This is a genomic window from Amycolatopsis eburnea, assembly GCF_003937945.1.
In the GTDB taxonomy this organism is placed as follows: Bacteria; Actinomycetota; Actinomycetes; order Mycobacteriales; family Pseudonocardiaceae; genus Amycolatopsis; species Amycolatopsis eburnea.
Genome location: NZ_RSEC01000060.1, coordinates 564,510 through 622,180 on the forward strand (window position 1 = coordinate 564,510; position 57,671 = coordinate 622,180).

At 72.3% G+C, this 57,671-nt stretch carries 29 protein-coding genes and 2 tRNA genes (2 of these 31 cut by a window edge); 8 read left to right on the top strand and 23 right to left on the bottom strand.

The annotated features are described in order from the left end of the window. The 11 genes from EIY87_RS38285 to EIY87_RS38335 all read right to left on the bottom strand — a co-directional run. Positions 1-2,919, bottom strand: the 5' portion of a protein-coding gene (locus tag EIY87_RS38285) for a carbohydrate-binding protein (RefSeq protein ID WP_125314822.1). It extends 948 nt beyond the left edge of the window; 2,919 of the gene's 3,867 nt are visible here — the first part of the coding sequence; its start codon is at positions 2,917-2,919; its stop codon lies off the left edge, out of view. 181 nt (positions 2,920-3,100) lie between these two features. After that, on the bottom strand, positions 3,101-4,102 hold the full coding sequence (locus tag EIY87_RS38290) for a sugar phosphate isomerase/epimerase family protein (protein WP_125314823.1): 1,002 nt from the start codon (positions 4,100-4,102) through the stop codon (positions 3,101-3,103). 21 nt (positions 4,103-4,123) lie between these two features. Then, on the bottom strand, positions 4,124-5,491 hold the full coding sequence (locus EIY87_RS38295; RefSeq protein WP_125314824.1) for a nucleotide pyrophosphatase/phosphodiesterase family protein: 1,368 nt from the start codon (positions 5,489-5,491) through the stop codon (positions 4,124-4,126). Continuing rightward, entirely contained in the window at positions 5,488-6,615 is a 1,128-nt protein-coding gene (eboE, locus tag EIY87_RS38300) for a metabolite traffic protein EboE (RefSeq protein ID WP_125314825.1), read from the bottom strand. Before eboE ends, EIY87_RS38295 begins: the two co-directional genes overlap by 4 nt. Continuing rightward, complete coding sequence (locus EIY87_RS38305) at positions 6,612-7,463, bottom strand: TatD family hydrolase (protein WP_125314826.1); 852 nt, start codon at positions 7,461-7,463, stop codon at positions 6,612-6,614. Before EIY87_RS38305 ends, eboE begins: the two co-directional genes overlap by 4 nt. Further along, on the bottom strand, positions 7,463-8,008 hold the full coding sequence (locus EIY87_RS49185; protein ID WP_125314827.1) for an EboA domain-containing protein: 546 nt from the start codon (positions 8,006-8,008) through the stop codon (positions 7,463-7,465). The genes EIY87_RS38305 and EIY87_RS49185 overlap by 1 nt, the downstream gene beginning before the upstream one ends. Beyond that, positions 8,005-8,826, bottom strand: coding sequence for a sugar phosphate isomerase/epimerase family protein (locus EIY87_RS49190; protein ID WP_125314828.1), 822 nt, complete (start codon positions 8,824-8,826; stop codon positions 8,005-8,007). The genes EIY87_RS49185 and EIY87_RS49190 overlap by 4 nt, the downstream gene beginning before the upstream one ends. Next, positions 8,823-9,650: an SCO3242 family prenyltransferase gene (locus EIY87_RS38320; RefSeq protein WP_191984433.1), complete on the bottom strand. Its 828-nt coding sequence runs from the start codon at positions 9,648-9,650 to the stop codon at positions 8,823-8,825. The genes EIY87_RS49190 and EIY87_RS38320 overlap by 4 nt, the downstream gene beginning before the upstream one ends. After that, on the bottom strand, positions 9,647-10,756 hold the full coding sequence (locus EIY87_RS38325) for an inositol-3-phosphate synthase (protein ID WP_125314830.1): 1,110 nt from the start codon (positions 10,754-10,756) through the stop codon (positions 9,647-9,649). Before EIY87_RS38325 ends, EIY87_RS38320 begins: the two co-directional genes overlap by 4 nt. Positions 10,757-10,882: 126 nt before the next feature. After that, positions 10,883-12,154, bottom strand: coding sequence for an ROK family transcriptional regulator (locus tag EIY87_RS38330; protein WP_225440307.1), 1,272 nt, complete (start codon positions 12,152-12,154; stop codon positions 10,883-10,885). 402 nt (positions 12,155-12,556) lie between these two features. Beyond that, on the bottom strand, positions 12,557-13,009 hold the full coding sequence (locus EIY87_RS38335; protein ID WP_125314831.1) for a MarR family winged helix-turn-helix transcriptional regulator: 453 nt from the start codon (positions 13,007-13,009) through the stop codon (positions 12,557-12,559). Between the two features lie 140 nt (positions 13,010-13,149). Here EIY87_RS38335 and EIY87_RS38340 point away from each other — a divergent pair, with 140 nt between their 5' ends. Next, positions 13,150-14,334: an MFS transporter gene (locus tag EIY87_RS38340; RefSeq protein ID WP_125314832.1), complete on the top strand. Its 1,185-nt coding sequence runs from the start codon at positions 13,150-13,152 to the stop codon at positions 14,332-14,334. A 23-nt stretch (positions 14,335-14,357) separates the two neighbouring features. Then, entirely contained in the window at positions 14,358-15,191 is an 834-nt protein-coding gene (locus EIY87_RS38345; protein WP_125314833.1) for an aldo/keto reductase, read from the top strand. 69 nt (positions 15,192-15,260) lie between these two features. Here the strand turns inward: EIY87_RS38345 and EIY87_RS38350 are convergent, their stop codons facing one another. Continuing rightward, the gene (locus EIY87_RS38350) at positions 15,261-16,100 is read right to left on the bottom strand and encodes an SAM-dependent methyltransferase (protein WP_125314834.1); all 840 of its coding nucleotides are present in this window, start codon (positions 16,098-16,100) and stop codon (positions 15,261-15,263) included. 97 nt (positions 16,101-16,197) lie between these two features. Then, positions 16,198-17,295: a sialidase family protein gene (locus tag EIY87_RS38355; RefSeq protein ID WP_125314835.1), complete on the bottom strand. Its 1,098-nt coding sequence runs from the start codon at positions 17,293-17,295 to the stop codon at positions 16,198-16,200. 262 nt (positions 17,296-17,557) lie between these two features. Between EIY87_RS38355 and EIY87_RS38360 the strand changes: the two genes are divergently transcribed. Beyond that, a complete protein-coding gene (locus EIY87_RS38360) occupies positions 17,558-17,902 on the top strand; it encodes a hypothetical protein (RefSeq protein WP_225440308.1) in 345 nt (114 codons plus the stop codon). A gap of 53 nt (positions 17,903-17,955) precedes the next feature. Here the strand turns inward: EIY87_RS38360 and EIY87_RS38365 are convergent, their stop codons facing one another. The 3 genes from EIY87_RS38365 to EIY87_RS38375 form a co-directional block, all read right to left on the bottom strand. Beyond that, positions 17,956-18,156 (bottom strand): hypothetical protein, encoded by a 201-nt coding sequence (locus tag EIY87_RS38365; RefSeq protein ID WP_125314837.1) that lies wholly within the window; start codon positions 18,154-18,156, stop codon positions 17,956-17,958. Between the two features lie 88 nt (positions 18,157-18,244). Further along, complete coding sequence (locus EIY87_RS38370; protein WP_125314838.1) at positions 18,245-18,784, bottom strand: type 1 glutamine amidotransferase domain-containing protein; 540 nt, start codon at positions 18,782-18,784, stop codon at positions 18,245-18,247. An 81-nt stretch (positions 18,785-18,865) separates the two neighbouring features. Beyond that, positions 18,866-20,419, bottom strand: a complete 1,554-nt coding sequence (locus EIY87_RS38375) for a SpoIIE family protein phosphatase (RefSeq protein WP_125314839.1) — start codon at positions 20,417-20,419, stop codon at positions 18,866-18,868. 138 nt (positions 20,420-20,557) lie between these two features. On the opposite strand from EIY87_RS38375, the gene EIY87_RS38380 reads away from it, so the two are divergent. After that, positions 20,558-25,222, top strand: coding sequence for a HAMP domain-containing protein (locus EIY87_RS38380; protein WP_125315043.1), 4,665 nt, complete (start codon positions 20,558-20,560; stop codon positions 25,220-25,222). On the opposite strand, the gene EIY87_RS38385 is transcribed toward EIY87_RS38380, so the two are convergent. Further along, positions 25,174-25,247, bottom strand: a tRNA-Gly gene (locus tag EIY87_RS38385). The two genes, EIY87_RS38380 and EIY87_RS38385, sit on opposite strands and share 49 nt — an antisense overlap. A 78-nt stretch (positions 25,248-25,325) precedes the next feature. On the opposite strand from EIY87_RS38385, the gene EIY87_RS38390 reads away from it, so the two are divergent. From EIY87_RS38390 to EIY87_RS38400, 3 genes are all read left to right on the top strand, one after another. Further along, positions 25,326-25,402, top strand: a tRNA-Pro gene (locus tag EIY87_RS38390). A 76-nt stretch (positions 25,403-25,478) separates the two neighbouring features. Then, positions 25,479-25,997 carry a hypothetical protein gene (locus EIY87_RS38395; protein WP_125314840.1) on the top strand — a complete coding sequence of 173 codons (519 nt, stop codon included), beginning with the start codon at positions 25,479-25,481 and terminating at the stop codon, positions 25,995-25,997. A gap of 50 nt (positions 25,998-26,047) precedes the next feature. Continuing rightward, positions 26,048-26,884, top strand: a complete 837-nt coding sequence (locus EIY87_RS38400; protein ID WP_125314841.1) for a hypothetical protein — start codon at positions 26,048-26,050, stop codon at positions 26,882-26,884. Here the strand turns inward: EIY87_RS38400 and EIY87_RS38405 are convergent. Then, positions 26,816-27,616 carry an alpha/beta fold hydrolase gene (locus EIY87_RS38405; protein ID WP_125314842.1) on the bottom strand — a complete coding sequence of 267 codons (801 nt, stop codon included), beginning with the start codon at positions 27,614-27,616 and terminating at the stop codon, positions 26,816-26,818. The two genes, EIY87_RS38400 and EIY87_RS38405, sit on opposite strands and share 69 nt — an antisense overlap. Next, positions 27,613-28,410, bottom strand: coding sequence for an NAD(P)H-binding protein (locus EIY87_RS38410; RefSeq protein ID WP_125314843.1), 798 nt, complete (start codon positions 28,408-28,410; stop codon positions 27,613-27,615). The genes EIY87_RS38405 and EIY87_RS38410 overlap by 4 nt, the downstream gene beginning before the upstream one ends. Before the next feature lie 67 nt (positions 28,411-28,477). On the opposite strand from EIY87_RS38410, the gene EIY87_RS38415 reads away from it, so the two are divergent. After that, positions 28,478-28,885: a winged helix-turn-helix transcriptional regulator gene (locus EIY87_RS38415; RefSeq protein ID WP_125314844.1), complete on the top strand. Its 408-nt coding sequence runs from the start codon at positions 28,478-28,480 to the stop codon at positions 28,883-28,885. Here EIY87_RS38415 and EIY87_RS38420 read toward each other — a convergent pair. From EIY87_RS38420 to EIY87_RS38460, 4 genes are all read right to left on the bottom strand, one after another. Beyond that, the gene (locus EIY87_RS38420; RefSeq protein WP_125314845.1) at positions 28,827-30,389 is read right to left on the bottom strand and encodes a carbohydrate-binding protein; all 1,563 of its coding nucleotides are present in this window, start codon (positions 30,387-30,389) and stop codon (positions 28,827-28,829) included. The two genes, EIY87_RS38415 and EIY87_RS38420, sit on opposite strands and share 59 nt — an antisense overlap. Positions 30,390-30,491: 102 nt before the next feature. Further along, the gene (locus EIY87_RS38425; protein ID WP_125314846.1) at positions 30,492-39,014 is read right to left on the bottom strand and encodes a type I polyketide synthase; all 8,523 of its coding nucleotides are present in this window, start codon (positions 39,012-39,014) and stop codon (positions 30,492-30,494) included. A 33-nt stretch (positions 39,015-39,047) separates the two neighbouring features. Continuing rightward, on the bottom strand, positions 39,048-53,963 hold the full coding sequence (locus EIY87_RS48715) for a type I polyketide synthase (RefSeq protein WP_225440309.1): 14,916 nt from the start codon (positions 53,961-53,963) through the stop codon (positions 39,048-39,050). 32 nt (positions 53,964-53,995) lie between these two features. Further along, on the bottom strand, positions 53,996-57,671 hold the 3' portion of the coding sequence (locus EIY87_RS38460; RefSeq protein ID WP_404800136.1) for a type I polyketide synthase. Its footprint extends 5,546 nt past the window's final position; the window shows 3,676 of its 9,222 coding nt (coding positions 5,547-9,222); its start codon lies off the right edge, out of view; the stop codon is at positions 53,996-53,998.

The window sequence follows — 57,671 nt, forward strand, 5'->3', positions numbered from 1 at the left end:
TTGCGCCGCACCCAGTTCGCGAATGGCCTGGATGCCCGCCGGGATCGAGTCGTGGCGGAAGCCCGCCGTCTTGGAGAACACCAGTACGTCGTAGGACGGATCCACCTGCGTCGGCATACCGCCCAGCGTAAAGGAATCGACGTCGAAGAGGGAGCCGGAACCGCCGCGGAACACCAGGAACAGCGCTCCCGAGCCGCTCGACACCGACGTCGTCACGTTCTGGAACGTCTCCCAGCCGCCGGTCGTCGGCACGGTCACGGACCCGAGCAGCGTCCCGGTGGCCGAGCCGGAGCGGATCTCGATCGTCCCGCCCGCGCCGGCCGACGAAATCCGCGCGGTGAAGGACCGCGCGCCCGCCGTGCTCACGGACGCGTACCCGGCCCAGTCGCCGTTCTCGATGTAGCCGAGGGTGTTGCCGCCGCTCGCGCCCGCGTGTGGCGCGATCTGCACGCCGGAACCGGACGTGAACGACTCGCCCTCGACCGCCGAAGCGGCGGTGGTGAACGTGAACGAGTCCAGGTCGAACAGGTTGCCCTGCCCGGTCACGCCCTTGAACACGAGGTACAGCGTCGTCGTCCCGGCCGGCTGAGCAGCCAGGTTCGCCGTGACGTCGGCGAACGTGTCCCAGTTCCCGGTGTTGGCCACGGCCGCCGACCCGAGCAGGGTGCCGGTCGGCGAACCCGCGCGCACCTCCAGCGTGCCGCCCGGGCCGCCCGACGAGACCCGCGCGGTGATCGACGTGGCGTTGCCCAGCGCGTACGGCGCGAACGAGATCCAGTCGCCGTCGTCGGTGTACCCGACCGTCCGGCCGCCCTCCGCGGCGCCGTGGTCGGCGAGCTGGATCCCCGACTGCGCCGAGAAGTGCTCGCCCTGCCGGTGCCGCGGCTGCAGCTTCCGGACGCTGTGCGACGTCAGCCCGCCCTGGTCGGTGTACTGCGCGTCGAAGACGCCGTAGATGTTCGCGGCGGCGTCGTGCTCCCCGTCGACCGGGACCGCGATGGAGCCGGAACACCCGGTTGCCTGCGTGATCTGGTGCTCGTGGCTGTCGTGGCCGAGCAGGTATGTCACCTTGACCTTCGAGCAGTCCAGCGGCCCGTCTTCCGGGTCGCTGCCGGTCACCTGGAACGGCACGGTGTCACCGAAGGAGAACAGCTGACCGTCCACAGGCGACGCCAGCGACACCGTGGGCGCCGTGTTCCCGACCGTCACGACGAGACTCGCCGTGCCCGTCAGCCCTTCCGGATCGGACACCGTCACCGTCGGCGAGTACGTGCCGTTGGTCGTGTAGGTGTGCGCCGGGTTCGCCGCCGTCGACGACGAGCCGTCGCCGAAGTCCCAGCGGTAGGTCAGCGCGCCGCCCTCGGGGTCGGCGCTCCCCGCCGAAGAGAAGTTGACCGTCAACGGGTTCGGCCCGGACGTCTTGTCGGCCGCGGCCTTCGCGACCGGGTTGCGGTTCGTGCCCGCGAGGTACTCGATCCGGTACAGCGCCTGGTTGTCGCTGCCGGTCCCGTAGTCGAGGACGTAGAGGGCGCCGTCCGGGCCGAACGCCATGTCCATCACCTGCGTACCGCTCCACGGGAAGTCCTCGATCGGCCCACGCGTCCCGTCGGCGTTGACGGTGACCGCCTTGATCCACTTGCGACCGTACTCGCCCGCGAAGTACTTGCCGTCCAACGACTGCGGGAACTTGACGGTGGACGTCGAAGCCGCGTCGTACCGGTAGACCGGCCCGCCCATCGGCGACTCCGAGCCGCTGCCGAACTCCGGCGGCGAGCCTTCGTCGCCCGCGTACTTGATCCACGCGGGCTTCGGCACCGGCAGCTTGGCCAGCCCGGTGTTGCGGAACGACGAGTTCGTCGGACCGCCCGCGCAGTCGTACTTCGCGCCCGACGGTCCACTCGGGAACGTGTAGTGGTTGTACGTCTCGGTCGTGGTGTTCGACCCGGTGCAGTACGGCCAGCCGAAGTTGCCCGGCCCGGTGATCCGGTCGAACTCGACCTGGCCCTGCGGCCCGCGGTCGTGGTTGGTGACGCCGGCGTCCGGGCCGTAGTCGCCCAGGTAGACGACCCCGGTCGGCTTGTCGACACTCATCCGGAACGGGTTGCGGAAGCCCATCGCGTAGATCTCCGGGCGCGTGCTCGCGGTCCCGGGTGCGAAGAGGTTGCCGGAGGGGATCGTGTACGTCCCGTCGGGTTGCGGGTGGATCCGCAGCAGCTTGCCGCGCAGGTCGTTCGTGTTGCCCGACGAGCGCTGCGCGTCGAACTGCGGGTTGCGCGTGGTCCGTTCGTCGATCGGCGAATAGCTGTCCGAGGAGAACGGGTTCGTGTCGTCGCCGGTGGTCAGGTAGAGGTTGCCCGCGGCGTCGAAGTCGATGTCGCCGCCGACGTGGCAGCACTGCCCTCGGTCGTTGGCGACCTTCAGAACGACCTTCTCGCTGGCCAAGTCGAGGGTGTTGTCGGTCTTCAGGACGAACCGGGACAGGTGCAGTTCGCCCTTGTACGGCGCGAAGTCCGCTTCGGTGCCGTCGGTCGGCGCGTCACCGTCCGGTGTGGACAGCCGCGGTGAGTAGTACAGCCAGACGAACCGGTTCGTGGCGAAGCCGGGGTCGGCGGCGACGCCTTGGAGGCCTTCCTCGTCGTGCGTGTAGACGTTCAGCTTGCCCGCGATCGACGTGGCGCCGGCCGCGGTGGTGACGCGGACGGTGCCGTCGCGGGAGGTGTGCACGACCGAGCGGTCGGGCAGCACGGCGAGCGACATCGCCTCGCCGCCCAGCTCGGCCGCGCCGGTGGCGAGCGCGACCTGCTGGTAGTCCGCGGGCGGGATGTCCGCGCGGGCCGGGGTGTCGACGGTGAGCAGGAGGCCGGCACCCAGCAACGCGGTGCCGAACAGCCTCGCCCACTTCGGTGGGGACGGAGACATGCCGGTTCCTTCCTGATTTTGAGCGTGCTTCGCCCCGGTGCGGCGCGAAGCCGGTTTCGATCACCTTCCGACGGGGCTGGCGGCCACCCGCCTGTGGACAACCGCCGCTTTCACGTGAAAGCGGCACCTCCCCCTGTGGACAAGCGGCACTTTCACGTGAAAGTGCCGTCTCCGGGAGGGGTTACTTCGAGGAGAAGGCGGCGTCGAAGGCCGCTGTGGGTGGGGTGAAGTTGAGCTTGCGAACGAACTCCAGGGCTTCGGGGGCGCCGGTCAGGCGGTCCATGCCCGCGTCCTCCCACTCGATGGAGATCGGGCCGTCGTAGCCGATGGCGTTGAGCATCCGGAAGACGTCCTCCCAGGGGACGTCGCCGTGGCCGGTCGAGACGAAGTCCCAGCCGCGGCGCGGATCCGCCCACGGCAGGTGCGATCCCATCCGCCCGTTGCGGCCGTTGAGCTGCTTGCGGGCCTCCTTGCAGTCGACGTGGTAGATGCGGTCCTTGAAGTCCCACAGGAACCCGGCGGGGTCGAGGTCCTGCCAGACGAAGTGCGACGGGTCGAAGTTTAGCCCGAACGCCGGGCGGTGCCCGATCGCCTCCAGCGTCCGGACGGTGCTCCAGTAGTCGTAGGCGATCTCGCTCGGGTGCACCTCGTGGGCGAAGCGGACGCCGACTTCGTCGAACACGTCCAGGATCGGGTTCCAGCGCGTGGCGAAGTCGGCGTACCCGCGCTCGATCATCGACGGCGGCACCGGCGGGAACATCGCCACCGTGTGCCAGATCGACGAGCCGGTGAACCCGACCACTGTGGACACCCCGAGCTTCGCCGCGGCGCGGGCGGTGGCCTGCATTTCGGCCGCCGCCCGCTGCCGGACGCCTTCGGGTTCGCCGTCGCCCCAGATCCGCGCGGGCAGGATGGCTTCGTGCCGCTCGTCGATCGGGTGGTCGCAGACGGCCTGACCCACCAGGTGGTTCGAGATGGCCCACACCTTGAGGTCGTACTTGGCCAGCGTCGCGAGCTTCGCCGGGACGTAGGCGTCGTCGGCGAGCGCCTTGTCCACTTCGAAGTGGTCGCCCCAGCAGGCGATCTCGAGGCCTTCGTAGCCCCAGCCGCTCGCCAGCTCGCAGACCTCCTCGAACGGCAGATCGGCCCACTGCCCGGTGAACAACGTCAACGGTCGTGCCATGTCTGACCTCCTGGGTGCGTCCTATTCGGTGCGGATAGCCGTGAGCAGCAGATCCTTGACTTCGGTGGCGTGGATCTTTTCGCGCGCGAGCGACGGGTCCGAGCACAGCAGCACCGGCCCGTCCTCGGGCGCGTCGGGCAGCCGGCCGTGGCTGCCGCGCACCGGCGCCGGGTCGAGCGGGACGACCTGCATCGAGTACCGCAGGCCGAGCTTCTTGCGCGCCAGCGCCGACGCCGCCTTCAGCTTCACCGCCGGGTCGTTCGGGTCGAAGAACAGCTCGGCCGGGTCGTAGCCGGGCTTGCGGTGGATCTCGACGGTCTTCGCGAAGTCCGGCGCGCGGTCGTCGCTCAGCCAGTAGTAGTACGTGAACCACGCGTCCGGCTCGGCGATCGCGACCAGCTCGCCCGCGCGCTCGTGGTTGATGCCGATCGACGCCTGCCCGTCGCGGTCGAGCACGACGTCCACACCGGACAGTCCCGCGACGATGTCCCGCACGCGCGGGATGTCCGCCGGGTCGGCGACGTAGACGTGCGCGACCTGGTGGTCGGCCACCGCGAACGCCCGGGACGTCCACGGGTCCAGGTACTCCATGCCTGCCTGGACGTACACGTTGAGCAGGCCTTCGCGACGCAGCGCCCGGTTGATGTCGACCGGCCGGCTCGCGTTCGTGATGCCGTACTCCGAGAGCGCGACGACGGTGTGCCCGCCCGCGGCCGCGAAGTCCAGCAGCGGTTTCAGGGCCGTGTCGATCTCGCGGGCGGCGGCCGCCGCCTGCGGCGCGTCCGGACCGAAGCGCTGGAGGTCGTAGTCGAGGTGCGGGATGTAGACGAGCGTGGTGTCCGGCTTGTCCTCGGCCATGATCTTCTGCGCCGCGGCGATGATCCACTTCGACGACGTGATCGCCGCCGTCGGACCCCAGTAGGTGAACAGCGGGAACTCGCCGAGGTCGCCGACCAGGCGGTCGTGCAGCTGCGGCGGGTAGGTGTAGGCGTCCGGGGACTTCTTGCCGTCGGCGTGGTAGATCGGCCGCGGGGTCACCGTCAGGTCGACGTCCATGCCCATCGCGTACCACCAGCAGACGTTCGCGACGCGGTGCCCGGCCTGCGCGCGGCGGGCGGCGTCCCAGAACTTGTCGCCCTGCACCAGCTTGTTGTGCTGGCGCCAGAGGAAGATCTCGCCGAGGTCGCGGAAGTACCAGCCGTTGCCCACGATCCCGTGCTCGGCCGGCTGCAGGCCGGTGAGGAACGTCGACTGCACCGAGCACGTCACGGCCGGGAACACGGTGTCCAGCTGCGCGGTGAAGCCGGGCTCGGCCATCTTGCGCAGGTTGGGCATGTGCGGCAGCAGCCGCGGGGTCAGTCCGACGACGTCGAGCACGAGCAAACTCATTCCGAAACCTCTTCCAAGCCTAGTGCGATCAAGGAACGCCGGGTCCAGTCCAGCTCGGCCGCGATGCCCGCGACCAGCCCGGCGTCGTCGGCGGGTGCGTCCGGGAGCACCTGCCAGGTGTAGGTCTCGACCTCGACGTGGTCGGTGCGCGCGGTGGCGCCGCCGAACAGCTCGGCCAGCGTCGCGGCCAGCACCGGCCGGGTCGACGTCAGCGGCGGCGCCGGGTCGGCGTGCAGCGGCACGTGGAAGTGCACGCGCCACGGCGCCTCGCCCGGGAGCCCGCCCGCGAGCGCCAGATCGAGGTCGTCGGCCCCCGGCGGGGCCCCTTCGTTGCTCTGGTGCAGGAACCGGGGTTCCACAAAGGACTCCAGTGCCCGGCGGGTCGCGGGGTCCTTCGGCGAAGCGGCCTCCAGGGCCGCCGACGCCTGCAGCTTGACGACGTCCAGCCCGGCCGCTTCCAGCCGTCCCAGCGCGGCGGCCGGGTCCTCGAAGCCCACGGCGAGGTGGCACGTGTCCAGGCAGACGCCGAGCCAGTCGGTGTCCACATCGGACAGCAGGGACGCCGCCTGCGCGGTCGTCTCGATGACGCAGCCGGGTTCGGGTTCGAACGCCACCCGCACCGGACGTTCCTGCGCCGCCAGTCCCTTGGCGAGCTGTTCGAGCTGACCGCGATCGTCCTGCCACTCCGTGCGCCAGCCGAGCGGCAACGTCGAGACGCTGCCCCGGGCCGCGTCGTCGGGGAGCAGCTCGGCCAGCAGCTTCGCCAGGTCCAACGTGTACTGCGTGCGCTCGGGCGTCGACCAGTCCGGCCGGTACACCTTGTGCTTGACGACCGGGTCGTGGAACCCCTGGTACGGGAACCCGTTGAAGGTGACGACCTCCAGGCCGCGCGTGGCCAGGTCGTCGCGCAGCCGGGCCACCGCCGCCGGGTTCGCCACCAGCTCCGAAGCCACCGGCCGGGCCAGCCACAGGCCGAGCCCGAGCCGGCTCACGCCGAGGCGTTCGCGGACCGGCTCGCCGAAGCGGGCCAGCTGGGCGAGCACGCCGTCGAGGTCCTCGGCCTGGTGCACGTTGGTGCAGTAGGCGAGGTGGACGAGCGAGCCGTCGCGGTGCCGGAACCTCACTTGCGCGCTCCCCGCAGGATCGAGTTGCCCGCGAACTCGGCGGCCACGGTGTCGGATTCCAGCGAAAGCCGCCCGCTCTGGCCGTAGAATTCGACGGGGTTGCGCCACAGCACCCGGTCGACGTCGTCCTCGGTGAACCCGGCGGCCAGCATCGCGTCGCCGGTCTTGCGGGTCTTGAGCGGGTCGCTCTTCCCCCAGTCGGCGGCCGAGTTCACCAGGACGCGCTCGGTGCCGTATTCGCGGAGGATCGCGACCATCCGCTCTTCGTCCATTTTGGTGTCCGGGTAGATCGAGAACCCCATCCAGGAGCCGGATTCCTTGACCATCGCGACGGTCACCTCGTTGAGGTGGTCGAGCACCACGCGTTCCGGCGCGATCCCCGACTCGCGGACGACGGCGATGCTGCGCTCGGTGCCGGCGGCCTTGTCGCGGTGCGGGGTGTGCACCATCGCCGGGAGGTCGTGGTCGATCGCCAGCGCGAGCTGCGCGGCGAACGCCTTGTCCTCCTCGGCGGTCATCGAGTCGTAGCCGATCTCGCCGACCGCGACCACGCCGTCCTTCTCCAGGTAACGCGGCAGCAGGTCGAGCACCGGCGTGCAGCGCGGGTCGTTGGCCTCCTTGGGGTTCAACGCGATCGTGCAGTGGTGCGCGATGCCGTACTGGCTGGCGCGGAACGGCTCCCAGCCGACCAGTGCGTCGAAGTAGTCGGTGAAGCTGCCGACGTTCGTGCGGGGCTGCCCCAGCCAGAACGCCGGCTCGACGAGCGCGCGGACCCCGGCCGCGCGCATCGCCGCGTAGTCGTCGGTGGTCCGGGAGCTCATGTGGATGTGCGGGTCGAAGATGCGCATCAGGCGTCCTGTTCGGTCAGCAGCGGGAGGAGGTCGGCGGGGACGTCGCGGCCCGCGGCGGTGCGCTCGGCGGCGAAGGACCGCATCATGCGCAGCAGCTCCTCGTCGGTCCGGCGGTCGAGCCCGGCGATGCCGGCCAGGGGAATGCCCATGAACACGCACTTGAGGACGCCGTGGCGGTAGGCGGCGTCGTCGAGGTGCGTGGCGGCGTACTCCCCCATCGCGGCGGTCACCAGGCGGGTGTCGTTGGTGCGCAGGGCGTCCGCGACCAGCTCGAGCCCGGCGTCGCCGGTGTCCACGACGGACAGTCCACGCAGGACGGCCCGCTTCTCGGCGGCGTCGCCGTAGCGGTAGAGGTCCGGCATCTCGGCGGCCGCGCCCGGCGCGGCCTTGAGCAGTTCCACTCGGGCCACGTCGTCGACCGTCCATCCCGGAATGTCGGACGGGCCCCGGCCGACCCGGCGGCCGACGCCCGGGAACACCGTGCGCAGGACCGTCGCATCGGCGGCGACGTCGTGCAGTGCCTTGTCCAGCCAGGCGTTCACGCCGCCACCGCCTTCCGCAGGAATTCGAGGGACTCACGGGCGATCCGCGGCGCCGCGTGGCTGTCCCGCGGCAGTTCCACGGCCACCAGCCCGGGGTACGGCGACAGCGCTTCCAGCACCGGCGGGAAGTCGATCTCGCCGTGCCCGAACTCCAGGTGCTCGTGGGTGCCGCGGCGCATGTCGTCGATCTGCACGTTGACCAGCCGCGGCAGCGCGCGGCGGACGCAGTCGGGCACGGACGCGGACTCGTTGCACCGGCAGTGCCCGATGTCCAGCGTCAGCCCGAACCGCGGCGGGTCGCCGAGCCGCCGGGCCAGCTCGAAGTAGCCGTCCAGGTCTTCGACCAGCATGCCCGGCTCCGGTTCGAAGCCGAGCTTGACGTCGTGCTCGTCGGCCGCCTTGAGCACGTCGGCGCAGCCGTCGACCAGGTGCACCCAAGCGTCCTCAGTGGACAGATCGGCGGGTTTGTTCCCGCTCCAGAAGGAAACCGCCTCGGCGTTCAGGTCCGCGGCGATCTCCACCGCCCGCGTCAGGAACTCGACGCGGCGCGCGCGGTCGGGGTCGAGGAACGTCGGCGAGTGCTTGCGCCACGGGTCCAGCAGGAACCGCGCGCCGGTCTCGATCACTACGGCCAACCCGAGCCGGTCCAGCTCGGCGGCCAGCGACGCGACGCGCCGGGCGAGGTCCGGCCCGAACGGGTCGAGGTGCTGGTGGTCGAGGGTCAGCGCGACGCCGTCGTAGCCGAGGTCCGACAGAACGCGCAGGGCGTCGCCGAGGCGGTGGTTGGCGAAGCCGTTGGTGCCGTACCCGAACCTCATGTCGGCGACACCTTCCGGCTCAGCGCCCGCGCGATCGGGAACGCGGCGGCGACGGCCAGCGCCGAGCGCCACGCCCCGGTCCGCGCGATCAGCCCGGCCTGCAACGGGATCATGCCGTGGATCCCGGCCCCGACCGCGCGGCGGATCTTCGGCGCGGCCGGGTCGCGGACCGCGTCGTACTGCGCCCGCCCGGTGGTCAGCGCGTACGTCCCGAGCAGCGCCGAGGCCAGCGGCCCGACGCGGCCGGCGGCGACGCGGACCCCCGCGGTGGCGGCCAGGGTGGCCGCGGGCAGCGCGGGCTTCGCGCCGTGCACCTCGGACCGCGACAGCGTCGTCACGGCGTAGGTGTGCGCCCCCACGGTCAGCGCCGCGGGCAGCGCGGGCTTCGCCCCGCCCGCACCCAGCAGGACGTCGAGCGCGCGGGCGGCGGCCATCGCGGCCGGGCCGAGCGCGGTCTCCTTGAGCACGAAGTCGTACGCCCACACGGTCGCGGCCAGCGGCAGCGCGACGCGCAGCGCCCGCTTCCCGCCGGCGGCGGCCGCGATGCCCAGCCCGCCCGCGGTCAGCCCGGTGGCCACGCCGAGCGCGGCGCCCGGCGAGACCCGGCCCGACGGGATCGGCCGCTCGGGCCGTTCCATGGCGTCGAGGTGGCGGTCGGCGTAGTCGTTGAGCGCCATGCCCGCCCAGTAGATGCAGACGGACGCGCCGGTCAGCGCCAGCGTGCGGCGGCGGAAGGGCCAGCCGGCCGCGGCGGCCCCGGCGACGGCGTCCCCGGGCACGGTCAGCGCCGCGGGCGCGCGGACGAGTTCGACGAGCGCCTTCACCGGTGCGCCCACTCGCGCAGGGCCGCGTACTGCGCCGCCAGGTCGTGCGGGCCGTCGCCGACGGGGTCCTTGAAGAAGAACCCGAACTCGGCCACCGGCCCGGCCACGCCGTCGCGGCAGGCCTTGCCGGTCAGCCGGGCGAGGTCGAGCACCAGCGGCGCGGCGAGCGCCGAGTCGCAGCCCTGCCAGGTGAGCTGCAGCGTCATCCGCGCGCCGAGGAACCCCTCGAACAGCACGTGGTCCCAGGCGGTCTTCCAGTCGCCGAGCGCCGGGACGTAGTCGATGTGCACCTCGCCGTCGACCTCGCGCCCGAGGTTCTGCGAAAGCACCTGCTGCTTGGACGCGTTCTTGCTCGCCGCCGCGCCGGGGTCGGACAGCGTGGCACCGTCGCCCCCGCCGAGCAGGTTGGTACCCGACCACGCCAGGACGTTCAGCGCGCGCTGGGCGAACATCGGCGCGAGCACCGACCGCAGCAGCGTCTCGCCGGTCTTGCCGTCGCGGCCGGCGTACGGCTGCCCGGTGGCCCGGGCCAGCTCGTCGAGCGCGGGCAGGCGCGCGCCGGTGGACGGGGTGAAGTCGACAAAGCCACAGCCGGCGCGGAAGGCCGCGTAGGCGTACAGCGCGCTAGGCGGCAGCGTGTCCAGCGCGTTCTCCAGCGCGGCCAGGGAAGCGTGCGCCGGGTGCGGCGCGCACGGCGGTTCGGTGGAGGAGACGTTGACCACGACGACGTGGTCCAGCCCCTCCCGGAACTCGGTGAGGTCCGCGACGATCCGGTCGACTGCCGCCTGCCCGCCTTCCGACGGCGCCTGCCGCAGCCGGGCCTCGGCCGCCTCCAGCTCCGCGCTCACGGCGGCGGGCAGCGCCGAGGGCAGGACACCCGCCGCGGCCAGGTGCTCGGCCCGCTTGACCAGCGGCGTGTCGACGACGTCGTGCCCTCCGAAGACCAGGTCCCCCAGCCCGGGCAGCTCAGCCCCGGCGAACTCCGGCGACTCGGTCACGCAGCCGGTGCGCGCGGCCAGTCCCGCGCGCATGGCCGCGGCCCCGGCGACGGCGGTCGTGGCCACCGATCCCCGGGCACCGATCAGCCAGACACCGATCTTCCCCATAACTTCCTCCAGCAGTTCGGCACATCAGCCCGCGACCGGCGGTTCCCCGCCCGGCGCGCGGACGCCCACCCGATCTACATCGCGCGGATCGATCAAGTGTTTCCACCCGGTCGGGGGGCGCGGGCGTCATCCGCTCTCCCGTTCCGCGCGGACCGGGACCAGCGCCGGGTCGTCGAACACCGCCTGCAGCGCCACGTGCGCGCCGCCCCGCGACGCCGCGGTGAACCCCAGCCAGGACAGCTCGACGCGGCAGCCCCCGATCCCCGGGGCGATCACGCGGGTTTCGAGCTCGGCGAGCATCGGGCCGAGCAGGTACGGGCCCAGCTGGGCGAAGTAGCCGCCGAGCAGCACCACGCGCGGGTTGAAGACGTTGACCAGCACCGCGGCGCCGACGCCGAGCCCGGTGCCGACCTGCGCGAGCGCGTCGAGCGTCCGCTTGTCCTTGAGCTCGGCCCGGCGGCGGATCAGGTCGAGCCGCTGTTCGAGGTCCAGCGACGGGTCGTGCACGGGGTCGCCCGGCGACGCGGCGAGCCGCAGCATCCCGGCGAGCCCGACGAGCGTTTCCCAGCAACCGCGGCGCCCGCAGCCGCAGCGCCGGCCCGCCGGGTCGAGCTGGATGTGACCGATCTCGCCGGAGAACCCCTCGGCGCCCCCGAGCAGCCGTCCCCCGGCGATCACGCCGCCGCCGACGCCGATCTCGCCGGTGAGGTACACCAGGTCCGCGGTGCCCGCGACGCTGCCCATGGCGTATTCGCCGAGCGCGCCGAGGTTCGCGTCGTTGGCCGTGCGGATCGGGAACGACGGCGGGCCGAGCCGCCGGGTCAGCCGTTCGGTGATGCCGCGGACCACCCCGACGTCGGTCCAGTGCAGGTTGGGCGCGAAGGCGACGGTGCCGCTCGCGACGTCGACCAGCGCCGGGATGCCGACGGTGACCCCGGCGGGCATGACCCCGAGCCGGCGGCACTCCCGCAGGGCCCGCGCGGTCAGTTCGGCTCCGGCGTCGAGGACCTTCTCGACGGGGAGCGCGGCGACGTCCAGCGCCACGCGTTGCTCGAACAGGACGGCGCCGGTGAGGTCGAGGGCGAGCGCGGTCAGGTAGTCGACGTTGATCTCCACGCCGATCCCGCCGACCCCGCGGCCGTCGAGCCGCACGATCGTGCCCGGCCGTCCCACCGCGCCGGCGCGCTCGCGGTCGCCTTCGCGGACCAGCCCGCGCTCGGCGAGTTCGGCGACGAGGCTGGACACGGTTCCCTTGTTCAGCCCGGTGTCCGCGGCGATCCCCGCCCGCGACCGGGGACCCGCGTCGCGCAGGTGCCGCAGCACCAGCGAAAGGTTGCTCCGCCGGACGGCGGCCTGGTCGGCCGGGCGCACCGGTTTGAGCGCGAAGGAGGAGTCCACGCCGACACCACCCCAGTTCGTCTGGTGGGACAACAAATTAGGGCGGGCGAAACGATCCGGTCAACGAGCACCGGGACGGGACGAAAGCCGGACAAACGGTGCTGACCAGCGAAACTATCGCTCGCGGGAAGCAAAAGTGTCCCACGGATGGAGCAGGGGTTCGGGCGCACGGGCGCCCTAATCCCGCCGCCGATCGGGAGGGTGCCGCCCAGCGGGGGTTTCGGAAGACTTGCGCAAGTTCGCGTCAGGAGGCGGGCACAGCGGCAGGTGGCAGCGGAGAAAGTTTCACGCCCTGGCACCGGGCAGGCGGCGAACGCCCCAATGTGGCCTTGGTTGCGTCTTGCGCACCGAAGGCCGCCTTGGGTGCGTCTGACGCATCGAAGGCCACCTTGGGGCGCTTGGTCAGGAGGCGGGCACGGAAAGCTTGCCCAGCACGCCGACCAGCGGTGAAAGTTCCGGCAACGCCTCGGCTTCGGCGAGCGCTTCCGCCAGCGCCGTGTCGTGGGTCGGGCGGGCCGCGGTCAGCAGGGCCTGGCCCGCCGGGGTGACCTCGGTGTAGATGCCGCGGCGGTCGTCGGCGCAGAGGTAGCGGGCCAGCAGGCCGCGGCCCTCCAGCCGGGTCACCAGCCTGGTCGTCGCCGACTGGCTGAGCACCACGGCGTTGGCGAGCTGGTTCATCCGCAGGTGGAAGCCGTCCTGGCGGGCCAGCACGTCGAGCACGGTGTACTCGCTCACCGACAGCTCGTGGTCGCGCTCGAGCGCGCGCTGCAGCTTGTCCTCGATCCGCGCGTGGAGCGCGGCGAGCGTGCGCCAGCCCTGCGCGCGTGCCTCCACGGCGTCGTCGTCCAGTGACACGGTTCACCTCTCCCGCGCTTGCGCGCACCCGGTTGCACGCTGCACTATCAAGCTCGTGCAATATACGGCGTCTGCAACTATCTCGGACGCTCGTAGTTGTCAACGCCCATAACCAGTCTACCCCGGGAAGAAGGAAGTCCATGCCCGCCGCTCTGCTCGCACTGGCGATCAGCGCTTTCGGGATCGGCACCACCGAGTTCGTGATCATGGGCCTGCTGCCCGAGGTCGCGGCCGACTTCGGTGTCTCGATCCCGTCCGCAGGCCTGCTCATCTCGGGCTACGCGCTCGGCGTCGTCGTCGGCGCGCCCGTGCTCACCGCGCTGGCCTCGCGGGTGCCGCGCAAGACCGTGCTGGTCGCCCTGATGGGCCTGTTCATCGCGGGCAACGTGCTCTCGGCGCTGGCCCCGAGCTACGGCCTGCTGATGACCGGCCGCGTCGTCGCGGCGCTGAGCCACGGCGCGTTCTTCGGCGTCGGCTCGGTCGTCGCCGCGTCGCTGGTCGCCCCGGCCAAGCAGGCCAGCGCGATCGCGCTGATGTTCACCGGCCTGACCGTGGCCAACGTCCTCGGCGTGCCCGCCGGCACCGCGCTCGGCCAGGCCTTCGGCTGGCGCTCGACGTTCTGGGTGGTCAGCGCACTGGGCGTGGCCGGCGCCGTCGGCATCCTCGCCCTGGTGCCGCACCAGGAACCCGCGCCGGGCGCGGGCCTGCGCGGCGAACTGGCCGTGTTCCGGCGTCCGCAGGTGTGGCTCGCGCTGATCATGACCGCGCTCGGCTTCGCCGGCGTGTTCGCGTCCTTCACCTACATCGCGCCGATGATGACCGAGGTCGCCGGCTTCTCCAGCGGGGCCGTCACCTGGCTGCTCGTGCTGTTCGGCGGTGGCCTCTTCGCGGGCAACCTGCTGGGTGGCCGGGCCGCCGACCGCAAGCTCATGCCGAGCCTCTACGTCATCCTCGCGGCGCTGGCGGTCGTGCTGGTCGCGTTCGTCTTCACCGCGCACGCGAAGGTGCCGGCGGCGATCACCATCGCGCTGTTCGGCGCGGCGGGCTTCGCGACCGTGCCGCCGCTGCAGGCCCGCGTGATGGCCAAGGCCGAGGGCGCCCCGGCGCTGGCCTCGGCAGCGAACATCGCCGCCTTCAACCTCGGCAACGCGGGCGGCGCGTGGCTCGGCGGCCAGGCCATCGGGGCCGGCCTCGGCTACACCGCGCCCAACTGGATCGGCGCCGCGCTCGCCGCCGCGGGACTCGCCGTGGCGCTCGTCTCCGGACTGCTCGACCGCAGGACCCCGGCTAGTTTCGAAGCCGGGGAACGGGTACTCGCCCGATGAACCACCCACCGAAAGGAACCCTCGTGACCAGCGTGCCCGTGATCGAACTCAACAACGGCGTGCGGATGCCGCAGCTCGGCTACGGCGTGTTCCAGGTCCCGGACGACGAGACCGCCACCGCCGTGAAGGCCGCCCTCGACGCGGGCTACCGCAGCATCGACACCGCCGCCGTCTACGGCAACGAGAAGGGTGTCGGCCAGGCCATCGCCGAGTCCGGTCTGTCCCGTGACGAACTGTTCGTCACCACCAAGCTGTGGAACTCCGCCCAGGGCTACGACTCGACGCTCAAGGCGTTCGACGAGAGCATGGCCAAGCTCGGCCTGGAGCAGCTCGACCTGTACCTCATCCACTGGCCGACGCCGCAGCGCGACAAGTACCTGGACACGTGGAAGGCGTTCGAGAAGCTGTACGCCGACGGCCGCGTCCGCGCGATCGGCGTGTCCAACTTCCAGCCGGCGCACCTCGAACGGCTGATGGACGCTTCCGACGTCGTCCCGGCGGTCAACCAGATCGAGCTGCACCCGTACCTGCAGCAGCAGGAGGTCCGCGAGTTCGACGCGAAGCACGGCATCGCGACGGAGGCGTGGAGCCCGCTCGCCAAGGGCGGCAGCCTGCTGGGTGACCCGGTCGTGGCGGAGCTGGCGGTCAAGCACAGCCGGACGCCCGCGCAGATCGTCCTGCGCTGGCACCTGCAGCTGGGCAACGTCGTCATCCCGAAGTCGGTGACGCCGGCACGGATCGCGGAGAACTTCGACCTGTTCGGGTTCACCCTCACGGAGGAGGAGCTCGACTCGCTGTCGCCGCTGGACCGCGGTGAACGCACCGGCCCGGACCCGGACTCCTTCAACGCCGCCTGACCCGCGCACTGCCGTTAAGGCCACCTTACGGGCGTCTGACGCCCGTAAGGTGGCCTTAACGGCACGGGGTCACTGCTTGCGGGCCACTCCGCCCAGTGTGAGGAAGTTCAGCTCGGACAGCGGGTGCAGGCGCGGGCCGTCCGGCCACCACTCGTGCAGGTAGACCAGGCCCGGCCGCAGCAGCTCGGTGCCGTCGAAGAACCCCTCGATCTGCTCGCGCGTGCGGTGGACGCTGCCGAGTCCGGTGCCCTGGAAGCTCGTCTCCAGCAGCCGCGCCAGCTCCTGGCGCGGCGAGTCCTCTTCCGGGTCGAAGTTGTGCGTGAGCAGCAGGTACGAACCCGGCGCGAGCGCCTCGACGTACTCCCCGACGATCTTCTTCGCGCGGTCGTAGTCGTCGATGTGGTGGATGATCGACGTCAGGATCAGCGCGACCGGCCGGGAGAAGTCGAGGTACTCCTTCACGACGTCGTCGCCGAGGGTGTCGGCCGGGCGGGTCAGGTCGGCGCCCGTCACGTGGGTCAGGTAGTTCTCTTCCAGCAGGGCGCGGCCGTGCACCTGCACCACCGGGTCGTTGTCGACGTAGACCACCTGCGCGTCCGGGTTGTACCGCTGCGCCACTTGGTGGGTGTTTTCCGCGGTCGGCATGCCGGAACCGAGGTCCAGGAACTGGTCGATGCCGCGCTTGCCTGCCAGGAACCGGACCGCGCGCACCAGCCAGTCGCGGTGCTCCTTCGCCATCGTGCGCGCGCCGGGCGCGATCGCCAGCAGGCGCCGCATCGCTTCGCGGTCGACTTCGTAGTGGTCGTGGCCACCGAGGAGCGCGTCGGACAACCGGGCCAGGCTCGCCTTGCTGAAATCGAGCGCGGCCGCCCCGCCCTCGGTCCCGGGCCGCAGGTCGCCAGGCGTCATCGGCTGATCTCCCACTCTGCGCAGCAACGGACAGTGCTCAGCCTACGACATGCCGGTGACCAAGTGAACCAGGCCGAAGGGCCTTGGCTGCCAGGGACTATGACCCGAAACGCAGTTCGCGCCAGGAGCTTCCGCCGTCCGTGGTGCGGTACACGGCCGAACCGTCCGCGGCATCCGGCTGACCGTCCACGACGACCCCCGTGCCGCGGCCGGGGAAGTCGAGATCGGCCAGCCCGAGCCCGCGCTCGGACAGCGCCGTCGTCGTCCAGGTGCGGCCGCCGTCGGCCGTGCGGTGCAGGAAACCGACGCCACCGCCCACCGCGGCCACCGTCGCGGACGTCGGCGAAGCGGCGCCGAACCCCTGGGTGATCCCGGTGTACGGCGCGGCGTCGCTCCCGCTGAACGCCCCGCCGAGCCGCGGGGCGTGCCGCAGCCGCCGCTCGGTCGACCCGGGCTGCGGCGACCCGGGACTGCTGCTGCACAGCGCCACGACCTGCCGTTCCCGCACGTTGGCGAGCGACGCGACCGACCCGGCCGGGCACGGCGGCTCGGCCCGCGTGAAGCGGACGCCGTCGCGGGAGGTCCAGTACTCCTCCGTGCCGTAGTCCGCGCCGAGCGCGACCTGGACACCGCCGCCGACGGAAAGATCGCCGTAGGTGATCGACCCGGTGACGGCGAACCCGGGCACCGGCACCAGCACCGGCGAACCGGCGGCCGCGGAGTACAGCCGCGTCGAGCCGCGGCCCTCGCCGTAGCTGGTGAGCACCGCGAACACGCGGCCGCCCGTCTCGGCGACCTTCGAGAGGTAGTACGGCTCGCGCGCGCCGATCAGGCCGACCGGGTGCCAGCTCGCGCCGCCGTCCCGGGTGGTGCGGAGGTGGACGCCGTCGCTGACGTAGGCGACGCGGCTGCTGACGGAGGTCAGCGCGACGTGGTTGTGGTTGTCCGGCAACGGCACCGGCGGCGCGCCCAGCCGCCGCCAGTGCGCCCCGCCGTCCGTGGTGCCGAGCAGCGCCGGGCACCAGCCGTCCGCGCACGGGGAATAGCCCAGGACGTAGCCGGTGTCCGGACCGGTCCAGCTCGTCGACGCGGGCCGGAATCCCGCCGGTACCGCGGTTTCCGCGTCCGCGGGGAGTGTCGAGACGGCCAGGAGGGCGAGGACGGACGCCAGCAGCGCCGGGATTCTCATGATCACGTGGACGTTCGTGGCGGAGCCGGGTTGCCCGCCGCACCCGGCGTCATGCCCTTCTACCTTCCCCAAACTACCCACAAAACGGACGTTACGGATATTTGCGACAAGTACGGTTCGCATCCCCGCACGCCGGGTATCCGAAAAGAAGCCACCGTACGCCCAGATCCGTCCACATCGGACAGTCGAAAGGACGGCGACGATGCCGTATCCCCCGCCCCAGGAACCGTACGAACCGCGTTACGAACCGGAAACGACGGAAGAAGTCGTGGAGCGGACCCATCCGCGCATCCGGATCGTCCGCACGATCAACGCCCTGATCCACCTCGTGTGCGCGGTGTTCGCGCTGGTCCTGGCCGTGCACATCGTCCTGGTGATCGGCGAGGCGAACTCGGCGAACGGCTTCGCGCACCTGATCAGCGAGTGGTCGTCCGGGGTGTCGCTGGGCTTGCGCAACCTGTTCACGCCGGATTCGGAGAAGCTCGCGACGTTCCTCAACGACGGCCTCGCGGCGGTGATCTGGCTGGTCATCGGGGCGATCCTGACCGACGTCATCACGCGCATCGGCGTGCCGGGACCGCGGCGGGTCTGGTACCGGCGCAGCTACCGCTGACCACGAAGAAGGCCTCCCCGGCCGGGCCGGGGAGGCCTTCTTCACGTCCGTCGTCAGCCCTGCGGCTGTTCCGCGACCGGCTCGGCCGGCTCGGGCTCGTGCTCCGGGCGGGCCTCATCGGCTGGTTCGGCGCCGCGGGGCACCGGAACGCCCTCGGAGGCGATCGCGTCGAAGTGCTCACGGCACCAACGGCCGTAGCGCCTTGCCTGCACCGTCATCGCGTCCACCTCCTCTCGCCGGGCGATCCTCGTCACACCCTCAGCGTGCTCCGCCGCGGTGCCGAATGCCAACAAATTTAAGCGGGACTTAAGGCACCCGTCCGGGTGAATGTCTACAAAGGACTCAGGCGAACGAGCGCACGACCTCGCGGCAGAACGCCGGCAGGTCGTCCGGGTTCCGGCTGGACACCAGGCCGTTGTCGACCACTACCTCTTGGTCGACCACGGTGGCGCCGGCGTTACGCAGGTCGGTGCGGATGCTGGGGTACGACGTCAGCGTGCGGCCGCGTACGACATCCGCTTCGACGAGCGTCCACGGACCGTGGCAGATCACCCCGACCGGCTTACCCGCGCGGACGAATTCGCCCACGAAGCGGACCGCGTCCGGGTCCGTCCGGAGGTTGTCCGGGTTCATCGTGCCACCGGGCAGCAGCAGCGCGTCGAAGTCGCCGACCTCGACGTCGGCCACCTTGCGATCGACCGGGAACCGGTCGCCCTTGTCGATGTCGCCGTTCATCGCCTGGATCTCGCCGGTGTCGAGGGACACCAGCTCGACCGTCGCGCCCTCGTCGAGGACGGCCTGGCGCGGCTTTTCGAGCTCGACCTGTTCGACGCCGTCCGCGGCCAGGATCGCGACGCGGCGCCCGTTCAGTGCGTTCGTCATGGGACTCCTGTCGTCGGGTCGGATGCACCGGGGAATTACCCCCTCCACCGGCGCCCAAACCCGGGCTACACAGGACAACGCTCAGTCCGGGCACTCCACGGCGAGCACCGCGATGTCGTCGTGCGCCGAGCTGCCCAGCCAGTCGCGGACGGCCTGCCGCAGCCGCCGCACCACCTCGCGGGCCGGCTCGCCCGCCGCCGCGGTCAGCACCGCGCGCAGGCGGTCGTCGCCGAAGAGCTCGGTCTGGTCGTGGCGGTTGCGGGCTTCGGTGATGCCGTCGGTGTAGAGCAGGCACATGTCGCCGCGTTCGAGCCGCACGCCCGCCTCGGCGAACCGGGCCTGCGGCGAGATGCCGACCAGCGTGCCGGGGACGGTGACCTCCTCGACCACCCCCGACCGGCGCACGATCAGCGGCGCCGGGTGCCCGCCGGAGGCCAGCGTCAGGTCGACGCCGCCGTCCACCGGCTGGGCCGTGCCGAGCACGAGGGTGGCGAAGCGGCTGCTGCCGCCGGCGATGAGCAGCTCGTTGAGCAGCCGCAGCAGCGTGCGGCCGTCGCGTTCGACCATGGCCAGCGCGGTCAGCGCGTGCCGGACCCGGCCGGTCAGCGCCGCGGCCTCCGGGCCCTTGCCGCAGACGTCGCCGAGCACCAGGAACGCGCTGCCGTCGTCGTGCGGGAGGACGTCGTAGAAGTCGCCGCCGACCGCCAGCACCCCGCCCGCCGGCTCGTACCAGGTCTCGAACCGGGTGCCCTCGAGCTCGGGCGGGTCGATCGGGCGCAGCGTCGTCTCGAGGCCGCGGGTGGCCTCCTCCTGGCGGGCGTAGCGCTGGGCGTTGGCCAGCGCCGTCCCGGCCGCCTTGGCGAACTCGGCCACCGCGCGCGTCTGCTCGCCGCCGAACTCGGGGTCGGCGCGCCGGCCGAGCAGCAGGGCACCGGTGACGCCGGAGCCCGCGCTCGGCCCGAGCGAGACCACCGACACGTCGGCGTGACCGGCGAACCGGTCGGCCACGACCGGCGGGAGCGTGGCGACCTCGGGCGCGGGCACGGGCGCGATCTGGGGACGGCCGGTGGCGCCGAAGGTCGCCGCCAGCACCGGGGCGACCTGGGCCGGGACCCGCCGGATCCGGCCGTGGCCCTGCGCCGCGGGGCGCTCGCAGCTCCACCACTCCCACCGGCCGCGGGTGGTCGGGAGCAGCACGAAAACGGTCTCGGCCAGCGCGGACGCGGCCAGCTCGGCGATCACCCGCGCGGTCCCGTGGCGCCCGCGCGCGCCGGCCAGCCGGGGCCCGGCCTCGGCCAGGAAGTCGCCGACGTGCCGCTGCGGGACGTCCTCCGCGGGCACGGTCCAGGCGTGCCAGCCGCCGGGCAGGGCGCGGATGCGGGCCGGCCGTTTGTGGCCCGCTACCTCGACGTGTCCCGACGTTTCGGCGATGGGGTGCAGGCGGGGCTCGGCGCCGCCGGTCAGCGTGTGCGCCGCCGGGTTCGCCCAGCGCAGCGCCCCTTCGGCGTCGCTGAGGAACACCGCGTCGCGCACGTCTTCGAGGACGGCCCGCCCGAAGGCGTCGAAGCCCGGCGGCCCGTCCTCACCTGTCATCGGCGGCAGGGCCGCCGACGCCGGGGCCGGACGTGACACCATGCACGGACCTCCTGCCTCCGGACTGCTGTCGCACGGCTACCGCGTGGTGGGCGGACTGGCTCGAAGTGTAGGGCGAATCATGGCACGCTGGGTCGACGACCATGGCTGGCGCATGCGTGGTGGAGAGGGTCGGCACACATGACAACGGAATCCCAGAGCGAAGCGGCCGCGCTGGAACGGCTGCTCGTGGCGGTCCGGGATCTCGGGGACGGCAACTTCCGCCGCCGGCTCGTTCCGCACGGCGACGGCATCTCGGCGCAGCTCGCGGTGGCGTTCAACGACATCGCCGAGCGCAACCAGCGGCTGGTCAGCGAGCTGTTGCGGGTGCGCACGGCCGTCGGCCAGGAAGGCAGGCTGCTCGAACGCCTGGAGGGCGAAGTCGGCCCCGGTGGCTGGAGCACCGCCGTCGACGCGGTCAACGGCCTGGTCGAGGACCTCACCCGGCCGGCGATCGAGCTCGAGCGCGTGCTCGGCGGCGTCGCCGACGGGGACCTGTCCCAGCCGATGACCCTCACCCTGGACGGCCGCCCGCTGCAGGGCGCGTACGCCACGCTGGCCAAGACGGTCAACGGCCTCATCGCGCAGCTGTCCCGCTTCGCCGCCGAAGTGACGAGGCTCTCCCGCGAGATCGCGGGTGAGGGACGTCTCGGTGGCCAGGCGGTCGTGCCGGGCGTGTCCGGCACCTGGCGCGACCTGACCGATTCGGTCAACTTCATGGCCGACAACCTCACCGAGCAGGTCCGCAACATCGCCCAGGTCACCACGGCCGTCGCGCGCGGTGACCTGACCCAGAAGATCAACGTCGACGCCCGCGGCGAGATCCTCGAGCTCAAGAACACCATCAACACCATGGTCGACCAGCTCTCGGCGTTCGCCGACGAGGTCACCCGCGTCTCGCGCGAGGTCGGCTCGGACGGCAAGCTCGGCGGCCAGGCCCAGGTCCCGGGCGTCGCCGGGACGTGGCGCGACCTCACCGACTCGGTCAACCTGATGGCCGACAACCTGACCGACCAGGTCCGCGGGATCTCGCAGGTGGCGACCGCGGTGGCCAACGGCGACCTGACGAAGAAGATCGACGTCGACGCCCGCGGCGAGATCCTGCAGCTCAAGAACACGCTGAACACGATGGTCGACCAGCTCTCGGCGTTCGCCGGCGAGGTCACCCGCGTGGCGCGCGAGGTCGGCTCCGAGGGCAAGCTGGGCGGCCAGGCCGAGGTGGCGGGCGCGGCCGGGACGTGGCGCAGCCTCACCGACTCGGTCAACGGGATGGCCGACAACCTCACCGACCAGGTCCGCAACATCTCGCACGTGACCACGGCCGTGGCGAAGGGCGACCTGACCCAGAAGATCACCGTCGACGCGCGCGGCGAGATCCTCGAGCTCAAGACGACCATGAACACGATGGTCGACCAGCTGTCCGCGTTCGCCGACGAAGTCACCCGCGTCGCCCGCGAGGTGGGTACCGAGGGGCAGCTGGGCGGGCAGGCGCAGGTCCCGGGCGTCGCCGGCACCTGGCGCGACCTCACCGGCTCGGTCAACTTCATGGCGAACAACCTGACCACCCAGGTCCGCAACATCGCCCAGGTCGCCACGGCCGTGGCGAAGGGCGACCTGACCCAGAAGATCGCGGTCGACGCCCGGGGCGAGATCCTCGAACTCAAGACCACGCTCAACACGATGGTCGACCAGCTCTCCGCGTTCGCCGACGAAGTCACCCGCGTCGCCCGCGAAGTCGGTACCGAGGGCAAGCTCGGCGGCCAGGCCACCGTGCCCGGGGTCGCCGGGACCTGGAAGGACCTCACCGACAACGTCAACTTCATGGCGAACAACCTGACCGACCAGGTCCGGAACATCGCCACGGTGACGTCGGCGGTCGCGAAGGGCGACCTGACCCAGAAGATCACCGTCGACGCGCGCGGCGAGATCCTCGAGCTCAAGACCACGCTCAACACGATGGTCGACCAGCTCTCCGCGTTCGCCGACGAAGTCACCCGCGTCGCCCGCGAAGTCGGTACCGAGGGCAAGCTCGGCGGCCAGGCCACCGTGCGCGGCGTCGCCGGCACGTGGAAGGACCTCACCGACAACGTCAACGTCATGGCCACCAACCTGACCGACCAGGTGCGCAGCATCGCCACGGTCGCGACCGGCGTGGCCAACGGCGACCTGTCGAAGAAGATCTCGATCGTCGCCCAGGGCGAGGTCGCGGCGCTGGCCGAGACGCTGAACGGGATGGTCGAGACGCTGCGCGCGTTCGCCGACGAGGTCACCCGCGTGTCCCGCGAGGTCGGCACCGAAGGCATCCTCGGCGGTCAGGCGCGGGTGCCCGGCGTCGCCGGGACCTGGAAGGACCTGACCGAGAACGTCAACTTCATGGCGCACAACCTGACCAGCCAGGTGCGCAACATCTCGCAGGTGACCACCGCGGTCGCGAAGGGCGATCTGACCAAGAAGATCGACGTCGACGCGCGTGGCGAAATCCTCGAACTCAAGACCACGATGAACACGATGGTCGACCAGCTCTCGGCGTTCGCCTCCGAGGTCACGCGTGTCGCGCGCGAGGTCGGCACCGAGGGCAAGCTGGGCGGCCAGGCCGAGGTCGACGGCGTGTCGGGTACCTGGCAGCGGCTCACCGAGAGCGTGAACCAGCTGGCCGGGAACCTGACCACGCAGGTCCGCGCGATCGCGCAGGTGGCGACCGCGGTGACCGCAGGCGACCTGACCCGGCACATCACGGTCGACGCGTCCGGCGAGGTCGCCGACCTCAAGGACAACATCAACCAGATGATCGCGAACCTCAAGGAGACGACGAGGACCAACCGCGAGCAGGACTGGCTGAAGACGAACCTCGCGCAGCTGTCAGGCCGGATGCAGGGGCACCGCGACCTGGCGTCGGTCGCGGCGCTGATCCTGTCCGAGCTGGCTCCGCTGGTCCAGGCCCAGCAGGGCGCGTTCTTCCTGGCCCGCGACGACGACCGCGACGGCACGGCGCTGGAGTGCATCGCGGCCTACGGGCTCGCGCAGTCCCGCGCCGGCCTGCGGTTCGGCATGGGCGAGTCGCTGATCGGCCAGGCCGCGGTCGACCAGCGCACGATCCTGGTCCACAACGCCCCGCCGGAGTACGCGCTGATCTCCTCCGGCCTCGGCTCGGCGGCGCCGGTGAACCTGATCGTGCTGCCGGTGCTGTTCCAGGGCGAGGTGCTCGGCGTGCTGGAGCTGGCCTCGGTCAACGAGTTCAGCACGGTCCACCAGGACCTGCTGGAGCAGCTGCGGCACACCATCGGCGTCAACGTCAACACGATCCTGTCGAACTCGCGCACGGAAGCGCTGCTCACGGAGTCGCAGCGGCTGGCGCAGGAGCTGCGGGCGCGGTCGGAGCAGCTGCAGGCCCAGCAGGGCGAGCTGCGCCGGTCGAACACGGAGCTGGCCGAGAAGGCGGCGCTGCTGGCCCAGCAGAACCGCGACATCGAGGTCAAGAACAGCGAGATCGAGCAGGCGCGCCAGGAGCTGGAGGAGCGCGCCGGGCAGCTGACTGTGGCGTCGCAGTACAAGACCGAGTTCATGGCGAACATGTCGCACGAGCTGCGGACGCCGTTGAACAGCGCGTTGATCCTGGCGAAGCTGCTGTCGGAGAACCCGGAAGGGAACCTGACCGAGAAGCAGATCCAGTTCGCGAAGACGATCTACGCGGCCGGGTCCGACCTGCAGCAGCTGATCAACGACATACTGGACCTGGCCAAGGTCGAGGCGGGCCGGTTGGACATGCAGATGTCCGACATCACGCTGCCGGAGCTGGTGGACTACGTCGAGTCCCTGTGCCGCCCGCTGACCGCGGACAAGGGCCTGGAGTTCGCGGTCCACATCGACCCGCCGGTGCCGGGCAGCGTCCACACCGACGAGCACCGGCTGCAGCAGATCTTGCGGAACCTCCTCTCGAACGCGGCGAAGTTCACCGACGAGGGCGGCGTCCGGCTGCACATCCGCGCGGCCGACCCGGCGGAGGTGGAGCAGGAGGCGCTGAAGAACGCACCGGGCATCATCGCGTTCGCGGTCGAGGACACGGGCATCGGCATCCCCGAGGAGAAGCTGGCGGTCATCTTCGAGGCGTTCCGCCAGGCGGACGGCACGACGAGCCGCAAGTACGGCGGCACGGGCCTGGGCCTGAACATCAGCCAGCAGCTCACGGAGCTGCTGGGGGGCGAGCTGCGCGTGGTGAGCGAACCGGGCGTCGGCTCGACGTTCACCCTGTACCTCCCGGTGGCGGCGGCCAACCTGGTCGACCCGACCGTGACGGCGCCGTCCCCGCCCAAGCTCCCCCCGGTCCCGAGCACGGTCCTGGTGGCGGCCCCGGACGTCACCCCGAAGCGCTTCCACGGCGAGAAGGTCCTGATCGTCGACGACGACCTGCGGAACGTGTTCGCCCTGGCCGCGGTCCTGGAGCAGGCGGGCCTGGAGGTCATCTACGCGGAGACCGGCGTGGACGGCATCCGCGCCCTGGAGCGCAACGAGGACACGGCCCTGGTGCTGATGGACGTGATGATGCCGGAGCTCGACGGCAACGCGACGATCGCGGCGATCCGCGCGGAGGCGGCCAACGCCGACCTGCCGGTGATCGCGGTGACGGCGAAGGCGACGGCGGAGGACCGGGCCCGCACGCTGGCCAGCGGGGCGGACGACTACATCACGAAGCCGGTCGACACGGACAAGCTCCTGGACGTGATCGCGGCGTCCCTGGAGGCGGACGCCGCGTCGTACGGTGGAGCGGGTGACGGGAATCGAACCCGCGTAGCTAGTTTGGAAGACTAGGGCTCTACCATTGAGCTACACCCGCGTGCCCCCGGAGGTACCCGGGTGCGTGGGTAGTTTAGCGGGACCCGCTAGGCTGATCACACACCCCCCTGGGGTGGCACGGGATGTGGCGCAGCTTGGTAGCGCATCCGCTTTGGGAGCGGAGGGTCGCAGGTTCAAATCCTGTCATCCCGACCAGATGGGCCTCTGGCGGCGTGTCCGCTGTATTTCCGCCCGCCCTCCCCCGCTCAGCTCGGGGAGAGGGTGATGTCCGATGAACAGATCGATCCGCGCCACGACCGTCCTCGCGGTGGCCGCCGCAGTCGTCGTCGCCTGTGGGCGGGCCCCCGAGCCGCCGTCCGCGGCCCTGCCCGAGACCACGGCGAGCGCCGAAGAGACCGCCGAAAGCCCCACGGTCGAGACCAGCGAACCCCAGCCAACCCACAGCCACCCGGCCGCCACCACGCGACCGGCACCGAAACCCCGCCCGAACCCGCCGACCACCCCGAAGCCCCAACCCAAGCCGCCCGACCGGTGGGTGCTCAGCTCGGCCGATCGGCGCAGCATCGAGCAACGCACCCACATCTCCTTCCTGTCCATCAACGCCGCCGACTCGCTCCGCACCTACTGCCCCAAGCACGACGCCTGCATCAAGATCGCCTTCGACGTCGACCCCGGCCTCGGGCACGAAGACGAGGACTGCTGGATCGACCACGTCGTCATCCCGGACCCGCTGCACGAAGGGGGGACGATCACGTGGGTGGTCAACAACCTCTGCGATTCCGCCGAGTAGCCGGGCAGCCCAAGGCCGAAGCACCGGACGCGCCTTCGCGGGCACTCAAGGTGTTCAGCTCCATCCTCGCGCCCACCACCGTGCTCACCGCGCTGCTCTTCTACTTCGGGACGCAGCACGCCAACGCCTTCTGCGGGTGGTTCGGGGTCCACTACTCGGTCCTCGGGCTGTCCGTGTCGGACTACCTGATCCGCGCCGGTGACGGGATGACCGTGCCGATCACCGTGGTCGCCGCCGTCGGGCTCGGGGTGTTGTGGGCGCACCGGTTGCTGGAGGCACGGCTTTCGCCACGCGCTTGGCGCACGCTGCTGCGGCGGGCGGTGCCCGTGCTCTCGGTCGCCGGGGTCGCGCTCGTCGGGCTGGGGCTGGCCGGGCTCGTCGTGCCCGCCTTGCTGTACCGGTTCCCCGGGCTGCCGGGGTTGTGCCTGGCCGTGGGGTTCCTGTGCTTCCCGCTCGCCGACCGGGTGCACCAGGCACGCACCGGGCGGCACCGGAGCGCCACCGGCGCCGTCGTGCAGTGGACCTTCACCTTCGTGCTCGTCACCGTCGGGGCGTTCTGGGCCGTCACCGACTACTCCGCGGCCGTCGGGGAACTGCGCGCGTACGAATACGAAGTCGCCCTGCCGAAGACGCCCGACACCGTCGTCTTCAGCGAGAAGGACCTCGGCGTCCGGGCGCGCGGGGTGGTCATGTCCCCCTGCGCGCCGGACGCCCAGTACCGCTTCCGCTACGACGGGCTCGTGCTCGTCCTGCAGTCCGGCGGCACCTCGCTGCTGCTCCCCCGCGAGTGGAACCGCGCCGACGGCACCGCCGTGCTGCTACCCGGTTCCGCCGGCACCCGGCTCGAGTTCGCGCCGGCGGGTACCGTCCGCGACCGTGTCTGCTAGCCACTTCGCCACCGTCGAGGCCAGCGCCTCCGGCTGGTCTTCCGGCGTGTGGTGGCCCGCCTTTTCCGGCCGCCGCACCACTTCCAGCGCGGCGAAGTTCGCGGTGAACCAGTCGATCATCGGCTCCGTCAGCATCGTCCCGTAGCCCGGTTCGAACGTCACCAGCAACTTGGGCACGCCGGAAGCCTCGAGCCAGCGGTCGAACGCCTCGATCCGGGCCACCACCGACGCCGGCTCGCCGCCCAGCGGCATCGAGCGGGCCCACTGCAGCAGCGGGCGACGGTCCTGGAACGCGTACTCCGGCGGCACGAAGTCCTCGATCAGCGACGCGCCCGTCGTCTTGAGCGCCCGGAACACCTCGGCTCCCGCGGGCGGGAACTCCGCCCACGACATCGGCTTCAGCACCGCTTCCGTGAACGCCAGGGCCCGCACGCGCGAAGGGTGCCGGGCGGCCCAGTCCGCGGCCAGCGCGCCACCCCAGTCGTGTCCGATGAGGACCACGTCGTCCAGTGCGAGGTCGTCGAACCACTCGTCGAGGTAGCGCGCGTGGTCGTCGAACGTGTACTCGATGTCCGGCCGTGGCGAGTCGCCCATGCCGATCAGGTCCGGGGCCAGGCGGCGGCCGGGCAGGGACGGCATCACGTTGCGCCACAAGCGCGACGACGTCGGGTTGCCGTGCAGGAACACCAAAGGCGCTCCGGTTCCCAGCTCCTGATAGGACAGTACTGTCACTTGAACGCTCCCGCGAAGCGAACGGCCCACTCCGCGAACGAACGCGGCGGGCGGCCCAGCACCCGCGCCACGTCCGGACTCACCTGCTGCTCCTCCGGTTTCGGCGCACCCAGGATGTCCAGTGTGGACTCCGCGACCGCCACCGGCATGAAGTTCACCATCGCCGCGAGGGCCTCCTCGCGCGTCCGGGACACGAACCGCACCGGCTCCCCCACCGCCTCGCCGATGGCCGTCGCCTGCTCGCGCGGGGTCACCGGGGCCGGGCCGGTCAAGACGTACGTTTTGCCCGCGTGCGACGGGGAAACCAGCGCCGCCGTCGCGACGGCCGCGATGTCCTCCGGGTCGACCACGGGCAGGGCGACGTCACCGAAGGGCGCGACGACCTCCCGCGACGAACGGACGCTTTCCGCCCACTGGAACGCGTTCGACGCGAACCCACCGGGGCGCAGCACCGTCCACTCCAGACCCGAAGCGCGCACCTCGTCTTCGAACACCGCCGGGTGCCGCCCGGTTCCGACGCCCTGCGACGACAGCAGCACCACACGTGCACCCCCGGCCCGCGCCAGCACCGGCGCCAGCGAACCCCGGAAATCCGGTGGCACCATCAAGAACACGGCCGACGCACCTTCGACCGGCAACGTCGACGGCGATGCCAAGTCCCCCTGCCGGACCACGACTCCCGACGGCGCCTCGGCGATGCGGCGGGACACCGCCGTCACCTCTTCACCCGCTTCCGCCAGCATGCGCACCAGCGGCGTTCCGACATTTCCCGTTGCTCCCACGATCACGATCATGCGAGCCACGCTACCTTCGCCGGTATAGTAGGTACCTAGAGGAAAGTAATGGCTGGAGGCCCGAAAAGTGACCAGGACCACACCTGAGCTCGCCTGCCCGATCGCGCCGGTCGTGGACATCGTGTTCAGCCGCTGGACCACGCCGATCCTGTGGACGCTCAACGAGTTCGGCCGGCAGCGGTTCGTCGAGCTCGAGCGCCGCATCGCCACGATCACGCCGAAGGTGCTCACCCAGCGGCTGCGGCAGCTCGAGCGCGACGGCCTGGTCGTCCGCACCTACCACGCCGAGGTGCCGCCCCGGGTGGAGTACGAGATCAGCGAGCTGGGCCGCAGCCTGGGCCCGCTGTTCGCCAGCCTCGCCGAGTGGTCGCCCCACCTCGACGAGGTGGAGAAGGCCCGCGCGGCCTACGACTCCGCTAACGCGAAAGGTCCAGGTAGTCCAGGTTCGCCGGGCCGTCCGCGGTCGTCGCGGTGACCCGCACGGTGTGCGCGCCCGCCGCCAGCGACACCGGACGGGCGACCGTGCTCCACGTCGTCCAAGCACCGGTCGGCGGGAACGGGACACCCGTGGCCACCACCGTGCCGTCGACCGCGATGTCAACCGGGCGCGCCGCCGTCGTGCCGTTGGCGTAGCCGAACGTCAGCGCCGACGCCGGGCCGGTGACCTGCCATTCGACGTAGCTGCCGACGGCGTTGGCCCCGTTCGCGAAGCCGGTCCCCGAGAAGCCCGCGTGGTTCGCGTCGATCGTGCCGCCCGCGGAGACGGTCGCGGATTCGGCTTCGTAGCGAGCAGCCCCGGAAGACAAGCGGTACAGCACCGTCGCGTGCGAGGGCACCGAGGCGCTGATCGTCCCCGTGGTGCTCCGGACGGCTTTGCTCCACAAGTCCTTCAGCGTGTACGACGACGCGCCGCCGATGCCCGTCGCGGAGGCCGAAGTGCTGATCGTCGCCGTCGCCGACGTCTCGTTGGACAGCGCCACCGCGCGGTCGCCGTTCGCGAGCACCTTGCTGTAGACGACGAGCCCGCCGTTCGCGCTCAGCACCGTCGCCTGCTTGCCCAGCGGGTCCTGGTCGAGCGCGATCACGTCGGTGTTTTTGAGGATCGCGAAGCTGTCGTCGGACGCCTTCCGCAGGTCGCTGCCGATGAGCAGCGGCGCCGCCATCATCGCCCACAGGCTGAAGTGCGTGCGGTACTCCGCCGCGGTCATGCCGCCGTTGCCGACCTCCAGCATGTCCGGGTCGTTCCAGTGCCCGGGTCCGGCGTACTGGGCGAGGCCGCGATTGGTCTGGGCCTTGCCGATCATGCTCGACCACTTGTCCGAGATGTCGCCGGTGGTGCGCCACAGGTTCCCGACGGGCGCGGCCCACGTCCACGGCTTGTTCTGCCCCCACTCGCAGATCGAATAGGCGATGGGGCGGCCGGACTTCGCGAGCGCGTCCCGCATCGCCTTGTACCGCTGCTGCGCGTCGACACCCTGGTTGTTGCAGTTGTCGTACTTGAGGTAGTCGACGCCCCACGACGCGAAGAGGTTCGCGTCCTGCTGCTCGTGCCCCAGCGCGCCGGGGAAGCCGGCGGTGTTGCACGTCTTCGTCCCGGCGCTGGTGTAGATGCCGAACTTCAGGCCCTTGCCGTGCACGTAGTCGGCGAGAGCCTTGATACCGCCGGGAAAGCGCGCGGGATCGGGCACGAGGTCGCCCGCGGAGTTGCGCGCGGGCAGCGCCCAGCAGTCGTCGATGTTGACGTAGGTGTAGCCCGCGGCTTTGAGGCCCTTGCTGACGAAGATGTCCGCGATGCCCTTGATCATGGCTTCGTTGAACTCGGCCCGGCACTGCGTCGAGTTCCAGTTGTTGAAGCCCATCGGCGGCGTTCGCAGCAGGCCGTTTTCGAGGGCCGACGCCGGGGACGAGCCCAGGACGAGACCGCTTGCCGCGATCACGAGCGCGGCGGCCGCGCTCGTGCTGCGCCGGAGTGAGGACATGCGTGCTCCCGGAGGTGAGAGGGGGACGACCTCCGGTTAGTAAAGGTTCCTTCCGATCAGCGCGTCAAGGTGTGGTGCACGAAACATCAGATATCATCCCGGTCACCGGCACGACATCGGCAGTTCCTCCACCAGCCAGGCGTGCAGCTGACGCGCCGCGTCGGCCACGTCCTCCCCCGTCTTCAGGGTCAGGACCGGTACCCGCGGCTCGGCGGCCGCCGCGCCGAACAGCCGCAGGTAGGCGCCGACGGTCGTGAGTTCGGCGTCCGTGACGCTCTCGGGAAGCTCGTCGAACTCGACCTCCGCCGGATCGGCGAGCACGACACCGGTCGCCCCGGCCACGTCCGCCACGGCGGCCGCGAGCAGGGCGCCCGAGCCGGACCCGAGCACGACGAACGGTTCGCCGGCCGCCTGCTCGCGGATCGCCTCGGCCGCCGACGCGACCAGCGTGTCCAGTTCGGCCGGTGCGGACGTCTCACCGTCGAAACCGGGCGCGGGCAGCAGCCACGCCTCGCGGACGCCGTCGAACCGCACGGTCACCTCTTCGCACCACTGCGTCGAGCCGGTGAGCGTGCCGAACGCGAAGAGCAGCGGGCGGGACGCGCCCGTCGCCACGCGCTTCGGCCGCGGAGTCCACGGGACCGGCGGCAGGAACTGCGACGCCGTGGCGAGGAACGTCCGGAATTCGTCGGTGCGGCCGGTTTCCCTCGCCGTCCTGAGCAGGGCGCCGAGCGAACCGCCCGTGTCCGGCGCGGCCAGGGAGACGTTGGCCAGCAGGTGGTCGGTGAGTTCGGCGACCGTCGGGAAGTCCCAGACGAGCGCGGCGGGCAGCTCGAGCCCGGTCGCCGCGCTGATCCGGTTCCGCAGCTCGACGACGCCGAGGGAGGTGAACCCCAGCTCGGCGAACGCGGATTCCGGCTCGACGGCCTCGACGGACGGGTGCCCGAGCGTCGCCGCGACCTCCGCCCGGACCCAGCCGAGGAGCCACGCGGGCCGGTCACCGGCCGGAAGCTCCGCCAACCGCCCGGTGATGGACTCGACCACTGCCGGCACTTCGCCGCCTTCGGGCACGACGGTCTCCGGCAGCACCATGTCGAGCCAGTACCGGCTGCGCTGGAACGCGTAGGTCGGCAGGTCGACGCGGACAGCTCCGGGGAAGAACGACTCCCAGCCGACGTCGACCCCAAAGGCGTGAACAGTGCTCAACGCGGTGAGCAGTGCTCTCTCTTCAGAGCGGTCGCGTCGCAACGCCGGGACGGCGACGCAGTCCCCGCCGAGGGTCTCCCTGGTCATCGCGCTGAGCACGCCGTCCGGCCCCAGTTCCAGGAACGTCGTCACGCCTTCGGTTTCAAGAGTGCGCACCGCATCGGCGAAGCGGACTGCCTCACGCACGTGCCGCACCCAGTAGTCGGCGGTGAACGGCTCCGCGAGAGCACCGCTCACATTCGAGATCACCGGTATCGTCGCGGAGCGATGCTCCAACGACTCGGCGACCGCGCGGAACTCCTCCAGCATCGGGTCCATCAACGGCGAGTGGAACGCGTGGCTGACGGTCAGGCGCTTGGTCTTCGGGAACTGCGCTGCGATGGCCAGGACCGCGGCTTCCTCGCCGGAGATGACGACCGACTCGGGGCCGTTGACCGCGGCGATCGAGACGCCCTCGGTCAGGGTGATCGCGGACTCCGGAGCGGCGATCGAGACCATCGCACCGCCGGCGGGCAGGGCTTGCATGAGGGAGGCGCGCGCGGCGACCAGGCGGCAAGCGTCCTCCAGGGAAAGGACCCCTGCGACGTGGGCGGCGGAGATCTCGCCGATCGAGTGCCCGGCCACGAAGTCCGGGCGGATGCCGAACGACTCGACCAGGCGGTAGAGGGCGACCTCGACCGCGAAGAGCGCGGGCTGGGTGAACTCGGTGCGATCCAGCAGCTCGGGCGTGGCGAGCGCCTCGCGAAGCGCGGGATCGAAGTGGGTGAGGATCTCGTCGAAAGCCGCCGCGTAGACCGGGAAGCGAGGGTAAAGCTCCTGGCCCATGCCGACCCGCTGCGCACCCTGGCCAGTGAACAGCGCCGCCAGGCGGCCGGGACGTTCACGGCCGGTGACCACGTTCGGTGCGGCCCGGCCGTCGGCCAGCGCGGCCAGCCCGGCCGAAAGCTCTTCGGCGGTAGTGCCGTGAACCACCGCTCGATGCGCGAAGCGGCTTCGCGAAGAAGCCAAGGACAACCCGACGTCGGCCGGGTGTTCAGTGACACCAACCAGCTGGGCAGCCTGCGCCCGGAGCGCCGCCTCACTACGACCCGACAACACCCACGGCAGCACGCCCGTCTCGCCGCGCTCCGGAACAACCACCGGCGCAGGAGGAGCCTGTTCGAGGATCGCGTGCGCGTTGGTCCCGCTGACACCGAACGACGACACCCCGGCCCGCCGCGGCCGGTCGGACACCCACTCGCGGGCTTCCGTCAGCAGCTCCACCGAGCCGGCCGTCCAGTCCACATGGGACGACGGCTCGTCGACGTGCAGCGTGGGCGGCAGGACACCGTGCCGCATCGCCATGATCATCTTGATCACGCCGCCGACGCCGGCCGCCGCCTGGGTGTGGCCGATGTTGGACTTCAGCGAGCCGAGCCAGAGCGGCGCCGAGCGGTCCTGGCCGTACGTCGCCAGGATGGCCTGCGCCTCGATCGGGTCGCCGAGCGTCGTGCCGGTGCCGTGGCCTTCCACGACGTCCACTTCGGACGGCTGCAACCCGGCCCCGGCCAGTGCGGCGCGGATGACCCGCTGCTGCGACGGTCCATTCGGGGCAGTGAGGCCGTTGGAGGCGCCGTCGGAGTTCACCGCCGTGCCGCGGATCACCGCGAGCACCGGGTGGCCCAGCCGCCGGGCGTCGGAAAGCCGTTCCACAGCCAGGATTCCCGCGCCTTCACCCCAGCCGGTGCCGTCGGCGGCGTCGGCGAAGGACTTGCAGCGGCCGTCGGCGGCGAGCCCGCGCTGACGGCTGAAGTCGATGAACACCCCCGGCGTCGAAAGCACCGTGACGCCGCCGGCCAGCGCGAGGTCGCACTCGCCCTGCCGCAGCGACTGGCACGCCAGGTGCAGTGCCACCAGCGAAGACGAACACGCCGTGTCCACCGTGAGCGCCGGGCCTTCCAGCCCGAACGCGTACGCGATGCGGCCGGACACCACGCTCGCCGAGCTGCCGGTGCCGAGGAAGCCGTCGACGCCCTCGGGCACGGCGAGCGGCCGGGACGCGTAGTCCGAGTACATCACGCCGGTGAACACGCCGGTCCGGCTGCCGCGCAACGACTCCGGGTCGATGCCCGCGCGTTCCAGTGCCTCCCAGGACGTCTCGAGCAGGAGCCGCTGCTGGGGGTCCATCGCGAGCGCCTCGCGGGGCGAGATGCCGAAGAAGCCCGCGTCGAAGTCGGCGGCGTCGTAGAGGAACGCGCCTTCCTTGGCGTAGCTGGTGCCGGGGTGGTCGGGGTCCGGGTCGTACAGCGCGTCGAGGTCCCAGCCGCGGTCGTCCGGCAGGCCCGCGACGGCGTCGCGGCCCGCGGCGACCAGGTCCCACAGGTCTTCGGGGCCGCGGACGCCACCCGGGTAGCGGCAGCCGATGCCGACGACGACGATCGGGTCGCCGTCCACCCGGCGTTCCCGCACCACGACCTGCGACGACTCCCCGGAAACCCGTTCGACGACGTACCGGGTGAGTGCCTGCGGGTTCGGGTGGTCGAAGACGAGCGTCGCCGGCAGCCGCAGGCCGGTTTCCGCGGCGAGCCGGTTGCGCAGCTCCAGCGCCGTCAGCGAGTCGAAGCCGAGTTCCTTGAAGGCGCGGCCCGGTTCGACCGCGGCCGCCGAGCCGTACCCGAGCACGCCCGCGACCAGGCCGCGGACGAGTTCGAGGACCTGGCGGGTCCGGTCGTCCGCGCCGAGCCCGGCCAGCCGCTCGGCGAACGACGACTTCGCGACCGCCGCCGCGGCCTGCCGTCGGGCGGGCGGCAGCAAGCCGTGGAGGAGCGCCGGCGTCACGGGCTGACGGCGCAGCGCGGCCAGCTCCAGCCGGACCGGCGCGAGCACGGCCTGGTCCGCGGCGACCGCCCGGTCGAACAGCGCCAGCCCGGCCTCGCTGGTCAACGGCGTCATGCCCGCGCCGGCCATGCGGTGCAGGTCGCCCTCGGCGAGGTGCCCGGTCATCGAGCTGGCCTCGGCCCAGAGTCCCCAGGCCAGCGCCACCGCGGGCAGGCCGTGGGCGCGGCGGTGCTGGGCGAGCGCGTCGAGGTAGGCGTTCGCGGCGGCGTAGTTGGCCTGGCCCGCGCCGCCCATGGTGGCGGCGAAGGACGAGAACAGCACGAACGCCGATAGCCCGGAGGTGAGTTCGTGCAGGTTGCGGGCCGCGTCGGCCTTGGGCCGCAGCACGGTGTCCAGTCGCTCCGGCGTGAGCGATTCGACGACGCCGTCGTCGAGGACGCCGGCCGCGTGCACCACCGCCGAAACGGGGTGCTCGGCCAGGACCGCCGCCAGCTGCGCGCGATCGGCGACGTCGCAGGCGATCGCCGTCGCGGTGGCGCCGAGCCCGGAAAGCTCGGCGAGGAGTTCGGGCGCGGGAGCGCTGCGGGACAACAGAAGCAGCCGCCGGACACCGTGGCTGGTGACCAGGTGCCGGGCGACCAACCCGCCGAGCAGGCCGGACGCCCCGGTGATCAGCACCGCGTCGGCACCCCACTCAGGCTTACTGTCCGAAGTGGACGCGCGCGCCAGCCGTGGGACGTGCCACTTCCCGTCGCGCAGCGCCAGCTGGGGTTCCCCGCTGGGCAGTTCCGCCGGGACCTCGCCGGCGTCGAGCAGCACGAACCGGCCGGGGTTCTCGGCCTGGGCCGAACGCACCAGGCCGGTGACGGCCGCCGCGGCGAGGTTCGGCACGTCTTCGCCGCCGACCGAGACCGCACCCGTGGTCGCGATGACCGAGAGTTCTTCGGAGGCCAGTGCCTCCTGGAGTCGCGTGAGGACGGCCGCTGTCGTCTCCCGCACTGTCCCTTCCGGAACCCGGAAGACGGTGAAGTCGCTGGTCAGCTCGGTGCCGGTCAGCTCGGGCCAGATGACTTCGAAGAGCGCGTCCGAAGTGGACTCCGTCTTGGCGGGCGTCCGCAACGTCAGCGACCGGACCTCGCCGACCGGGGCGCCGGTCTCGTCGGCCAGGGTCAGCGCGACGGCGTCGCCGGACACCGGCGTCAACGTCACCCGCAGCACGGTCGCGCCGGACGCGGTCAGCGAGACGCCGCTCCAGGCGAACGGCAGCTTCGGCCCGTCCGCGGTCGCCGAAAGCGCACCGAACCCGGCCGCGTGCAGGGCCGCGTCGAGCAGTGCCGGGTGCAGGCCGAACCGGGCCGCTTCGGCGCGCAAGGCCTCGGGCAACTCGACTTCGGCGAAGACCTCGCTCCCCCGGGTCCAGACCGCACGCAGCCCGCGGAACGCCGGGCCGTAGTCGACACCGGTCGCCGCCATGGCCGGGTAGAAGCCGTCCAGCTCGACCCGCTCGGCCCCCGCCGGCGGCCACTCGGAGGCCGCACTTTCACGTGAAAGTGCGGCCTCCGAAAGGAAGCCGGTCGCGTGGCGGGTCCACGGGGTGAACTCGTCCGGTCGCGAGTGGATGGTGAGGTCGCCGTCGCCGGCCACCGAAACCTGGAGGTGCACGCCGCCCGTGGCCGGCAGCACCAGCGGCGTCTCGAGCGTGAGTTCGTCGAGGGTGCGGCGGCCGACCTGGTCACCGGCGCGGATCGCGAGTTCGACGAACGCCGTGCCCGGCAACAGGACTTCGCCGCCGACGCGATGGTCGGCCAGCCACGGGAGGTTGTGCAGTGACAGCTTTCCGGTCAGCACGGCGCCACCGGAGTCCGCGAGCCCGACCACGGCACCGAGCAGCGGGTGTTCCGCCGGGGTGAGCCCGAGGCCGCCCGCGTCGCCGATCGCCACCAGCCGCGGCCAGTACCGCTCGTGCTGGAACGCGTACGTCGGCAGTTCGGTGCGCCGCGCGCCGGGGAAGGCGTCGTCCCAGCGGACGTCGACGCCGTGCACCCAGGCTTCGGCCAGCGACGTGTGGAACCGGGCGAGGCCGCCCTCGCCACGACGCAACGTCCCGAACGCGGCGTCCCCGATCGCCATGGTCAGCACAGGGTGCGGCGACGCCTCGACGAACGTCCGGAAACCCTGACCGGTCAACGCGGTCACGGCGGTGTCGAGCCGGACCGGACGGCGGAGGTTGGTGTACCAGTACTCGGCGTCCAGCTCGGTGCCGTCGAGCCAGGCGCCGGTGACCGTCGAGAAGAAGCCGGTCGACGCCGTTGTCGGCCGGACGGGCGCCAGAACCTCCAGGAGGCGCTCGCGGATCCGTTCCACCTGCGGCGAATGCGAGGCGTAGTCCACCGGGATCCGCTTCGCGCGAACGTCGTCGGCGGCGCAGGCGGCCATCAGCTCGTCGAGCGCGTCCGGGGTCCCGGAAACGACGACCGCGGCGGGACCGTTGATTGCGGCGATCGACAGCCGCTCGCCCCACGGCGTGATCCGGGCGGTCACCGCGTCGGCGCTTTCGGGGAGCGAAACCATGCCGCCCTGCCCCGCCAGTTCCAGGATCGCCTGGCTGCGCAACGCGACCACCCGCGCACCGTCCTCAAGGGACAGCGCACCGGAAACGACGGCGGCGGCGATCTCGCCCTGCGAGTGCCCGACGACCGCGGCCGGCTCGACGCCGTACGAGCGCCAGAGTTCCGCCAGCGACACCATCACGGCGAAGAGCGCGGGCTGCACGACGTCGACGCGCTCCAGCATCGCGGCGTCGCGGATGGCATCGGTCAGCGACCAGTCCACAAAGGAGGACAGCGCCGCCGCGCACTCGTCCATGCGGGCGGCGAAGACCGGCGATTCGGCCAAGAGGTCCACGGCCATCCCGGCCCATTGGGAACCCTGGCCGGGGAACACCATCGCGACCTTCCCCGCGGCGGCCGTCCCCTTGACCACGGCGGGCGCGGGGAGATCCTCGGCCAGCGCGGCGAGCCCGGCGGCCAGGCCGTCGCGGTCACCGACGACCACCGCGCGGTGGTCGAACGCGGACCGGGTCGTGGCCAGCGAAAGACCGATGTCACCGACCGGCCCGCGCACCCCGGCGAGCGCGGCGGCCTGTCCGCGCAGCGCCTCGGCCGACCGGGCCGAGAGCACCCAGGGCACGACCTGCCCGGGCTCGTCGGGTCCGGGGACGCGAACGTCCTCCGCCGGGGCTTCCTCCAGGATCGTGTGCACGTTGGTGCCGCTCATGCCGAACGCCGAGATCGCGGCGCGGCGCGGCCGGTCCGACGGCCACTCGCGGCGCTCGGTGAGCACCTCCACCGCACCGGCCGACCAGTCCACCCGGGACGACAGCTCGTCGACGTGCAAGGTCTGCGGAAGGACGGCGTGGCGCAACGCCATGACCATCTTGATGACCCCGGCGACCCCGGCGGCGGCTTGGGTGTGGCCGATGTTGGACTTCACGGAACCGAGCCACAGCGGTGTTTCACGGTCCTGGCCGTAGGTCGCGAGCAGCGCCTGGGCTTCGATCGGATCGCCGAGGGTCGTGCCGGTGCCGTGCGCCTCGACCGCGTCGACGTCCGCTGTGGACAGTCCCGCATCGGCCAGCGCGGCCCGGATGACCCGCTGCTGCGACGGTCCATTCGGGGCGGTCAGCCCGTTCGACGCGCCATCGGAGTTGACCGCCGAACCGCGGACGATCGCCAGCACCGGGTGGCCGTTCCGGCGGGCGTCCGAAAGCCGTTCCACCACGACCATGCCGCTGCCCTCGCCCCACGAGGTGCCGTCGGCGGCTTCGGCGAACGCCTTGCACCGGCCGTCGGCGGCCAGGCCGCGCAGCCGGCTGAACGCGATGAACGAGCCCGGGGTCGGCAGCACGGTCACACCACCGGCCAATGCGAGGTCGCACTCCCCCTGCCGCAGCGCCTGTACCGCCAGGTGCAGCGCGACCAGCGACGACGAACACGCCGTGTCGACGGTGAGTGTCGGCCCCTCCAGCCCGAACGCGTACGCGACACGTCCGGAAAGGACACTCGCCGCGTTGCTCGTGGCGAGGTGCCCTTCGAGAGCTTCGGCGGCGCTGAGCATGAGGGTGCCGTAGTCCTGGCCGTTGGAGCCGACGAAGACACCGGTCCGGCTGCCCTTCAACGACGGCGGCCGGATACCCGCGTGCTCGAAGGCCTCCCACGAAGTCTCCAGCAGGAGCCGCTGTTGCGGGTCCATGGCCAGTGCCTCACGTGGGGAGATGCCGAAGAAGCCCGCGTCGAAATCGGCGACGCCGTCGAGGAAACCGCCTTCCCGGACGTACGACGTCCCGGGTGCCTCGGGATCCGGGTCGTACAGCGAACCCAGTTCCCAGCCGCGATCCTCGGGGAACCCGGAGATCGCGTCCCGTCCATCGCGGACCAGCTCCCACAGCTGCGCCGGGGTCCGGACGCCGCCGGGGAACCGGCAGCCGAGGCCGACGATCGCGATCGGCTCGGGGGTCTGCGCCTCTTGGAGCCGCCGGCGGGTGTCCTGCAGATCGGCCGTGACCCGCTTGAGGAAGTAGCGGAGCTTTTCCTCGTTGTCCATCGTCGTTCACTCCATGCAGTAGCGGGCGCCGGATCAGGAGATGCCGAACTCTTTGCCGAGGAGGTCGAACATCTCCTCGTCGCTGGCGGTGTCGAGGCTCGGTGCGGCGGCTTCGCCCGCCCAGCCCGCGGTGAGCAGCCGCAGCTGCTCGGCCACCCGGGCCCGGTCGGCGTCGCCCAGGCTCGCGCCGAGCCTGCCGAGCTCGTCGAGCAGCCCGTCGACCCCGCGCGGCGCGGGCTCGTCGCCGGCCAGTTCCGCGGTGAGGTGCCGGGCCAGCGTGGCCGGCGACGGGTAGTCGAAGATGAGCGTCGCGGGCAGGCTCAGCCCGGTGACGCGGTCGAGGCGGTTGCGGAGCTCGACCGCGGTCAGCGACGTGAAGCCGGTTTCGCTGAACGCCCGGTCCGGCGCCACGTCCGCGGCCCGGCCGTGGCCGAGCACCGCCGCGACGTGCTCGCGGACGACGTCGAGGACGAGTTCACCCGCGTCGGCCGCGGAAAGCCCGGTCAGGCGGTCGCCGAGTCCGGTGTGGACTTCCGCGACCGGAGCCGCCGGGGCCAGCTCGCGGTACAGCGGGCGCGCCTGCCCGGAAAGGTAGGTGTCCCAGTCGATGTCGGCGACGACCTGCGAGCGCGTGACCCGGCCGAGCGCCGCGGCGGCCTCCGCCGGCGGCAGCGGGGTGACCCCGGCCCGCCGCATGCGGTCGGCGTTTTCGGCGGCCATGCCGCCACCCGCCCACGGTCCCCACGCGATCGAGGCGGCTGCCTTGCCCGTCGCGCGACGGCGCTGGGCGAGCGCGTCCAGCTCGGCGTTGGCGGCCGCGTAGTTCGCCTGCCCGGCGGCGCCGACCGCGCCGGCGAGCGAGGAGAACAGCACGAACGCGTCGAGGTCGCCGGTCAGCTCGTCGAGGACCCGGGCGCCGGAAACCTTGGCGTGCAGGACTTCCGCGAACCGGTCACCGGTCAGGCTGTCGACGACGCCGTCGTCGAGCACGCCGGCCGCGTGCACCACCGCGGACACGGGGTGCTCGGCCAGCAGGGCCGCGACGGCGTCCCGGTCGGCGGTGTCGCAGGCGACGACGGTCGTGCGCTCGTCGGGTGCCTCGCCACCGCGGCGGCTCGCGAGGACGACGTGCTCGGCGCCGTGGCCCAGCAGCCAGCCGGCCACGTGCCCGCCGAGCGCCCCGGTGCCCCCGGTGACGAGCACGGTACCCGATGGCGTCCACTGTGGACCGGAACCGGTGTCGCGGACGAGCCGTCGGGCGAAGACCCCGGCGGGCCGCACGGCGACTTCGTCCTCGCCGCCGGCCGCGAGCACCGCGCACAGCCGCTCGCCGTCCTCGGGCCCGACGGTGGCCGGCAAGTCCACCAGGCCGCCCCAGCGGTTCGGGTGTTCCATCGCGACCGTCCGGCCGAAGCCCCAGAACTGCGCCTGGGCCGGGTCCGCGACCGGCTCGCTGTCCGCCGTCGCGACCGCGCCGCGGGTCGCGCACCACAGCGGCGCCGTGACGCCCGCGTCGCCGAGTCCCTGCACCAGCGCGAGGGTCTGCGGGAGCCCACCCGCCACGGCCGAACCCGGCGTGCCGGCCGCGAAGGCCAGCAACGAAAGGGCACCCGTCGGCGTCGAGCCTTCTTCCGCGAGCTTGGCCTCGACCAGCTTGGCCACGGTGATGCGGTCGGCGTCTTCCGGTACCCGGACGACCAGCGGCCGCGCCCCCGACGTCGCGAAGGCACCCGCCACCGCCGTCACCGCGCCGGAGTCGTCGAGGGTTTCCGGCAGGACGAACAGCCAGTCGCCCGAGACGGCGGCCCCGGTCTCCCGCAGCTTCCGCCAGACGACGCGGTAGCGCCAGGCGTCGGACGGCGAGCCGGTCCGGCTTTCCCGCCGCCAGCCGGACAGCGCGGGAAGGGCGGTACCGATGGCCGCGCGCTGGTCGCCGTCGAGGCCGAGGAGCGAGCCGAGCGAATCGAGGTCCTCGCCCTCGACGGCCCGCCAGAACTCCGAGTCCGCTTCCGGCACCGGCGCCGGTGCCGCGGGCTCGGGCCAGAAGCGCTGCCGCTGGAACGGGTAGGTGGGCAGATCGACCGCGGGCGCCGGCGGGTAGAACGCGGCCCAGTCGACGTCCACCCCATTGACGTGAACAGTGCTCAACGCAGTGAGCAGTGCTCGCTCTTCGGAGCGGTCTCGTCGTAGAGCACTGCTCACGGTTCCGCCGTCGACCATCGCGCTCAGCACCGCGTCCGGCCCCAGCTCCAGGAACACCCCGACACCCTCGGCTTGCAGTGTCGCGACCCCGTCTGCGAACCGGACCGCTTCCCGGACGTGGCGGACCCAGTAGTCGGCCGTGAACGGCTCGGCGAGAGCACCGCTCACGTTCGAGATCACCGGTATCGTCGCGGAGCGGTGCTCCAACGACTCGGCGACCGCGCGGAAGTCCTCCAGCATCGGGTCCATCAGCGGCGAATGGAACGCGTGGCTCACCGCGAGGCGCTTGGTCTTGGGGAACTGGGCGGCGATGGCCAGGACCGCAGCTTCGTCGCCGGAGATGACCACGGATTCCGGGCCGTTGACTGCGGCGATGGAGACGCCCTCGGTGAGGGTGATCGCTGACTCCGGGGCAGCGATGGAGACCATCGCACCGCCGGGCGGGAGAGCCTGCATCAGGGAGGCGCGGGCGGTGACCAGGCGGCAGGCGTCTTCCACGGACAGGACGCCTGCTACGTGAGCCGCCGAGATCTCGCCGATCGAGTGGCCGGCCACGAAGTCCGGGCGGATGCCGAACGACTCGACCAGGCGGTGGAGCGCGACCTCGACGGCGAAGAGCGCGGGCTGGGTGTAGCCCGTCTGATCGAGGCGGTCGCCGCCGTCGAAGACGATCTCGCGCAGGGACGCGTCGAGCAGGCCGTCGAACTCCGCGCACACGGCGTCGAAAGCGTCGGCGTACACCGGGAACCGGTCGTACAGCTCGCGGCCCATCCCGGCACGCTGCGCACCCTGGCCGGTGAAGAGGAAGGCCAGGCGCCCGCCGGGCGTAGCCGTGCCGCGGATCGCGTTGTCCAGGTCCGCGAGTCCGGCGAGGAGTTCGCCGGTGCCGTCACCGAGCACGACCGCCCGGTGGTCGAGAGCCGCGCGGCCGGTCGCCAGGGTGCGGCCGATCCCGGCGGCGGGAACGTCTTCGGTGACGGCCGCGCGGAGGCGGCGGGCCTGGTCGTGCAGGGCCTGCTCGTCGCGGGCGGACAGCGGCCAGAGCGTGAGTCCGCTCGGGACGCTCACGGCCCGCTCGGGTTCGCCGGCTTCGAGGACCAGGTGGGCGTTGGTACCGCTGACACCGAACGCCGACACCCCGGCCCGACGGGCGCGGCCGGTCTCCGGCCACGGCGTCGGCTCGGTGAGCAGCTCGACGGCACCCGCCGTCCAGTCCACATGGGACGAAGGCGCGTCGACGTGCAGGGTCCGCGGGAGAACGCCGTGGCGCATGGCCAGCACCATCTTGATGACCCCGGCGATCCCGGCGGCGGCCTGGGTGTGGCCGATGTTGGACTTCACCGATCCCAGCCACAACGGCGTTTCGCGCTCCTGGCCGTACGTGGCCAGCAGTGCCTGTGCCTCGATCGGGTCGCCCAAGGTGGTTCCGGTTCCGTGCGCTTCGACCGCGTCGACGTCCGAAGTGGACAGTCCGGCGTCGGCCAATGCGGCGCGGATGACCCGCTGCTGCGACGGGCCGTTCGGCGCGGTCAGGCCGTTGGACGCGCCGTCGGAGTTCACGGCGGAGCCGCGGACGATCGCGAGGACCCGGTGGCCGTTCCGGCGCGCGTCGGACAGCCGCTCCAGGAGCACCAGGCCGGCGCCTTCGCCCCAGCCGGTCCCGTCCGCCGCCTCGGCGAACGCCTTGCAGCGGCCGTCCGAAGCGAGGCCGCGCTGGCGGCTGAACTCGACGAAGGTGGCCGGGGTCGACATCACGGTCGCGCCGCCCGCCAGGGCCAGATCGCATTCGCCGCGGCGCAGGGCCTGCGCGGCGAGGTGGATGGCGACCAGCGAGGACGAGCACGCGGTGTCGACGGTGAGCGCCGGTCCTTCGAGCCCGAACGCGTAGGCCAGCCGCCCGGACACGACCGCGGCCGCGTTGCCGGTGCCGATGAACCCGCCGACCTCTTCGCCCGCCGCGCCGAGCAAGCCGGCGTAGTCCTGGCCGTTGGTGCCGGCAAACACCCCGGTGCGGCTGCCCCGCAACGAATGCGGGTCGAGGCCGGCGCGTTCGAACACCTCCCAGGCGATCTCGAGCAGCAGGCGCTGCTGCGGATCCATGGCGAGGGCTTCGCGCGGGGAGATCCCGAAGAAGGCCGCGTCGAACTCCGCTGCCGTGTCGAGGAAACCGCCGTCGCGGACGTAGCTGTGGCCGCTCTTGCCGTGCTCCGGGTCGTAGAGCGCGCCGAGGTCCCAGCCGCGGTCCTCCGGCAGGCCCGACATCGCGTCGACGCCGTCCGCGACCAGCCGCCAGAGGTCTTCCGGCGTCGCGACCGAGCCGGGGAACCGGCAGCCCATGGCGACGAGCGCGATCGGCTCGTCGGTGCCGGAACGCGTCGGCGTCGTGTCCGCCGGTTCCGGCAGGCGGCCGAGCAGTTCGCGGTGCAGGTGCCGGGCCAGCGCGGCCGGGGTCGGGTGGTCGAAGACGAGGGTCGCGGGCAGGCTCAGCCCGGTCGCCGCGTCGAGGCGGTTGCGCAGCTCGACCGCCGTCAGCGAGGTGAACCCGCTTTCGGAGAACGCACGCCCGGCGTCGACCGCGGCGGCGTCGGGGTAGCCCAGGACGGCCGCGACGTGCGTGCGGGTCAGGTCGAGGACCTTCCGGCCACCCTCCTCTTCGGACTGTCCGGCGAGCAGGCCCGCGGGTTCTTCGGCCACGGCGGCCGGAGCCTCGGCGGTTTCGGCGAACCCGGTGAACAGCGGCCGGGGCCGGACAGCCCGCAACGCCGGGAGGTAAACGTCCCAGTCGAGGTCGGCGACCACCGCCACCGGCGCGTCCCCGGTGGCCTCGGCGGCGAGGGCGTCGAGCGCGAGCGCGGGCTCCAGGGCACCGACCCCCGCGGCACGCAGCCGGCGCCGCGCTTCGGCGTCCCCGGCGGCCATCCCGTCGCCCGCCCACGGGCCCCACGCGATCGAGACGGCGGGCAGCCCCGCGGCACGCCGGTGCTGCGCGAGCGCGTCGAGGTGGGCGTTGGCCGCGGCGTAACTCCCCTGCCCCGCCGCGCCGAACGCGCCGGCCATGGAGGAGAACAGGACGAAGGCGTCGAGGTCCGAAGTGAGCGCGGCGAGGTTCTCGGCGGCGGTCGCCTTCGCGCGCAGAACGGTGTCGAACCGTTCGGGCGTCAGGGATTCGATGACACCGTCGTCGAGGACACCGGCGGTGTGCACCACCGCGTTGAGCTCCTCGGGGAGGACGGCAGCCAGGGCGTCGCGGTCGGCGGCGTCGCAGGCCACGATCGAGACCTCGCAGCCGAACGCGGTCAGCTCGCGTTCCAGCTCCGCGGCACCCGGCGCGGCCGGTCCGCGACGGCTGAGCAGCACCAGCCGCTCGGCGCCACCGGCGGCCAGCCGCCGGGCGACCTGGGCACCGAGCGCGCCCGTGCCGCCGGTGACCAGCACCGTTCCCCGCGGCTGCCAGGTCTCGCCCGGTGTCGCGACGCGCCGCTCCAGCCGTCGCGCGAAGACGCCGGACGGGCGCAGCGCGACCTCGTCCTCGGTCCCGCCGAGCACGGCGGCCAGCCGTTCGCGGCCGCGGTCGTCCAGCTCGGCGGGGAGGTCGATCAGGCCGCCCCAGCGCTGGGGGTACTCCATGGCCGCCGTCCGGCCGAGGCCCCAGACCTGCGCCTGGACCGGCGCGTCGACGCGATCGGCACGCACGGCCACGACGGCGCCCCGGGTGAGGCACCACAGCCGGCCGCTGGTGCCGAGGTCGCCGAGGACCTGCAGCAGCGTGGCCGTGCCCGCTGTGATTCCGTCGCCGGCGAGGGCCAGCAACGAAAGCACACCGTCCACTTCGGAATCGCCCAGTGCCGCGCGCACCTGCTCGGCGAACTCGGCGCGCGGGAGCAGCGGGTCGATCCGCACCGGGGTGATCCGCCCGCCGCGTTCGATGATCGTCTGCGCGACCCCGGCCACGGCACCGGCTTCGCCCGCTTCCGGCACGACCAGCAACCAGTTCCCGACGGTCGCGGCGGCCTCCGGCGTGACCGGGCGCCAGGCGATGCCGTACCGCCACGAATCCACAGTGGACTCCTGGCGCCGCCGGCGGTACCAGGCCGACAGAGCCGGGGTCACCGCCGCGGCGACGTCGTCGTCCAGCGCCAGCTCGGTGGCCAGCTCCCCGCTCGCGACGACGTCCCAGAACCCCGAGTCCCCGCCGGCCGCGGTGGCGGGTGCGACGCCGGGCTCGCCGGCGAGCCAGTAACGCCGGTGCCGGAACGCGTACGTCGGCAGGTCAACCCGTCGGCCACCGGGATAGAACTCGCCCCAGTCGACGTCGACGCCGTTGACGTGAACGGTGCTCAGTGCCGTGAGCAGTGCTCTCTCTTCGGAGCGGTCTCGTCGTAGAGCACTGCTCACGGTTCCGCTGTCGATCATGGCGCTCAGTACCGCGTCCGGCCCCAGCTCCAGGAAGACGTCGGCGCCGGCGGCCTGCAGCGTCGAGACGCCGTCGGCGAAGCGGACCGTCTCCCGGACGTGGCGGACCCAGTAGTCGCCCGTGAAGGGCTCGGCGAGAGCACCGCTCACATTCGAGATCACCGGTATCGTCGCGGGGCGGTGCTCCAACGACTCGGCGATCGCGCGGAAGTCCTCCAGCATCGGGTCCATCAGGGGCGAGTGGAAGGCGTGGCTGACGGTGAGGCGTTTGGTCTTGGTGAACTGGGCGGCGATCGCCAGGACCTCGGACTCGTCGCCGGAGATGACCACCGATTCCGGGCCGTTGACGGCGGCGATGGAGACGCCCTCGGTGAGGGTGATGGCCGACTCGGGGGCCGCGATGGAGACCATCGCGCCGCCGGGCGGGAGGGACTGCATCAGGGAAGCTCGGGCAGCGACCAGGCGGCAGGCGTCGCCCAGGGAGAGGACTCCGGCGACGTGGGCGGCCGAGATTTCGCCGATTGAGTGACCGGCTACGAAATCGGGGCGGATGCCGAACGACTCGACTAGGCGGTAGAGGGCGACTTCGAGGGCGAACAGGGCTGGTTGGGTGAATTCGGTGCGGTCCAGCAGGTCTTGGGTGGTGAAGGCCTGGCGGAGGTTGGGATCGAAGTGGGTGAGGACCTCGTCGAACGCCTCGGCGTAGATGGGGAAGCGGGTGTAGAGGGACATGCCCATGTCCGCACGTTGCGCGCCTTGACCCGTGAACAGCACCGCCAAGCGGCGGTCCGGGCGGGCGATGCCGGTGACCGGCGGATTCTTCAGTGCGGCCAGCAGTTCCGCGCGGTCACTGCCGAACACCACGGCGCGGTGGTCGAGTGCGGCGCGGGAGTGGGCCAGCGAATAACCGACGTCGACCGGGGAAAGCTCCGGCCGGGCCTCGACGTGGGCGCGGAGGCGGTCGGCCTGCGCCGTGAGCGCGTCCGCGTCGCGGGCGGAGAGCAGCCACGGGATCACCCCGGGCTTGGGCTCGGGGCGGGGAACGACGGGAGCAGCCGCCGGGGCCTGCTCGATGATCGTGTGGGCGTTGGTGCCGGAGATGCCGAACGACGAGATCCCGGCGCGGCGCGGGTGGCCGGTCTCGGGCCAGGGCCGTCCTTCCGTGAGCAGCTCGACCGCGCCCGACTCCCAGTCGATGCGTGACGACGGCGCGTCCACGTGGAGGGTGCGCGGCAGGACACCGTGCCGCAACGCCATGACGACCTTGATCACGCCGGCGACGCCCGCGGCGGCCTGCGTGTGCCCGATGTTCGACTTGAGCGAACCCAGCCACAGCGGCTCTTCGCGGTCCTGCCCGTAGGTCGCGAGGAGGGCCTGGGCTTCGATCGGGTCGCCGAGGGTGGTGCCGGTGCCGTGCGCCTCGACCATGTCCACTTCGGACGGTGCGAGTCCGGCTCCGGCCAGTGCAGCGCGGATGACCCGTTGCTGCGAGGGGCCGTTGGGGGCGGTCAGGCCGTTGGACGCACCATCGGAATTCACCGCGGAACCGCGGACCACGGCGAGGACTTCGTGCCCGTTGCGTCGGGCGTCGGAGAGTCGCTCCAGCAGCACGAGGCCCGCGCCCTCGCCCCAGCCCGTGCCGTCGGCGGACTCGGCGAACGCCTTGCAGCGGCTGTCCGAGGACAGTCCGCCTTGGCGGTCGAACTCGACGAACATGCCCGGCTGCGCCATCACCGCGACGCCGCCCGCGAGCGCGAGGTCGCAATCGCCACTGCGCAGCGCTTGGACCGCCCAGTGCAGCGCGACCAGGGACGACGAGCACGCGGTGTCCACCGAGACGGCGGGCCCCTCGAAGCCGAAGGTGTAGGAGACGCGTCCGGAGACGACGCTGGTCGCGTTGCCGGTCAGCAAGTGCCCCTCGACGCCGGCGGCCACCTCGGCCACGCCGCTGCCGTACGCCTGGTGCGCGGCGCCGACGAACACGCCGGTGCTGCTGCCGCGCAGCGAGCGCGGGTCGATCCCGGCGCGCTCCAAGGCTTCCCACGAGATTTCCAGCAGGAGCCGCTGCTGCGGGTCCATGGCGAGGGCCTCGTGCGGCGAGATGCCGAAGAACTCAGCGTCGAACCCGCCCGCGTCGTGCACGAACCCGCCCTCGGCACCGTCCAGCGCGGCGAGGTCCCAGCCGCGGTCGGCGGGCAGGGCCGTGAGCGCGTCGCGGCCGGTTTCGACCAGGTGCCACAGTTCTTCCGGCGACGTCACTTCGCCCGGGTAGCGGCAGCTCATCGCGACGATCGCGATCGGGTCGTCGTCGACGACCGTGGTGACCACCGCCGGCGCGGCGGTTTCGGTGCCACCGCCCAATTCGGCTTGCAGCAGGGCGGCCAGCGCCTGGGGGTTCGGGTGGTCGAAGGTGATCGTCGCCGGGAGCCGGAGGCCGGTCACCGCGGTGAGCCGGTTGCGCAGTTCGACGGCGGTCAGCGAGTCGAAACCCAGGTCCTTGAACGCTTTCGCCGGCTCGACGGCGTCGGCGCCGTCGTGCCCGAGGACCGCGGCGACGTGCGTCCGGACGAGGTCGAGCAGGAACCGGCGGACGTCGTCCGGGCTCAGCCCGGCGAGCTTCGCCGCGAGTCCTTCGGCGCCCGGCACGGGCCCGGCCGCGCGGCGCGTGCGGACGCGGACCAGGCTGTGCCACAACGTCGGCAGGTGCTCGGCCTGGGCCCGCAGCGCGCCGAGGTCGACGCGCACCGGCACGACGCAGCCGGTGCCGGCCACCTGGGCCGCGTCGAACAGGGAAAGGGCTTCCTCGGTCCCGAGCGCGCCGATGCCCGAACGCGCGATCCGGGAGAGGTCTTCCTCGTCGAGGGTGCCGGTCATGCCGCTGGCTTCGGCCCACTGTCCCCACGCGAGCGAAACGCCGGGCAGGCCCTGCGCGCGGCGCTGGGCGGCGAGCGCGTCGAGGGCGGCGTTGGCGGCCGCGTAGTTGCCCTGGCCCGCCGCGCCGGCGACCCCGGCCAGCGAGGAGTACAGGGCGAACCACGCGAGGTCGCGGTCGCGCGTCAGCTCGTGCAGGTTCAGCGCGGCGTCGACCTTCGGCCCGATGACCGCGTCGAGCCGCTCGGGGGTGAGGGACTCGATGACGCCGTCGTCGAGGACGCCCGCGGTGTGCACGACACCGGTCAGGCGCACCGAATCCAGCAACGCGGCGAGGGCGGCGCGGTCGGTGACGTCGCAGCTTTCGACGCGCACGTCGGCGCCGAGTCCGGTGAGCTCGGCGACCAGCTCGGCCGCGCCCGGGGCGGCGGCGCCACGGCGGCTGGTGAGCAGGAGGTGCCGGACGCCGTGGGTGGTCACGAGGTGGCGGGCCAGCAGGCCGCCGAGGGTGCCGGTGCCGCCGGTGACGAGCACGGTGCCGTCCGGGTCCGGCGCGGCGGGGACGGTCAGGACGTTCTTGCCGACGTGCTTGGCCTGGCTGATGAACCGGAACGCGTCCCGCGCGCGGACGATGTCCCAGGCCGTGAGCGGAAGCGGGGTCAGCTCGTGGTTCGCGAACAGCGTCAGCAGGTCGCGGAGGATCTCCTGGATGCGGTCCGGGCCCGGGTCGCCGAGGTCGAACGGGAGGTAGGCGACGCCGTCGCGGACGTCCGCGCCGCGCAGGTCGGTCTTGCCCATCTCGAGGAACCGGCCGCCGCGCGGGAGCAGGTCGAGCGAGGCGTCCACAAAGGACCCGGTGAGCGAGTTGAGGACGACGTCCACGCCGCGGCCTTCGGTGGCGGCGAGGAACCGTTGCGAGAACTCGAGATCGCGCGAGGATGCGATGTTCGTGACGCCGAGCGCGCGGACGGCGTCGTGCTTGGCCGGGCTCGCCGTGGCGAACACTTCCGCGTTCTTCGTGCGTGCGAGCTGGACGGCGGCCATGCCGACGCCGCCGGCCGCGGCGTGGATGAGCACGGACTGGCCCGCGTCGAGCCCGCCGAGGTCGAACAGCGCGTAGTAGGCGGTGACGAACGCGACCGGCACGGACGCGGCCTCGGCGAAGGTCCAGCCCGCGGGCACCGGGACGAGCAGCCGCGCGTCGGTGACGGCGGTGGGTCCGAACGCGCCGGTGAACAGACCCAGCACACGATCGCCGGGCGCGAGGCCGGTGACGTCCGGCCCTACTTCGGTGACGACGCCGGCGGCTTCCGAGCCGAGGACGGCGTCCGGGTCCGGGTACATGCCGAGCGCGATCAGGACGTCGCGGAAGTTGACGCCGGCGGCGCGGACGGCGACCCGGACCTCGCCGCGGCCGAGCTCCTGCTCGGGCTGCGGCTGCAGGGTGAGGTCGTCGAGGGTGCCGCCGGTGGTGGCCAGCCGCCACTGTCCATCCGGGACGGTCAGGGCGCCGCTGTGGGCGCGGACCAGACGGGGCGCGGTGAACTTGCCGTCGCGGACGGCGACCTGCGGTTCGGTCGCGGGCAGGGTGGTGAGGTCGGGTGTTTCGGCGCCGTCGAGGTCGAGGAACTGGAAGCGGCCCGGGTGCTCGGACTGGGCTGAGCGCACCAGGCCCTGCACGGCGGCCGCGGCGGGGTCGGTGCCGCCGCCACGGGTCACGACGACCAGCCGGCCGGGGCGGTCGGCGGCGAGCCAGGTCTGGACCAGTGCCAGTGCCCGGTGGGTGGCGGCCTGGACGGAGGTCGCGGTCGTGGCGGGGACGGCGAAGACGAGGGATGCGTCGGTTTCCAGGTCGGGCGTCAGCGGAAGGCCGAGACCCAGGGTGTCCGGGCCGAGGACCACCGCGTCGGTAGCGGGGGCGGCCGGCACCGAGGTCCAGTCGAGGCGGAAGAGCGAGCCGTTCTGGGTGGGCGGCGCGGGACTGGCGATCGGACGCAGGACCAGGGAGTCCACCGACGCGACGGGGCCGCCGGACTGGTCGTGGACCGTCACCGAGACCGCGTTGTCGCCTGCTGGGGACAACCGGACGCGTAGTGCCGTAGCGCCGGAAGCGTGCAGGGCGACGCCGCTCCACGAGAACGGCATGCCGCCGGTGCCCGTCGCGGGCGTGTCCGCGGGGGCGGCGAGGCCGAGCGGGTGCAGGGCCGCGTCGAGGAGGGCGGGGTGCAGGCCGAACGCGGCCGCGTCGGGCTGGAACTCCTCGGGCAGCGTGACCTCGGCGAACGTGTCTTCGCCGCGGCGCCAGACCGTCTGCAGGCCGTGGAAGGCCGGGCCGTACGTGAAACCGAGTCCCGCCAGCCCGTCGTAGAGGCCGTCGGTCGGGACGCGCTCGGCGCCCGGCGGCGGCCACTCCGTCAGCTCCGCGGCCGGCGGGGCGCCGGTGGCGAGGAGGCCGCTCGCTTGCCGGGTCCAGGTGTCGGTGTCCTGGCCGGGGGTGGCGCCGTCGTCCGGACGCGAGTGCAGGGTGAGTTCGCGGCGGCCGGCGCCGTCGGCGGGACCGACGAACACCTGGATCGCGACGCCCCCGCGGCCGGGCAGGACGAGCGGGGTTTCGAGGGTCAGTTCCTCGACGACGTCGCAGCCGACCTGGTCGCCGGCCCGGACGGCCAGTTCCAGCAGCGCGGTGCCGGGGACGAGGACCGCCCCGCCGAGCGCGTGCCCGGCGAGCCAGGGCTGGGTTTCGAGGGACAGCCGTCCGGTGAAGACGACGCCGTCGTGCCCCGCCAGGCTGACGGCGGCGCCGAGCAGCGGGTGGTCCAGACCGCCGAGGCCAAGCGAGCCGGCGTCGCCGTGGGCCACGCCGCCGCGCGGCCAGAAGCGTTCACGCTGGAAGGCGTACGCGGGAAGATCGATGCGGCGGCCGCCCGGGAAGAGGGGCGTCCAGTCGACGTCGATGCCGTTGACGTGAACGGTGCTCAGTGCTGTGAGCAGTGCTCTTTCTTCGGAGCGGTCTCGTCGTAGAGCACTGCTCACGGTTCCGCCGTCGATCATCGCGCTGAGGACGCCGTCCGGGCCCAGCTCCAGGAAGGTCTGGACACCTTCGGCTTGGAGGGTGGCGATGCCGTCGGCGAAGCGGACCGCTTCCCGGACGTGACGGACCCAGTAGTCAGCGGTGAACGGCTCGGCGAGAGCACCGCTCACATTCGAGATCACCGGTATCGTCGCGGGGCGGTGCTCCAAGGACTCGGCGACGGCGCGGAACTCGTCGAGCATCGGGTCCATCAGCGGCGAGTGGAACGCGTGGCTTACCGCGAGGCGCTTGGTTTTCGGGAACTGAGCGGCGATGGCCAGGACTTGAGCCTCGTCGCCGGAGATGACTACCGACTCGGGGGTGTTGACCGCGGCGATGGAGACGCCGTCGGTGAGGGTGATCGCGGACTCGGGGGCCGCGATGGAGACCATCGCGCCGCCCGTGGGGAGGGCTTGCATGAGGGAGGCGCGGGCGGAGACCAGACGGCAGGCGTCTTCGAGCGAGAGGACTCCGGCTACGTGGGCGGCGGAGATTTCGCCGATTGAGTGGCCTGCTACGAAGTCTGGGCGGATACCGAAGGACTCGACCAGGCGGTAGAGGGCGACTTCGAGCGCGAAGAGGGCGGGTTGGGTGAATTCGGTGCGGTCGAGGAGGTCTTGGGTGGTGAAGGCCTCGCGGAGGTCCGGGGTGAAGTGCGAGAGGATCTCGTCGAACGCCTCCGCGTAGACCGGGAAGCGGGTGTAGAGGGACATGCCCATGCCGACCCGCTGCGCGCCTTGGCCGGTGAACAACACCGCCAGGAGGGCGTCCGGGTCGGCGGTGCCGGTGACCGCGTCCTCGATGCGCTCCAGACCCGCCCGCAGCTCCTCACGATCGGCCCCCACCACCACCGCGCGTCGGGCGAGGGCGGCTCGGGTGACCGCCAGGGAGTAGCCGCCGTCGACCGGGTCGGGGTCCGCTGCCAGCAGTCGCTGGGCTTGCTCGTGCAGGGCCGCGTCGGTCGCCCCCGACAGTACCCAGGGCAGCAGGCCCGCTGCGGGGGCTGGGGGTTCGGCCGCCGGAACCGCCGGGGCCTCCTCGACGATCACGTGCACGTTCGTGCCGCTCACGCCGAACGCCGACACGCCCGCGCGCCGCGGTGACTCGCCAGCCGGCCAGGGGCGGGGCTCGGTGAGCAGCTCGACCGCTCCGGCCGCCCAGTCCACTTCGGACGACGGCGCGTCGACGTGCAGGGTGCGGGGCAGGACCTCGTGCCGCAGCGCCATGACCATCTTGATGACGCCCGCGATGCCGGACGCCGACTGCGTGTGGCCGATGTTCGACTTCAGCGCGCCGAGCCACAGTGGACGGTCCGCGGGGCGGTCCTGGCCGTACGTGGCCAGCAGGGCCTGGGCCTCGATCGGGTCGCCCAGCGCCGTTCCGGTGCCGTGGGCTTCGACCGCGTCGACGTCCGAAGTGGACAGGCCCGCGTTGGCGAGCGCCTGGCGGATGACTCGTTGCTGCGACGGGCCGTTCGGGGCGGTCAGGCCGTTGGACGCGCCGTCGGAGTTCACCGCGGAGCCGCGGATGACGCCGAGGACGCGGTGTCCGTTGCGGCGGGCGTCGGACAGCTTCTCCAGCAGGACCATGCCGACGCCTTCGCCCCAGCCGGTGCCGTCGGCGGCGTCGGCGAAGGACTTGCACCGGCCGTCCGATGCCAAGCCGCGCTGGCGGCTGAACTCGGCGAACGCCAGCGGGCTCACCATCACCGTGACGCCACCCGCCAGCGCGAGGCCGCACTCGTCCTGGCGCAGCGCCTGGCACGCCCAGTGCAGCGCCACCAGCGACGACGAACACGCAGTGTCCACAGTGACCGATGGGCCTTCCAGCCCGAAGGTGTAGGACAGCCGCCCGGACATGACGCTCGGCGCTTCACCGGTCAGCAGGTAGCCCTCGGAGCCCGCGGCCGTCTGCAGCGTGCTGCTGTAGCCGGACGCGTTGGCGCCGATGAACACGCCGGTCCGGCTGCCCCGCAGGGAAAACGGATCCAGACGGCCGCGCTCCAGCAGCTCCCAGGACGTCTCCAGCAGCAGGCGCTGCTGGGGGTCCATGGCCAGCGCCTCGCGCGGCGAGATGCCGAACAGGCCGGGATCGAACCGGGCCGCGTCGGGGACGAAGCCGCCTTCGACCGCGCGGGCGCCTTCGTCGCCGTACATGCGCTCGACGTCCCAGCCGCGGTCCTCCGGGAAGCCCGACATCGCGTCGGTGCCGGTGGCGACGAGGTCCCACAGGTCCTCGGGCGAGGCGACCCCGCCCGGGTACCGGCAGGCCAGGGAGATGATGGCGATCGGCTCCTGCTCGGCCGCCTCCGCCGCCTGCAGCCGCTGCCTGGTCTGGTGCAGGTCGGCCGTCACGCGCTTGAGGTACTCGAGGAGCTTGTCCTGCTCTGACATCGCCAACCTCATCCGTTCGTCCAGTCAGGGCGTCAGTGCGCCGGCGGGGAAATTCCGAGTTCGTTGTCGATGAAGGCGAAGACCTCGTCGGCCGACGCGTCGGCCAGCTGCGCCTTTTCCGGCGCCGGCTCCGCGCTCCACCGGTTCAGCAGGGACTTCAGCCGCATTTCGACGCGCAGCCGGAGGTTCTCGTCGGTTTCGAGGTCGCCCAGCGACGCCTCCAGCTGGTCCAGCGCGCCGAACGCCGACTCGCCGGGAGTGCCGCCGGGGGTGATCTCGGCCGCCAGGAACCGGGCCAGCGCGACCGGTGTCGGGTGGTCGAAGACGGCGGTGGCCGCCAGCCGCAGGCCGGTGACCTCCCGCAGCCGGTTGCGGACCTCGACCGCGGTCACCGAGTCGAACCCGAGGTCGCGGAACGGCCGGGTGCTGCCGATCGCGTCGGCGCCGCGGTGGCCGAGGACGACCGCGGCTTCGGTGCGGACCAGGTCGAGCACGGCCCGGTCGCGTTCGGCAGGCGGCAGCCCGGCCAGCCGCTCGCGCCAGCCGGCCGCGGCGCCTTCGTCGAAGCGGGTCTGCTCGGCCTCCAGCCGGGCCAGTACCTGCCGGACCGCGGGCAGGTCCTCGATCAGCGGGCGGCGCCGCGACGCCGTGAAGGCCGGCACGAACCGCTCCCAATCGACGTCGGCCACGGCGAGGAACGTCTCGTCGCGGTCGAGCGCGCCCTGCATGGCCGCCACCGCGCGCTCGGGCGCCATCGGCCGCAGGCCGCGGCGGCGCAGCTGCTGCTCGCCTTCGTCCTGCGCCATGCCGCCGCCGGCCCACAGGCCCCAGGCCACCGAAGTCGCCTTGACGCCACGGGCGCGACGCTGTTCGGCGAGCGCGTCCAGGTAGGCGTTCGCGGCGGCATAGGCGCCCTGGCCCGCGCTGCCCCACACACCGGAGTTGGAGGAGAACAGCACGAACGCTTCGAGGTCGTCGCCGAGCAGCTCGTCGAGGTGCGCGGCGCCCGCGACCTTGGCCGCGAGGACGTCTTCGAACTCGTGCAGCCCGGTCTCGGCCAGGGTGCTCGACTGCGGCAGCCCGGCGGCGTGCACAACGGCCGTCGGCGCGTGCTCCAGCCCGGCCAGCAGTTCTTCGACGGCCTTGCGCTCGGCGACGTCGCACGCGGCGATGGTCACCACGCAGCCGAGTTCCCGCAGTTCGTCGGCCAGTTCCACCGCACCGGGCGCGGCTTCGCCACGACGGCTGGTGAGCACGAGGTGCTCGGCGCCGGACCGGCCCAGCCAGCGGGCGACGTGCGCGCCCAGCGAGCCGGTGCCGCCGGTGACGAGCACGGTGCCGCGCGGCCGCCACGGCTCCCCCGCGGGCGCCGGCCGGGCCGGGCGCAGCCGGCGGGCGAGGATGCCCTGGGCGCGGATCGCGAGCTGGTCTTCGCCGCCGGAATCGGCCAGCACTCCGGCCAGCCGGTCGGCGGTGCGTTCGTCCACAATGGCGGGCAGGTCGACGAGACCGCCCCAGATCCCCGGGTACTCCAGGCCGATCACGCGGCCGAGGCCCCACAGCTGCGCGGGCACGCTCGACGGCGGCGCGTCGTCGGCCCCGGTGGTGACCGCACCACGGGTGATGATCCACAGTGGAGCGTCGATCCCGGCTTCGGCCAGCCTCGGCGCCAAAGCGGCCGTCGCCGCGACGCCCGAAGCGATCAGCGGGTGACCGGGCAACGGCTCTTCGTCCAGCCCCAGCAGGGAAACCACACCGGCGTACTCGCCCGGCGGCAGTTCCTCCACAGTGGCCGTGACGACGTCTGCGCCGCGGGTGGCCAGGGCGTCGAGCACCGAGGTCGCGAAGGCCCCGGCAGAACCGAGGACCAGCCAGCGCCCGGACAGCAGTGGCAGGGCCGGTTCGACGACCGGCGACCAGCTCACCTTCAGACACCAGGAGTCTACAGTGGACTCCTCGGTGCGCCGGGAGCGCCAGCGGGTCAGCGCGGGCAGGACCTCGTCGAGCGCGCCGCGGTCGACGCCGAGGACGCCGGCCAGGTCGTCGGTTTCTTCGAGCGCCGTCCAGAGCCCGTCCTCGGCCGGGGCCACCGCGGGGGCCGGGTCCAGCCAGTACCGCTGGTGGTCGAAGGCGTACGTCGGCAACGGAACCAACCGGGCGCCTTCGCCGAACGCGGGCGTCCAGTCGACGTCGACGCCGTGCACCCACACCTCGGCGAGCGACGTGTACAGCCGCTCGAGGCCGCCTTCACCGCGGCGCAGGGTGCCGGCCACGACGGCTTCGTCCACAGTGTCCTGGACGCTCATCGTGAGCACCGGGTGCGAGCTGCATTCGATGAAGGTGCCGTAGCCGTCCTCGGCCAGCAGCCGCGTGGTCGCGTCGAACAGCACCGGGTTGCGCAGGTTGGTGTACCAGTAGCCGCCGTCGAGCCCGGCGGTGTCGATCGGCTCCGCGGTCACCGTGGAGTAGAAAGCGACTTCGGCCGGCCGCGGCGAGACCGGCGCGAGCAGTTCGCGCAGCTCGGCTTCGATCGCTTCGACGTGGGCCGAGTGGGAGGCGTAGTCGACCGGGATCCGCTTCGCGCGGATGCCGTCGGCGTCACAGGACGCCATCAGCTCGTCGAGGGCGGACGGCTCGCCGGACACCACGACCGCGGCCGGGCCGTTCACCGCCGCGACCGAAAGCCCGTCGGTCAGGCGAGCCTCGACGGTTTCCCGGGACGCGGCCACGGAAACCATTCCGCCGCGCCCGGCCAGCGCCAGGATCGCCTTGCTGCGCAACGCGACCACGCGGGCAGCGTCCTCGAGGGACAGTGCGCCGGCGACCGCGGCCGCGGCGATCTCGCCCTGGGAGTGGCCGATGACGGCGTCGGGGTGGACGCCGTGTGCCCGCCAGGCCTCGGCCAGCGACACCATCACGGCGAACAGCGCGGGCTGCACGACGTCGACCCGCTCCAGCATCGCGGAGTCGCGGATGGCGTCGGTCAGCGACCAGTCGACGAACGGCGCCAGCGCGCGTTCGCAGTCCCGCATGCGGGCCGCGAACGCCGGCGACGTGTCCATCAGGTCCAAAGCCATCCCCACCCATTGCGAGCCCTGCCCGGGAAAGACGAAGGCGACCTTGCCCCCGTGGCGGGCGCTGCCCCGCACCAGGCCGGGAACGGCCCGGCCGTGGGCGAGCGCGCCCAGGGCGTCGTGGCCGCTGTGCTCATCGGCGGCCACGAGCACCGCCCGTTGTTCGAACGTAGACCGGGAATTCGCGAGGGAGTACCCCACATCTGCGGCCCGGACCCCCTGTGCGGCCCCTACGCGCGCCTGCAGCCGGCGCGCCTGCCCGGCCAGGGCAGCGGGGGACTTCGCGGACAGGACCCAGGGCACCGGGCCGGTCGCGGCGGGCCCGGACGGCTCCGGCGCGACCGGCTCCGGTGCGGCTTCGAGGACCGCGTGGACGTTGGTGCCGCTCATCCCGAACGACGACACCGCGGCCCGGCGCGGCCGTCCGGTTTCCGGCCACGGCAGGTTCTCGCCGACCAGCCGGACGTTGCCCGCCGTCCAGTCCACATGGGACGACGGCGTGCCGGCGTGCAGCGTGGCGGGCAGCAGGCCGTGGCGCAGGGCCAGGACCATCTTGATGATCCCGGCGACGCCGGAGGCGGCCTGGCTGTGGCCGATGTTGGACTTCACCGAGCCGAGCCACAGGGGGTGCTCG

Bases quoted from the DNA above. Each gene is read 5' to 3' on its own strand.
- EIY87_RS38325 (WP_125314830.1), bottom strand. From the start codon at position 10,756: ATGGGGAAGATCGGTGTCTGGCTGATCGGTGCCCGGGGATCGGTGGCC.
- EIY87_RS38370 (WP_125314838.1), bottom strand. From the start codon at position 18,784: ATGACGAACGCACTGAACGGGCGCCGCGTCGCGATCCTGGCCGCGGAC.
- EIY87_RS38350 (WP_125314834.1), bottom strand. From the start codon at position 16,100: ATGACGCCTGGCGACCTGCGGCCCGGGACCGAGGGCGGGGCGGCCGCG.
- EIY87_RS38395 (WP_125314840.1), top strand. From the start codon at position 25,479: ATGAACAGATCGATCCGCGCCACGACCGTCCTCGCGGTGGCCGCCGCA.
- EIY87_RS38425 (WP_125314846.1), bottom strand. From the start codon at position 39,014: ATGGACAACGAGGAAAAGCTCCGCTACTTCCTCAAGCGGGTCACGGCC.
- EIY87_RS38380 (WP_125315043.1), top strand. From the start codon at position 20,558: ATGACAACGGAATCCCAGAGCGAAGCGGCCGCGCTGGAACGGCTGCTC.
- EIY87_RS38420 (WP_125314845.1), bottom strand. From the start codon at position 30,389: ATGTCCTCACTCCGGCGCAGCACGAGCGCGGCCGCCGCGCTCGTGATC.
- EIY87_RS38410 (WP_125314843.1), bottom strand. From the start codon at position 28,410: ATGATCGTGATCGTGGGAGCAACGGGAAATGTCGGAACGCCGCTGGTG.
- EIY87_RS38305 (WP_125314826.1), bottom strand. From the start codon at position 7,463: ATGCGCATCTTCGACCCGCACATCCACATGAGCTCCCGGACCACCGAC.
- EIY87_RS38295 (WP_125314824.1), bottom strand. From the start codon at position 5,491: ATGAGTTTGCTCGTGCTCGACGTCGTCGGACTGACCCCGCGGCTGCTG.
- EIY87_RS38340 (WP_125314832.1), top strand. From the start codon at position 13,150: ATGCCCGCCGCTCTGCTCGCACTGGCGATCAGCGCTTTCGGGATCGGC.
- EIY87_RS38290 (WP_125314823.1), bottom strand. From the start codon at position 4,102: ATGGCACGACCGTTGACGTTGTTCACCGGGCAGTGGGCCGATCTGCCG.
- EIY87_RS38375 (WP_125314839.1), bottom strand. From the start codon at position 20,419: ATGGTGTCACGTCCGGCCCCGGCGTCGGCGGCCCTGCCGCCGATGACA.
- EIY87_RS49190 (WP_125314828.1), bottom strand. From the start codon at position 8,826: ATGAGGTTCGGGTACGGCACCAACGGCTTCGCCAACCACCGCCTCGGC.
- EIY87_RS48715 (WP_225440309.1), bottom strand. From the start codon at position 53,963: ATGTCAGAGCAGGACAAGCTCCTCGAGTACCTCAAGCGCGTGACGGCC.